The organism is Shewanella sp. cp20, assembly GCF_000832025.1.
Lineage (GTDB): Bacteria > Pseudomonadota > Gammaproteobacteria > Enterobacterales > Shewanellaceae > Shewanella.
On the sequence record NZ_JPII01000025.1, the window covers coordinates 1 to 44,548 of the forward strand.

At 54.7% G+C, this 44,548-nt stretch carries 38 protein-coding genes; 22 read left to right on the forward strand and 16 right to left on the reverse strand.

The features are described 5' to 3' along the window. Positions 1-259 precede the first annotated feature (259 nt). From DB48_RS08630 to DB48_RS08645, 4 genes are all read right to left on the reverse strand, one after another. Positions 260-2,539, reverse strand: coding sequence for an aminotransferase class V-fold PLP-dependent enzyme (locus tag DB48_RS08630; protein WP_041509895.1), 2,280 nt, complete (start codon positions 2,537-2,539; stop codon positions 260-262). A 643-nt stretch (positions 2,540-3,182) separates the two neighbouring features. Further along, entirely contained in the window at positions 3,183-3,644 is a 462-nt protein-coding gene (locus DB48_RS08635; RefSeq protein WP_041509896.1) for a YhcH/YjgK/YiaL family protein, read from the reverse strand. Between the two features lie 439 nt (positions 3,645-4,083). Next, positions 4,084-5,124: a DUF3080 family protein gene (locus DB48_RS08640; protein ID WP_152619122.1), complete on the reverse strand. Its 1,041-nt coding sequence runs from the start codon at positions 5,122-5,124 to the stop codon at positions 4,084-4,086. A 38-nt stretch (positions 5,125-5,162) separates the two neighbouring features. Further along, on the reverse strand, positions 5,163-5,594 hold the full coding sequence (locus DB48_RS08645) for a hypothetical protein (protein WP_041509898.1): 432 nt from the start codon (positions 5,592-5,594) through the stop codon (positions 5,163-5,165). A gap of 117 nt (positions 5,595-5,711) precedes the next feature. On the opposite strand from DB48_RS08645, the gene DB48_RS08650 reads away from it, so the two are divergent. The 3 genes from DB48_RS08650 (at position 5,712) to DB48_RS08660 (ending at position 8,746) form a co-directional block, all read left to right on the forward strand. Then, positions 5,712-6,767 carry an alpha/beta hydrolase gene (locus tag DB48_RS08650; protein ID WP_041509899.1) on the forward strand — a complete coding sequence of 352 codons (1,056 nt, stop codon included), beginning with the start codon at positions 5,712-5,714 and terminating at the stop codon, positions 6,765-6,767. Positions 6,768-6,977: 210 nt separating this feature from the next. Next, positions 6,978-7,556, forward strand: coding sequence for an LON peptidase substrate-binding domain-containing protein (locus tag DB48_RS08655; RefSeq protein ID WP_041509900.1), 579 nt, complete (start codon positions 6,978-6,980; stop codon positions 7,554-7,556). A gap of 281 nt (positions 7,557-7,837) precedes the next feature. Next, the gene (locus DB48_RS08660; protein WP_041509901.1) at positions 7,838-8,746 is read left to right on the forward strand and encodes a pseudouridine synthase; all 909 of its coding nucleotides are present in this window, start codon (positions 7,838-7,840) and stop codon (positions 8,744-8,746) included. Between the two features lie 61 nt (positions 8,747-8,807). Here DB48_RS08660 and DB48_RS08665 read toward each other — a convergent pair whose 3' ends face one another. Next, a complete protein-coding gene (locus DB48_RS08665; protein ID WP_041509902.1) occupies positions 8,808-10,688 on the reverse strand; it encodes an alkaline phosphatase D family protein in 1,881 nt (626 codons plus the stop codon). 1 nt (position 10,689) lies between these two features. Continuing rightward, positions 10,690-11,349, reverse strand: coding sequence for an MliC family protein (locus tag DB48_RS08670; protein WP_041509928.1), 660 nt, complete (start codon positions 11,347-11,349; stop codon positions 10,690-10,692). A gap of 321 nt (positions 11,350-11,670) precedes the next feature. On the opposite strand from DB48_RS08670, the gene yegS reads away from it, so the two are divergent. From yegS to DB48_RS08695, 5 genes are all read left to right on the forward strand, one after another. After that, on the forward strand, positions 11,671-12,588 hold the full coding sequence (gene yegS, locus DB48_RS08675; protein WP_041509903.1) for a lipid kinase YegS: 918 nt from the start codon (positions 11,671-11,673) through the stop codon (positions 12,586-12,588). Positions 12,589-12,592: 4 nt separating this feature from the next. Further along, positions 12,593-13,516, forward strand: a complete 924-nt coding sequence (locus DB48_RS08680; RefSeq protein WP_041509929.1) for a dTDP-4-dehydrorhamnose reductase family protein — start codon at positions 12,593-12,595, stop codon at positions 13,514-13,516. 69 nt (positions 13,517-13,585) lie between these two features. Continuing rightward, positions 13,586-14,767: a sensor histidine kinase gene (locus tag DB48_RS08685; RefSeq protein WP_052813726.1), complete on the forward strand. Its 1,182-nt coding sequence runs from the start codon at positions 13,586-13,588 to the stop codon at positions 14,765-14,767. Then, the gene (locus tag DB48_RS08690) at positions 14,764-15,300 is read left to right on the forward strand and encodes a response regulator transcription factor (protein ID WP_041509905.1); all 537 of its coding nucleotides are present in this window, start codon (positions 14,764-14,766) and stop codon (positions 15,298-15,300) included. The genes DB48_RS08685 and DB48_RS08690 overlap by 4 nt, the downstream gene beginning before the upstream one ends. A gap of 200 nt (positions 15,301-15,500) precedes the next feature. Next, a complete protein-coding gene (locus tag DB48_RS08695; RefSeq protein ID WP_041509906.1) occupies positions 15,501-16,481 on the forward strand; it encodes a sensor domain-containing diguanylate cyclase in 981 nt (326 codons plus the stop codon). Between the two features lie 75 nt (positions 16,482-16,556). Here the strand turns inward: DB48_RS08695 and DB48_RS08700 are convergent, their stop codons facing one another. Further along, the gene (locus tag DB48_RS08700; protein ID WP_041509907.1) at positions 16,557-18,614 is read right to left on the reverse strand and encodes a TonB-dependent receptor; all 2,058 of its coding nucleotides are present in this window, start codon (positions 18,612-18,614) and stop codon (positions 16,557-16,559) included. A gap of 513 nt (positions 18,615-19,127) precedes the next feature. On the opposite strand from DB48_RS08700, the gene DB48_RS20220 reads away from it, so the two are divergent. Both DB48_RS20220 and DB48_RS08705 read left to right on the forward strand, forming a co-directional pair. Continuing rightward, positions 19,128-19,283 carry a hypothetical protein gene (locus DB48_RS20220; protein ID WP_160290145.1) on the forward strand — a complete coding sequence of 52 codons (156 nt, stop codon included), beginning with the start codon at positions 19,128-19,130 and terminating at the stop codon, positions 19,281-19,283. A gap of 136 nt (positions 19,284-19,419) precedes the next feature. Continuing rightward, entirely contained in the window at positions 19,420-19,779 is a 360-nt protein-coding gene (locus DB48_RS08705; protein ID WP_041509908.1) for a GFA family protein, read from the forward strand. 279 nt (positions 19,780-20,058) lie between these two features. On the opposite strand, the gene DB48_RS08710 is transcribed toward DB48_RS08705, so the two are convergent. Together DB48_RS08710 and DB48_RS08715 are read right to left on the reverse strand one after the other, a co-directional pair. Continuing rightward, positions 20,059-20,268, reverse strand: a complete 210-nt coding sequence (locus tag DB48_RS08710) for a TOBE domain-containing protein (protein WP_041509909.1) — start codon at positions 20,266-20,268, stop codon at positions 20,059-20,061. Positions 20,269-20,356: 88 nt separating this feature from the next. Next, positions 20,357-21,253 carry a DMT family transporter gene (locus DB48_RS08715; RefSeq protein WP_041509910.1) on the reverse strand — a complete coding sequence of 299 codons (897 nt, stop codon included), beginning with the start codon at positions 21,251-21,253 and terminating at the stop codon, positions 20,357-20,359. A 189-nt stretch (positions 21,254-21,442) separates the two neighbouring features. Between DB48_RS08715 and DB48_RS08720 the strand changes: the two genes are divergently transcribed. The 6 genes from DB48_RS08720 (at position 21,443) to DB48_RS08745 (ending at position 26,748) form a co-directional block, all read left to right on the forward strand. Continuing rightward, complete coding sequence (locus tag DB48_RS08720) at positions 21,443-21,943, forward strand: MarR family winged helix-turn-helix transcriptional regulator (RefSeq protein WP_041509911.1); 501 nt, start codon at positions 21,443-21,445, stop codon at positions 21,941-21,943. 403 nt (positions 21,944-22,346) lie between these two features. Further along, positions 22,347-23,525 carry a copper-containing nitrite reductase gene (gene nirK / locus DB48_RS08725; RefSeq protein ID WP_041509912.1) on the forward strand — a complete coding sequence of 393 codons (1,179 nt, stop codon included), beginning with the start codon at positions 22,347-22,349 and terminating at the stop codon, positions 23,523-23,525. Positions 23,526-23,589: 64 nt separating this feature from the next. Next, on the forward strand, positions 23,590-24,450 hold the full coding sequence (locus DB48_RS08730) for a hypothetical protein (protein WP_152619123.1): 861 nt from the start codon (positions 23,590-23,592) through the stop codon (positions 24,448-24,450). A 287-nt stretch (positions 24,451-24,737) separates the two neighbouring features. Next, positions 24,738-25,376, forward strand: coding sequence for an SCO family protein (locus DB48_RS08735; protein ID WP_052813722.1), 639 nt, complete (start codon positions 24,738-24,740; stop codon positions 25,374-25,376). A 20-nt stretch (positions 25,377-25,396) separates the two neighbouring features. Further along, on the forward strand, positions 25,397-25,849 hold the full coding sequence (locus DB48_RS08740; RefSeq protein WP_041509914.1) for a copper chaperone PCu(A)C: 453 nt from the start codon (positions 25,397-25,399) through the stop codon (positions 25,847-25,849). Between the two features lie 122 nt (positions 25,850-25,971). Beyond that, entirely contained in the window at positions 25,972-26,748 is a 777-nt protein-coding gene (locus DB48_RS08745; protein ID WP_041509915.1) for a Crp/Fnr family transcriptional regulator, read from the forward strand. On the opposite strand, the gene DB48_RS08750 is transcribed toward DB48_RS08745, so the two are convergent. The 3 genes from DB48_RS08750 to DB48_RS08760 all read right to left on the reverse strand — a co-directional run bounded on the left by DB48_RS08750 (position 26,732) and on the right by DB48_RS08760 (position 32,742). After that, entirely contained in the window at positions 26,732-27,937 is a 1,206-nt protein-coding gene (locus DB48_RS08750; RefSeq protein ID WP_041509916.1) for a GGDEF domain-containing protein, read from the reverse strand. The genes DB48_RS08745 and DB48_RS08750 overlap by 17 nt on opposite strands. Before the next feature lie 159 nt (positions 27,938-28,096). Next, positions 28,097-30,034 carry a bifunctional diguanylate cyclase/phosphodiesterase gene (locus DB48_RS08755; RefSeq protein ID WP_041509917.1) on the reverse strand — a complete coding sequence of 646 codons (1,938 nt, stop codon included), beginning with the start codon at positions 30,032-30,034 and terminating at the stop codon, positions 28,097-28,099. A 251-nt stretch (positions 30,035-30,285) separates the two neighbouring features. Further along, positions 30,286-32,742, reverse strand: coding sequence for an Ig-like domain-containing protein (locus DB48_RS08760; RefSeq protein WP_041509918.1), 2,457 nt, complete (start codon positions 32,740-32,742; stop codon positions 30,286-30,288). 622 nt (positions 32,743-33,364) lie between these two features. On the opposite strand from DB48_RS08760, the gene DB48_RS08765 reads away from it, so the two are divergent. Together DB48_RS08765 and DB48_RS08770 are read left to right on the forward strand one after the other, a co-directional pair. After that, positions 33,365-34,810, forward strand: a complete 1,446-nt coding sequence (locus DB48_RS08765; RefSeq protein ID WP_041509919.1) for an MBL fold metallo-hydrolase RNA specificity domain-containing protein — start codon at positions 33,365-33,367, stop codon at positions 34,808-34,810. An 87-nt stretch (positions 34,811-34,897) separates the two neighbouring features. Beyond that, positions 34,898-36,139, forward strand: a complete 1,242-nt coding sequence (locus DB48_RS08770; RefSeq protein ID WP_041509920.1) for a cation:proton antiporter — start codon at positions 34,898-34,900, stop codon at positions 36,137-36,139. On the opposite strand, the gene DB48_RS08775 is transcribed toward DB48_RS08770, so the two are convergent. Beyond that, positions 36,136-37,305, reverse strand: a complete 1,170-nt coding sequence (locus DB48_RS08775) for an MFS transporter (RefSeq protein ID WP_041509931.1) — start codon at positions 37,303-37,305, stop codon at positions 36,136-36,138. The two genes, DB48_RS08770 and DB48_RS08775, sit on opposite strands and share 4 nt — an antisense overlap. 467 nt (positions 37,306-37,772) lie before the next feature. Continuing rightward, complete coding sequence (locus DB48_RS08780) at positions 37,773-38,786, reverse strand: class I SAM-dependent rRNA methyltransferase (protein WP_041509921.1); 1,014 nt, start codon at positions 38,784-38,786, stop codon at positions 37,773-37,775. Between the two features lie 106 nt (positions 38,787-38,892). Here DB48_RS08780 and DB48_RS08785 point away from each other — a divergent pair, with 106 nt between their 5' ends. Beyond that, a complete protein-coding gene (locus tag DB48_RS08785; protein ID WP_082035612.1) occupies positions 38,893-39,528 on the forward strand; it encodes an esterase/lipase family protein in 636 nt (211 codons plus the stop codon). On the opposite strand, the gene rarD is transcribed toward DB48_RS08785, so the two are convergent. Further along, entirely contained in the window at positions 39,448-40,374 is a 927-nt protein-coding gene (rarD, locus tag DB48_RS08790; protein ID WP_041509923.1) for an EamA family transporter RarD, read from the reverse strand. The two genes, DB48_RS08785 and rarD, sit on opposite strands and share 81 nt — an antisense overlap. Positions 40,375-41,158: 784 nt before the next feature. Between rarD and mnmD the strand changes: the two genes are divergently transcribed. The 3 genes from mnmD (at position 41,159) to DB48_RS08805 (ending at position 43,950) form a co-directional block, all read left to right on the forward strand. Next, the gene (gene mnmD, locus DB48_RS08795) at positions 41,159-41,860 is read left to right on the forward strand and encodes a tRNA (5-methylaminomethyl-2-thiouridine)(34)-methyltransferase MnmD (protein ID WP_041509924.1); all 702 of its coding nucleotides are present in this window, start codon (positions 41,159-41,161) and stop codon (positions 41,858-41,860) included. Between the two features lie 123 nt (positions 41,861-41,983). Further along, positions 41,984-43,531 (forward strand): FG-GAP repeat domain-containing protein, encoded by a 1,548-nt coding sequence (locus DB48_RS08800; protein WP_041509925.1) that lies wholly within the window; start codon positions 41,984-41,986, stop codon positions 43,529-43,531. A 206-nt stretch (positions 43,532-43,737) separates the two neighbouring features. After that, positions 43,738-43,950 carry a hypothetical protein gene (locus DB48_RS08805; protein ID WP_041509926.1) on the forward strand — a complete coding sequence of 71 codons (213 nt, stop codon included), beginning with the start codon at positions 43,738-43,740 and terminating at the stop codon, positions 43,948-43,950. Positions 43,951-44,168: 218 nt separating this feature from the next. On the opposite strand, the gene DB48_RS08810 is transcribed toward DB48_RS08805, so the two are convergent. Next, positions 44,169-44,423: a hypothetical protein gene (locus tag DB48_RS08810; protein ID WP_041509927.1), complete on the reverse strand. Its 255-nt coding sequence runs from the start codon at positions 44,421-44,423 to the stop codon at positions 44,169-44,171. Between the last annotated feature and the right edge of the window lie 125 nt (positions 44,424-44,548).

Consider the following 44,548-nt stretch of genomic DNA (forward strand, 5'->3'; position numbering starts at 1 on the left):
GAAGGGGCGAACAAGTCGTCGCGCAGCTCTGGCTTTGATAGCAGCGACAGTTCAAGGCATTCAACTGAGGGCGAGGCCTGCTGAAGTTGAATAACGCCGAAATGGTGTTGCTATCAAAGCCCCGCAGGGCGAGGCTTACAGCGGTATTTGCTGCGTTACAGTTCTTGCGAAGGACTAGGGCCATTCGCTGCAAACTGTGCCTTGCATCTATCCACTTTAAGCACACGCAGAGCAAGCACGGGACTTATTCGCACCTTCCTTAGCTGTCGCTTAACGCATAGCCGCCCTTGAGGTGGGCTATCTTGTTAAAGCCGAGTCTGTGCAGCGCCTGGGCCGCCACCAGTGAGCGACTGCCGCTACGGCAGACCAGTACCCACTCGGCATCGCTCTCCTGCTTGTGCTCCTGTACGAATTGCACCAGCCTGGTCATAGGCACGTTGATGGTCTGCTCACCCAGAGCGCCCAGCTCATGTTGCAGGGCATATTCATGGGGTTCGCGAATATCCAGCAGTTTAATCTCAGGTGACTGACCCACTTGCAGCCTGAGCGTCTGGCTGTCGTACTCCTTCACCTTGGCCTTGTCGCAATCGCCTGAGTATGCGCCGCAGATGATCTCGCTGCCGGCTTCATCCCTGAGGTGGGTATCGAGTCTGGCCTTGTGCTGCTCAAATTGCGTCATGGAGAGGGCGCCGTTAATCGTCTCGTTGAGCAGCGGGTTAACCCTAAACTCGGCGGCGAAGCTGGTGGTGAACTCGTTGTTGTAGTCGTGGCTCGGGCAGAGCAGGGTGTCGTCGCCTATCAGGCTGTGTAGCAGCTTGAGGCTGTTGTACATCTGCTTGGCGCAGCTGGTGTCGAAGTTGGTGCGTCCCAGGCTGCCCATCAAGACGAGATCGCCGCAGAAGGCGTAGATCACCTCGCCCTGGGGCGAGCACAGCAGCAGGCTGATGCTGTCATTGGTGTGGCCCGGGGTGGCCAGCTTCACCAGCGACAGGGCTCCAAGGCTTATCATCTGCGCCGGTCTGGCACCTATCTCAGTGATCTGATGTGCCTCTGGCCAGCCAAGATGATCGCTTGACTGCTCGGGTAGATAACGAGTGGCCAACTCCAGACGTTCCGAGACGTGATCGGCGTGGCCGTGGGTGTCGATAAAGGCGATGGGAGTTAGCTGCTGGCACTGCAGCAGGGTGTCGATACGGCTACTCAGCTCGGGCAGGGGATCGATCACCACGGCTTGTTTGCTCTGCTGATCGGCGTAGATCCAGCTGCAGCTTGAGCCCGACTTGAGCTGAACCAAGCCGTTAAGCGGCTGCTTATCTGTAAGGGCGTCATTGCCGCTCAAAGTCAGGCAGCTGTTGCCCAAGGCGTTAGCGGCAGACTGGATGCGCTCGCAGGCCTGGTCGACCTCAGCCTGGGTCATGGCGGGGCCGAAGGAGAGGCGAATGGCCGACTCGCTCTGCCAGGCGGGCAGCCCCATGGCGTCGAGTACGAAGCTGCGGGTTACCTTTGAGCTGCAGGCCGAGCCTGAACTGACGCGGATATTGGCGGCGTCGAACAGATCCATGATCTCCTTGCTGCTAAAGCCGGGCACGGCGAAGTTTAAGGTAGTGGGCACGCTGTTATCGAAGCTGTGGTTAAACACCAGCGTCGGGAAGGCGCGGCGCAGCGCCTGAGCGAGCTGCTCGCGGTAGCCTTTAAGCGTTGCATGGCCGTAGAAGGCGCTGTCTTGCTCGGCCAGAAGCATGGCGAACACCTCGTTGAGCGCCGCCATGCCCGGCAGGTTCTCGGTACCCGATCTCAGTCCGCCTTCCTGACCACCGCCGGCGATGAAGGGGGTGAAAGGCGCGCCATCGCGAATATAGACCAGTCCGATCCCCTTGGGTGCATAAAGCTTATGACCGCTGAAGGGGGCGTAATCTATGCTGGTTTGCGCCAGTGCCAGCGGTCGTTTACCCAACGCCTGAACACAATCCACCATCCAGAATACCTCAGGATTGTGCTGACGAATGCAGGTATCCAGGGCATCGAGATCTTGATACACGCCGGTCTCGTTGTTGACCGCCATGGTGCAGATCATCAGGGCGTTGGGCACTTCTTTGGCGATGAAGTCGCGATCCAGCTCGCCATGCTCATCGACCGGAATCGCCTTGAGCTGGGCGCCTATTTCAAGCAGATCATTCCAGTGGGCAAGGGAGTTGGGCACCGCCTTATGTTCGGTGGCACCATACAGCAGGCTGTATTGCCTGTTTGGCTCCAGGCTGGCCTTGGCCTTGATGAGGGCGGAGAGGATGGCGGTCTGTATGCCTTCTGTGGCGCCGCTGGTAAAGATGAGTTTGCCCTGGCCGCTGCCCAGCAGCTGTTTGGCCCGCAGGCGGGTCTGCTCCATCAGGCTCTTGGCCTTCAGGCCTGTGATATGGCTGCTCGAGGGGTTGCCGAAAAGCTCCTCCATGGCGCCAAGCGCTGCCTTGGCGGCCTGGGGTAATACGGGCGTGGTCGCGTTGGCGTCGAGGTAGATCTGGCTAAGCGGGGATGTGTGGTGCATGGGATACTCGCTGCTGATTATTTTTATTATTAGAAAAAATTCCCATATAACAAAATAGTATATGTAATTCGATGTGGCTATATTAGCAGCTTGTGAGTATTGATCAAGATCATGTTTTTGCCGCCCATAGGGCGAAATGTGTGTGTTGTTGGAGCGCGGTGGGGGATTTGGGTGAGAGGCGCTAGGGCCTGTTTATCTTTCGCGTTCATTTTTGCAGCATTCTGTATCGATTTTATACAAGGCAGAGCGATTGTAATTTAGTGTGCTACATAAATGAGCGATAACGCAGTAGAAAAATGATACAGACGCTGCCCGCAGGGTTCGTCTTGAGCACGTTCAACTCTTTGTTACTCGGCTTTTATATAGAATAACTATACTCCAAGCCTCCTGCCGCGATTTGAACGTGCTCAATTAGAACAAAATTTGTTCTCAAAAGGTCAACAGGCCCTAGGGCGCAGATAAGCTAATTCGCCCAAGATCTATTGCGTCTCCGAGCTGATTTGCCTAAGAGCTGATGTGTCCAACAGAGGGGGTGACAATTTGTATCAGATGAATGGGCTATTGAATGGCCGCCTGAATGGGCGAGGGGAAGTGAACATGCCCGCGACAGGCGCGGGCACGACAGGCGCGGGCATAAGGGGGATTAGATCTTGACCTTGATCACCACCTTTCTCACTGCCTGCGGGGTCGCGAAGACGCCAGGCATATGCATGTCCTGGGGGAAGAAGAGGGCAAACATCCCCGCCTTGAAGGGGATAAAGGCCGCGCGCGCCTTGTTGGACTCATAGTCATATTCGGCGTAGTCGTGCTTGTCATAATAGGGCTTGGATGGTGTCTGATCCGCCAGAGGCAGATAGCCAAACTCCTCCTCGCCGCTCACCACATACTGGACGTCGATATATTTACGATGCACCTCGAAGGGCTCTACCTCTCTGGGCTTGGTCTCATAGTCGTTGACGATGACAAAGATATCTTTGCCTTCAAGCTCATAGTTGCCCACGGGCAGCTGAGTAAAGTCTGTCTCCTTGAGGTGCTGCAGCGCCTTGGCAATGCGCGGCCCCAGGTGGGTGTAGTGTGCCAGGTTATCTAGGGTGTCTAAGATCATGGTTGGATGCTCAGGCTGGTAAGATGCAATTAAAGTGGCGACAGTGTAGCAGGCTTTTCGACGGGCAAGATAGCCTCAGCACTAGCGCTTGTCGATTTTTGCCCTAGGGCCTGTAGATCTTTCAAGTTTAATTTTTGTTCAATCTAAACGCGTTTTGCGCGAGGCGAGAGCCATGAAGCATAGTTATTCTATGTGAATGGCGAACAACAAAGAAATCGTCTGGAACGATTTCTAACAGCGTAGCTGACCGCCTGCGGTGAAAGGCAGGAAGCCTTTCATAAAGTGCAGCGCGCGTTTAGATGAACCCGTTGGGCAGCGTTTGTAGACCATTTCTACGGTGTTATCGCCAGTTTGTGTAGGATGCTACACGGCACAGGCTCTGCCTTGTATAAATCACCTTCAAACTGCTGCAAAAACAAACGGCAAAGATCAACAGGCCCTAGCGGCTGGGCGGCTTAATGTTGCAGCTCTGCCTAAAGGCCTGCCACCACTTCACATGTCTGCGCATCTGGGTCTTGAGCTGTTCTGGCAGGGCATCAGGCTGCTGGCCGAAATAGTGGTCGATGAAGGGCTGATGGCTGCTGCCTTCGAACAGGGCTAGTAGCGGCTCACTCAGGCGGTAATGTAGCTGGTTGAGCTGTGACAGATAGGCCTGGGTTTGTGCTAGGTAGTATTTATGAAACACATTTTGCAGTATCTCCTGTTTGCGGTTGGCATGACCGGGGCGGCAGGCGACCGACGCGCTATGTGTTGACAGATAGTCATTGAGGCCATGGAGCTGCGCCTGGCTATAGGCCAGGGCTCGCAAGTACCTCTGCAGCAGCGTTTGGTGGGCCATGAGGGCGAGCGCGGGTTCGATCTGCGTCGTGTCTATCTGCTGCCACAGCCCCTGAGTGATGTTGCGCTTGATACTTAGCAGCTGGCCTATGGCCGACTCGAGCTCGAAGCGACCGGCGCGCATCTCGCCGAGCACCAGAGAGTCGTAGCCGATAAACAGACTCTTAGTAATACTCCTGTCTCTGGTGAGCACCCGATTAAAGTATTGCATCGCATTATCTTGTTTCTGCTCAAGCGCGCGCGTCAGCTTAGTCTTCAGTGGGCTGGGCTCTAGGGTGTCGATGCAGGCGGGCGCCAGTTGAATAAACCTTATCTGGTAGATGAGTTGCTGGCTGGGGGGCGCCACCTTGCCGAGCGTGCTGTTGTGGTCTGCGATGAGGCGACCTAAGGGACAGTGACCCAGAGACAGAGTCTCGAGTATCGAGACGGTGATCGGGGCCTGCTCTGTTATTTTGGCCTTGCCGAGTTGTAGTGGCTCGAAAGGAGGCGGCGAGTAGGCCTGGTCGATCACATGGGCCAGGCGCTGACTATAGTCTTGCCAGAGATAATCTACATCCTTGGCCCGCTGACAGCCAGCTAGCGACAGCAAGAGGCTGATGAACATAAGGATCTTGAGCATCGAGGTGACGTGAGTCTGCGGCAAGTTGCCCCCTTAAGAGATTGTTGGCCTTAGACTCGCCTCTATTGCTCGCTCGTCTCAAGGGTCAGCTGCAGGCCGTGGGCCTCAAAGCCAGCACTGAGGCGGGAGATAAGCCTGTCGTTGAGTGATAGGCTAACCCTGATGGCCTCAGTGTCAGTCACTATCTCCAGGCCTTCGAGTCTGGCATGGCAACGGATAATATCTCTATAGGCGATCAGGCTCTGCTTGCCAAGGGAAGCACTGCCCGTGAGAGGAATATTGGCAAAGGCGATCGCTTGGGGGGTAAAAATGATCTCTTGTTTCAGCAGGGCGCCAGCCCATACGAGCATGGCAAGGCAGTAACCCATGAAGAGTAGCCATTCACCGTTTAAGTCACTCAAAAAGAGCTGCTTAATGATAAACAGGCTGGCCGTCAGCGTGATGATGCCGTAGGCGAGTGTTTGGTTGGGCTTAATTTTTACCGTGTCGTCCATTTTGTTCCTCAGTGACCTCCTGCCACCGGCCTATTTTAATCGCGCTGACAAGTTTAGTGCAATTCTTATAGAATGGCTTTTAGCATGCACATAGATAAATTCAGGGAGCCGAGTTAGGTGCTTAAGTTACGTTTTCTCGCCGGGCCGAAAGCCTACAAACAGATCGCCGAGCAGGGGCTGAAACCCGAGCTATTTACCCAGGTGTTGGCGGCGTCGGGTGGGCCCAAATGGCTCGGTATCGCCGCGCTGGATAAGTATCTGTTTGGCACCTTCTTCAAGGCGAGACAGACTCCGCTCTATACCCTGGGCGCCTCCTCTGGTGCCTGGCGTCTGGCCTGTTTGGCCCAGCAAGATCCCTTGGCGGCTTACGAGCGCCTGGAGCGGGAATATATTGGCCAGCGTTACGAGACCAAACCCAGCGCAAGCGAGGTATCGCATAAGGTGGCGGGGATCGTCTCGGGCATATTGGGGGCGCAGCAGGGGGCGGATATCGTCAGCAATCCTGTGATCAAGAGCCATTTCATCGCCTGTCGTGGCCGTCATCTCAACCGCCTGTCTCACAGGGCCGCCCTGGGGGCTGGCCTTGCCACCACTGCGGTCAGTAATCTGCTGAGTCGGCGGACCCTGGGATGGCATTTCGAACGTTATCTGTTTGGTAGCGGCGGCGCCGCCTCTCCTTATAACGAGTTAAGGGATCTGCCGGGTCGTCATTTTCCCCTGACCGGGGAAAATATAGCCCAGGTCTTGCTGGCCACCGGCTCTATCCCTTGGGTGCTGGCACCTGTGACGCGTATCGAGGGTGCGCCTGCCGGCCACTATTACGACGGTGGCATCACAGACTATCACTTCGATCTGCCACTGGCCCATGCGCCAGGGCTGACGCTTTATCCTCACTTCTACAGCAAGATTCTGCCCGGCTGGTTCGACAAGTCGCTGCCCTGGCGAAGTGCCAAACGCAACTATGACAACGCCCTGATCTTGGCCCCTAGCGAGGCCTATTTAAAGCAACTTCCCTATGGCAAGTTGCCGGACAGAAATGACTTCAGCCGCCTGAGTACGGAGGAGCGGATGCGCTATTGGCGACAGGCGGCGAAGATGAGTGAAGTACTGGCAGAAGACTTGGATAAGGTATTAAAAAGTGGCGATATTATGCGTTACATTAACACTTTCTAATTAATTGGCTGCAACAAAAGGGAATCTTTTAGGGTCTAATAAGCGAAGGACCGGGTATTTTGATTGGCATGGCATCGCCGATCCAATAATGGCGTTTCGGGCAGTAATTTCGACAACTGCTACACTTTATCATTATTGCTCCTTGGTTATTTTTCAGTCGCACTGACTCGACACTCACGGCGATCACCCACCAAGGGGGAGGAGGTTGCTATGTTGACTCAAGAGATGGCGTTGATCACCCGCGACGAACTACTTTTGCCCGATGGCAGAATAGAGATACGAGTGGCGGGGCCTAGCAGCTTGAAACTGATTGCCGAGGTGCTCAAGGGGCACTTCCCGCTAGCCTTTGCCATGTCTCGCCCTCAGGCGAATCCCCCCTGTTATCCACTGGCGACTCAGTGCGAGATCATAGATTTCAATCAACTCGAAGACGACTGTCTGGGCCTAGTGCTGGAAGGTAAGCAGAGGGTGAAGATCTTCTCGGCGGCCAAGCGGCGTGACGGTAACTGGATAGCCAGAACCCTGAGTTGCAGCAATTGGCGCGAAGAGCCCATCAAGGGTGAATTTGAGCTAATCAGTGCAGCATTAGAGCAGTTCTATCTGGTCAACCCCGCCCTGCAGGAGCTCTATGGCGATCTGCATCTGGAAGACGCCACCTGGGTCAGCCAGCGTTGGCTCGAGGTGCTACCGCTTTATAACCGTGATAAGCAGGTGCTGGTCAATCAGCCCGATTGCCATAAGACCATGGATTTCGTGCTGGAACTGATCAAGTCCCACGCGGGGCAGTAATACCGATCTCATGGTCATCCTAACTGGTTAAAACGCTCGATGAGGGCGTTACTCTTTTCGATTGCAGAGTTGCTAGGACTTTTATAGAAGCGATACAGAACGCTGCAAGCGTGAACGCTAAAGTTCAACTGGCCTTAGTTATCGAAAATCCTGCTTGGTTCTCAAAGGTTTTTTCTGCGCTAGATTTGAACACTCACTCATTGTGATTGGGATAATTTGCTCTCATCCGGGCCGCAATTTTTGTTACCATGGTCGCTACTTCATCTTTAGGCCTTTCTGTCATGGTGCGTGCGGCTCAAGCCTCCTTTATCGTCCTACCTCAAACTGCCAATCCCCCGGCGAGCGTTTACGACTATTTCTGTCAGCGGTTCGATAACATTCCAGCCGACGTCTGGCGAGAGCGTTTCAATGCGGGCAAGGTGCATTGGCAAGACGGTCAGGCGCTGGCACTCACCACCGCCTATCGGCCACAGCAGAAGGTGTATTACTACCGCGAGGTCGCCCATGAGACGACGCCTCCCTACAGCGAGTCTATTCTGTATCAAGATGAGCAGATAGTGCTGGCCAACAAGCCGCACTTCATGGCCCTGCACCCAGGAGGCGAGGTAATTAATCAGTGTTTAATCAACCGTCTAAGGGTACGTACCGATTGCGATCAACTTATCGCCGCTCATCGGCTGGATCGCGCCACCGCGGGCATTGTGCTGCTGGTCAAGCAGAGTGAGCGCCGCGACGCCTATCATGGGTTGTTTCGTCATGGGCTGATCACCAAGGAATACCAGGCCTTGGCGCGGCTTACTCCTGAGTTACTGGCGGAGCATAGCGCCGGAAAACTCAGCCTGCCCAAGCGTTGGACGGTGAAGAATCGTATCGATAAGGGAAGCCCTAGTTTTACCATGCGCATCGTCGAGGGTGAGGCCAATAGTCACTCGGAGATCGCCCTGGTGAGCGTCGAGGGGGAGATAGGTCGCTTCGAGCTGATGCCGGTCACAGGTAAGACCCACCAATTGCGGCTGCACATGAACAGCCTGGGCATGCCTATTCTCAACGACAACTTCTATCCCGTTCTTCAGCCCAAAGGCAGTGAGGATTATGAACAGCCGATGAAGCTGCTGGCGCGTCGCCTGGCTTTCACGGATCCTGTGACGGGTCGGCAGCTGGATATTTGCCTGCCGGAACTCTCACTCTAGAAGCATCACTCTAGAAGTCTCACTTTAAAAACCTCATTTTAAAGGCCTCGCCGGATAAGACTTAGCCGTTACGAGACTGGCGCGGCGGCAGGAACTCTGTGGTGCTCATGTCGCCATGGAGCACGGCGACTTTCGAGGGGGCGCCATCTTTAGCGAAGCTCACCACACCTATGCCGCTGGCGTTGATCAGCCGCTGACTGCGCATGCCGTTGGGGCGTCGACCGCGAATGGACATGCGCTTGCGTTTGGTAAACCAGTTGAGCGGCGAGAAGTGACCATAGAGCCAGCCGTTCAATTTGTCGAATACGGGTAACAGCTTCTCGGGAAACTGATTCTTGATGCCGCTCGAGGTGATCTGATAGATCTGCGGCCCCTGAGTGCGAAAGCGGATCCCTATGTCGTAGGCGAAGGAGTAATGCACATCGCCCGAAAGGATCACGAACTGCTGCGGCGTCTTACGATGCAGGAAGATGCTCAGCAGGGTGTTGGCCGTGCCGGGATGGGCCATCCAGTTTTCGGCGTCCACCAGGAGGGAGGCGCCGATAAAAGTGGCGGCGCGCTGCACCGCCTCTATCAGTTTTACGCCGAACATGGGCGCCGCCGAGACGATAATCACCTTCTCCTGTCCCACTAGCTGCTGCTGAAGCTCCATCAGGGCTTCCCAGTCCATCAGACCAGATGGCTTGGCCAGGTTAGACTCGCTGCGCCAACGCTGGGTGCGGGTGTCCAGTACCACCAACTTTGGGGAGGTATTGAGGCTGTAGTGCCACTCGTCGAAATCCAGTAGCGTCTCGATTAAGGCGTCGTGCTGCGCCTCCTCGCGACTGGCGAGAAACTGCTTGAGCTGGGGCAGAATGTCGCCGCTAAACTTGCGCTTTTGATTCCCCAGGCCCTGAAACACCAGATAACCGATCAGCGCATTGCCTATGATGCGTTTCGAGAAGGGGTGGCCATAGGCCGCCTGTTCCCATTTTGCGGTGAGGTTCCAGTCGTCTGTGATGTCGTGATCGTCGAAGATCATGTAGGTGGGCAGGTGTGCCAGCAGGCGCCGCACCTTGGTCAGCCCCGCCTTAAACTCCAGCAGGTGTAGCCACTCCTTCTGCCATCTCTGCTGATTGCTGGGTGATAGGCCTGTCACCTCCTTGGGAATATCGATCAACTGCCACAGCTCGGGTGACCAGCTAAGCAGGTAGAGGGCGACTATCTCGGACAGACTTACCAGGTGATTCTCGGCGATCGATGAGGTAAAGATGGGGTGATTGATATACCAACGTACCAGTGCGCTGCCCGCAGGATATTCGGTGCGAGGCAGTAGCTTCTTGTGGCGTTGATACATGGCCGCCGGATGATAGCTTATCTGCTTACTGTGGCCGAGTGGCGCCTGTTGAAACTCCTCCTCGTACAGGCCTAATTTTTCTATGACCTTGCCGATGGCGAATAGCATGGGGCCGGCGACATCGTCGACATAGATCTGATCGCCGCTGAGCATCATCAGCGCCGGCCGTTTTGTCGCATCCGGTGCGATTTCCACTTGGGTATCGGCGGCGACCATGGCATCGCTACTGTGGTGATGAGCGTTGCGACAAGAGCCGTGCAGCAGGGTGTCTATCTCAGGCTTTATCACGAAATCCGGGCACTCGCTGTCGCCATAGGTCAGTTGCTCGATCGGTGCGAGCAGATCCCCATGTTGGCTGTCGCTGAGCCGGTAGGGAATACTCGTGCCGACAGGGTTGAGTCCGGGCTGGCTGAGATGGATCAAATAGAAGAAGGCGTGAGTGCCGAGTTCGAGACACTCGACGGCGTCCTCCTCAAGCAAGTGCCGAGTCTCGCCCAGGGTGAGCGTCAACTGTGACAGCGGCGCACTGGTCACCAGGGTGAGAGTGAAATGGTCTGCGTCGCAGTGACGCAGCATGGGTCCGGTCAGCAGCAGAGGTAGTGTCATATCAGTCGGCGAGGGTGCAGATCATAGGGGCGGCACCATAGCCCCAGGTGATGCGCGCCTCGCCATGGTGTTCCCACAGCGATTCGTTGCGTCCCTGATAGCGGCTGCCGCTGGCGCTAGGCTGGCTGACCATGAGCGAGACGCTATCGCCAAATTCGGCGATGAGGGTTGCAGGCTCGGTGGCAAAATAGCTGACCATCACCTGTTTGGCGGCGATATCGTCGCATTGGTAGCTGACCTCGGCAGTGGGGGCGATAAGACGATATCTGGCTTGCAGCTCGGCGATACGCATCTGGTAGGTGTCGCGCACGCACTGTGTTTTATCTTCACTCTTCCAGCACTCGTTACGGCCCTTTATCCAGCCGCGTTGTTCGGCTTTCAACATGGGCGGATACTCGTTAATGGCCTTGGTGCTGGCTGCCTGGAACACCTTGGCCATCTGTTGGTCAAGCGCGGCCAGATCGGCGTCATGGCAGATCAGGGTCTCTATGCTGGAAAGCTTATCGCTATTACAGTCGAAGCTGGGTTGGCTACTGTGGCTGTCTGTCGTCTCGGCAGTGCTCTGATGCTGAGCTTGAGTGTGAGTTAGAGCTTGAGAGGCCTGCTGGCTGCAGGCCGGTAGCAGTACGCCCGCAACGACGACTAACAATAATCTGTTCATGGTTAAGCTCCAAGCTTGGGCCAGATATCCTTGATAACTCATGAGCATATCCTGTTGTGCCGGGCGCGGCAAATCCATGGCGCCTGTTTATCTACAAGTGTTTGGCGCGAGTCGAGGGCTATGACGCATGCTTGCACGCTGTGAGCTGTGAACAATCCAGGGCAGGGAGTGTTTAGAGAGGTCAGCAGGCTAAAACAGAGGCTAGAAATGAAACGAGAGATGAAACTCGCTTCATGGGGCGCAATGGTGTGAGTCCAGTTTAGCCGATACCGTCTTGCTGCTATGATGAGTGAACAGGTGGTCCCAGGCAGGAGATTAGCAATGAAACTTCGCATCATACTCAATGGTAAGAAGGCCGGTGACGAGGTGCTTCGCCAGGCGATCGACAGGGTGCGGGCCGATCACGAGATTCAGGTGCGCGTGACCTTTGAAAGCGGGGATGTGGCCCGGCTGGTGGATGAGGCGATAGCCGAAGGCTGCCACCGCCTCGTCGCGGCGGGTGGTGACGGCACGGTGAATGAGTTGGTGGATGCCCTGATGCGGCATACCAGCGACGAACGCTGCGAGCTGGCGCTCTTGCCTATGGGGACGGCTAACGACTTTGCCACCGCCGCCAGGGTGCCAGGCGACTTCGAGGAAGCGCTGCGTCTGGCGGCCCAGGGAGAGGCCTATGGCGTTGATGTGATTCGGGCCAATGACAGGTATGTGGTGAATATCGCCAGCGGCGGTTTCGGTGCCCAGGTCACGGCCAACACGCCGGTGGCGCTGAAACACTTTCTCGGTGGCGGTGCCTATACCCTGTCTGGGCTGGTGCAGGCGCTTAACTTCAAGCCCTATGACGGCGAGTTTATTATTCATGGCGAGGCCAGTACCCAGCAGCTGCTGGTGGGCGCCGTGTGTAACGGACGTCAGGCCGGTGGTGGTCAGGTGTTGGCGCCGGATGCCTATATCAACGATGGCCTGATGGATCTGGTGGCCCTGCATCACTTTCCCATCGAGGCCCTGGCGCAGGTGATCGCCGAGCTGCAGGCGCCTAAGGTCGATAATCAGTATGTGAAGTATCATCGCGATACCCAGGCCAGCTGGCGCTCCACCCCGCCCATGCCCATTAATCTCGATGGCGAGCCCATCGCCGAGTCGCGGGTGGATTTCGAGGTGCAGGTTGCGGCGATTGCCATGGTGCTGCCCAAGGATTGCCCCATGCTGCAGCCGGGCAGCAAGCCAATAACAGAGAAGTGAATTGATGTTGAAGATAATGATCACAGGCGCCACAGGCCTCTTGGGTAGAGCCTTGGTCGACAGATTTGCCGATGAAGCGGTGACAGTGCTGGCCTGCGGTTACTCCCGGGCCGATGCGGGCATGCATAGACTGGATCTGACCGATGCACGGGCGGTGAGCCAGTTTATCCAGACCCATAGACCGGATGTGATATTACACTGCGCGGCCGAGCGGCGGCCCGATGTGTCCGAGCGTGACCCGTCGGCGGCAAAGGCGCTTAACCTGGCCGCCACCCGGCAGCTTGCCAAGGCCGCCGAGGCCAATGGCGCCTGGGTCTGTTATATCTCTACCGACTATGTGTTCGACGGTACCTCGCCCGATTACGGCGAGGAGGCGCAGACTAATCCACTGAACTTTTACGGCGAAACCAAGCGCCAGGGAGAGCTGGCACTGCTAGATGTCTCCGGCGACTTTGCCGTGCTGCGCCTGCCGATCCTCTATGGGCCGGTCGAGTCGATAGAGGAGTCGGCGGTGCTGGTGATGCTAAAGCAGTTGGCGACTCAGGCACCGAGCTCGCAAGATGACTGGGCGGTGCGCAGCCCCACCTCAACCCTGGATATTGCCAGCGCCTTGGTTAAGTTGGTGGCGCGCCAGCAGCGGTTAGGTGATGTGGCGGGCATCTATCATTTCAGCGGGAGCGAACGGATGACCAAGTATCAGATGCTCAACAAGATGGCGGAGAGCTTGGGGCTGAGCTGCCGACATGTTTCGCCCTTGTCATCTCCCAACGACAGTGCCCAGCGGCCGGAGGATTGCAGCCTGAGCATGGCGCGCCTCAACTCTTTGGCAATAAAGAGTGAAATCGATTTCGAACAGGGGGTAAAATACAGCCTGTCCCGCTCGGGCGATGCCCTGGCGAAGATAGGATTAGCCTTTGATATGAAATAGGAATCTAATGTGACGACTCTGAGTTACGGCCGCTACCGCGCCGCCGACCAACTGGCCCTGCTGCGCATCATGGCCCTGATGCTGAAACTCTGTCTCACCTTCCTGTTTGCCGACACCTTTGGCTTGTCGCTTCACAGTCCGGCGCTGAACCTGACCCTGATCCTCGAGGGTTTCTATTTAAGCTTTACCTTCTGGCTGAGAAAGCCCCTGCTCAGCAGCGACTCGGGGTTGTTTATCGCCCTGGTGCTCGACACCCTGTTGTGGATCTCCTGGCTCTATTTTTCCGGTGGTGCCACCAACGCCTTTATCTCCCTGTTACTCTTGCCGATAGCCATTGCCGCCGTGCTGCTGCCCTTCTGGGCCCCCTGGTCTCTGGCCCTGCTGTCGAATGTGGCCTACAGCCTGATGCTGTTTAACATGCCCCAGAGTGCCATGAGTCACCACGGCATGGATATGCAGTCTCACTATCTGGGGATGTGGGTCAACTTCATCATCTCATCTTTGGTGTTGACCACGAGTGTGGCCTTGCTGGCCAAACGCATGCGACGCCAGGATGCGCAGCTCGCCTTTATGCGCGAGGCCCAGTTACGCCAGGAGAAGTTGATCGCCCTGGGTACTGCCTCGGCGCAGATGGCTCATCGGCTGGCGACCCCATTGGCTAGCCTGAGGTTACTGGTAGATGAGTTGCAGGAGGAGGGCGATAGTCCTGCGCTGCAGGAGATGAAGTCTGCACTGGCGGTGTGCGAATCTACACTGACGGCGCTGCGAACCGCAACCGAATCGATCCGCGAGGGCGCGCAGCGCCTGGAGTCGGCCGAGCAAGTGCTGAGCGGCCTAACAGAGCAGGTCAACCTGCTGATGCCGGCGGTGAATCTATCGCTACAGCCTGATAAAGGCTTGGACAAGCTGCGGCTAAGGGTCGACGCCAGCCTGCAGCCCGCGTTACTGGCGCTCATCGAGAATGGTGCCAGGGCCAGTCAGGAGACGACAGGCGAGCAGAGGGTGACCTTCTCGGCTCAGCGTCAGGGGGATGAGCTGGTGCTTGGGGTGCGTGACTTTGGTTCGGGCATTCCGGCGCCGTTGTTGCAGCAGCTTGGCCATCAGATCGTCGAGCAGCCCAAGGGGATGGGCGTTGCCCTCTTACTTAGCCATGCGAGCCTGGAGCGTCTCGGCGGGCGATTGATCCTCGGCAGCCATGTGGATGGCGGCGCCGTGGCCCAGGTCTATCTGCCGATACAGGGGGCTGCATGAAACGACTCTTGATCATCGAAGATGAGCCGAGCTTTGCCGGGATCCTGGCGCGGCGCATGAGCAAGCACGGTTACGAGTGCGCGTTGGCGCACGATGCCACTCAGGCGCTACTCAAGGCCCGTCAGTTTAAACCCAGCCATATTCTGCTGGACATGAAGCTGGCCGACGACAATGGCCTGGCGCTCATTACTCCGCTCAAGGGGGCCGTTCCCCAGGCGGTGTTGGTGCTGCTGACCGGCTATGCCAGCATAGCCACCGCCGTCGAGGCGATGCGCCTTGGCGCCGACAACTACCTGACCAAGCCTGCAGATACCGCCACCCTGCTCAAGGTGCTGGACGACAAGGCGCCCAAGGCGATCGCTCCCGAGGTGGATGAGGCGCCCCTGAGTCCCAAGCGGGTCGAGTGGGAACATCTGCAGCAGGTGTTGACCGCCAACAAGGGCAATGTGTCGGCGACGGCGCGCCAGCTCGGGATGCACAGGCGAACCCTGCAACGCAAGTTACTCAAGAAGCCGCAGGATATCAGTCAATAACCAGATTGGAGCATTGCTCTATCGAGTCTTTCGCCCCATAATTTGATATAAGATGTATTTTTTATGTTTATTATTGGGGTTTGAATTGCTCTCCGTTGGCCTCTATGCTCTAAGACATGGCTAGTTCACAGGCAGGTGCGCTTGACCTTAGGTCGAGACGCTAGGAAGGCGATTTCGTTATCCTGAGAAAAGGAAAGACGATGTCGACAGATACTTTGTACAGCAGTGAGCGCTTTCTTCTCGATAATCCTATCGATCTCATCTCACTCGATAAATGGCAGAAAACCGTCAATCTGCTGGCCCGGGTGTTTAACGCACCGGCGAGCTTCCTAGTGCAATATACCCCCAAGGGATTCCAGGTGACCATCGCCAGTAAACAGGTCAGCAATCCCTACCCGCCCGGAGTGGTGATCGCACCCGATACCAATATCTTCTGTCGGCGCATCGTCGAGACCCGCTCGGATCTCTATGTGCCCGACGCCAAGATAGATCCCTGCTGGGAAACCAACCCCGAGGTGCAGAAAGATGGCTTCTCCTCCTATCTCGGGGTGCCAGTGTTTTGGCCCGATGGTAGCTGTTTCGGCACCTTCTGCGTGATGGATCGCGCCAAGACAGATTACCAGGCCAGTTATTTCGAGCTAATCCACCAACTCAAGGAGATCATCGAGGCGGATCTCGCCTTGCTGGATATCTATGGTGAACTCAAGCAACTGGCCCACCTGGATGAGCTGTGTCATATCAATAATCGTCGTGGATTTAAGGGGCTCGCCAGGCAGCGCATGAAGCTTGCCCAGCGAAACGAGAGCCGCTTGGCCTTGCTCTATATCGACGTCGACGACTTCAAGGGGATCAACGATGGCCACGGCCATTCGGTGGGCGATGAAGTGCTCAAGCTGCTGGCGGGGATCATCAAGCAGAGTGTGCGTGGCTCGGATGTGGTGGGGCGCATCGGCGGCGATGAGTTTGTGGTGCTGCTCATGTGTCAGAATGACGAGGACGTGATAGCCACCGAGACGCGAATCATGCAGGGCTTGGATAACGCCATGCTCGATAGTCACCTGCCCGAGGTCTCTGTGACCATAGGCCACAAGATAGCGGATCAGGATGTCCGCCTGGATGTCCTGTTGGCGCAGGCCGATGAGGATATGTTTAGGCGTAAGCGCGATAAACAGGCCCTCTAGATAAAAAAATCCCCGAGCGTGCAGGGTGCTCGGGGACGGGAGCGCAGTGGAGGGTTCCCAAAACGAGTTAATGCTTTAGAAGCGATATTCACCTGTGAGCCAGGCGCTCTGGCCTGTGCCCGGCATGCGTTGTCCTGGCGTTAGGTCGGCATTGAACACCCGGTTGTAGCCGCCGAGGTGATCTTCATAGTCGATGTCGAACAGGTTGTTGATACCCGCCTTAATCAGCCATTTCTGCCCGTCGTAGGCCAGCATCAGGTTGACCAGGCCGTAGCCCGCGCTGGTTTGCTCGGCCTGGCTATGTGAGACCTTGTCCTGAGCCGCCACCATGACCCCCTCGATGCGGGCCGACCAGTTACCCTCTGTGAAGTTGAGGCCCAGATTTACCCGTGGCGGCGCAATGCGGTACAAGTTATCGTCGATGTCGCGGCGCTCGCCGCTGACATAGCTGGCCATAAGATCCAGTTGCCATTGTTCGGTGAGCTCGTAGCTGGCGTTAATATCCATACCCAACAGCTGGGCATCGACATTGGCAAATTCCATAGGATCTTGGTTACCCATCATGTTGGCGGCCATGATCACCGCAGGGTCATTCGACTTCACTCCCTGGATATAATCGTCGATGCGATGCAGGAAGATGCGTGGGCTTATGTTCAGTCCCTGGCGGTTGAAGTCGGCACCCAGCTCCAGCTGATAGGCGGTCTCCAGGTCGAGATCCATCTTGCCCACATAGGTGCGACCGTCGGCGAGTCCACCTGTGGACTCCATTGGGATCCACAGGTATCTCTGCTGGTAGCTGGCACTGTCTTGTTTGCGGGCCAGCCCCAGTATCCAGGTTAACTCCTCGTTGACGCGGTAACGGCCGTTGATCACCAGATCCACCCCAGTTTGAGCCTGGGCGCGATCGGCCTGGTTATATCTGTCCATCAAGGCTTTGATGGCGGGCATGGCGCCGGCCATGGAGTGACTGACCTCGTCGGCATCGCCGCGGTAGTGTTTTACCCTGGCGCCCAACTGCCAGTGCCACTGTTCGAGCTGCTGTTGCCACTGGGCGAAGGCGCTGTAGGTGTCATTTTGCACCTGGTTGAAGTTATCGACCCTGAACATGGGCTTGGTGGGATCTGTGATCACCGAGTTGTGTTCGCTGAGCTGGCTGTCGAGGCCAAATAGCCAGGCGTCTCTGCCCAGGGTCAGTGCCATATCATAGCTCTTGCTCTCGGCGTTATTGTAGCGGGCGTTGGCACTCTCGGGCTTCTGGCGTTCGCTGAAGTTGTCCATGCCGTGTCTGGCATCGCTATAGGCGAGATGCCAGTCGAGTTCCCAGGTGTTGAGCCTGTGCTGGCCTTCGAGCTTTACCCTGTCGGTGCGGATGAAGTCGATATCCATCGGCAGCGCCGGGGTGCCCGCCTCTGTGGTTTCCAGGTGTTGATAGCCGATGGCGATGGACTCATCCTCTAGCCCATTGTCGCTGAGGTTAAAGCGATATTGGCCACCGAGGATCTGTTTATCATAGCCGCTGGGGGAGATGCGAAGATCGTTACCGGACTTCATGTCCTCATCCCCATGCATGAGATCGCCATAGACCAGCAGGGCGTGCTCTTTGCCACCGACATTGACCTTGGCCCCAAGATGGCTCTGGGCGCCATTGCCCTGATACTGGGCGGCGACGCGTCCTTGGGTGTCGTTAAAGCTGGCCTGGGACTCGATCACCTTGATGCTGCCGCCAAGGGTATCTGTGCCTGCGGAGACGGGGGCGATGCCGCGGTGCATCTCGATACGCTCACTATTGATCAGGCTGGCATAACTCAGCGGCGTGTCCATGGCGTTGGGGCCTGCACCGGCGAGGGAGACGCCATTGACCTGAGTATTAACCCTGTCGCCGAACAGGCCGCGATATTGGGCGATGCCGGTCAGTGGACCGTTACCGTTGACGGCCGTGCCCGGCAGCTGGGTCAGCAAGCCGCTGATGTCGCTGACGGGCGCCTGTGCTTCGGGGGTTACCGAGGTGTAGCTGCCCTGGTGGGCACCGTGGACTTCAATGATTTCGAATGCGGCTTCCTGAGCCTGGGCAAGAGGAAGGGTCAGCAAGGCTGTGCCGATAGAGAGCGTAAGGTGAGAGAGACGCAGCGCCATAATATTTGAGTTCTTAGGTTATTAGGTGGCGGCATTTTGGCAGCCTGGTTTAGGCGTGACAAAGACAAACTCAGATAGTGCGACAAGGTGTCGCACCCGCTGCGCACCCCAGGGGATTGGCATCTAAGATTCAGGATTTCGGCGCCATCAGGCAGAGATTCAAACAAGTGTTTGCTTTATTAATCAGTGTGTAAGTAGTGGTTTTTATGGTCTGAAGATTAATTATTTTAAGGATAAATCTGGCTTGGTTTATTGTTTTGGTAAGATTGAATATAAAATTCATTTCGTAAAAATCAAATTAATCAATATCTTGCTGGGTTGATGATTTCCTTTGCCACTTTTCTTGGTTTATTTGTATGACCAATAAAATTCATTGACATCAATAGTTTTCAGTCTTTTAATCAAATTCAAGTGTTTGATAAATTAAACGCGGCGGGCGTTTTGTTGTGCTCTCAAATGCTTAATTAGGGCTGGGTGATTTACCGGCGAGCTAAGATAAATTGGGTATTGATTATGGAACATGAAACAAACACAGCGCGCAGCGTAACCGAAACCGATTCTGATCACGGCGCCATGACACGTCGACAATGGCTGCAGGAGATGCTGGCGGGTAACGAGACAGATCTTAAAGATGAAGAGCCAGATTGTTATGTCCTGGGATATAACTAACGGCTAACAGTCACCGACACTCGCGCGTCATCGCTTGATTAGCTCGTCTTGATAGAGAGCACTTAAAGAGCGCGCCTTGATATGAGAGGGTTAACCTTATAGGTTAGGCATGACTCAAAAATAAGGACGTTTTAGCATGCAACTCTCTTGTCATTGTGGGCAGGTACAGCTGACCCTAGCGACACCACCGGACACCTTAACCTCTTGCAACTGCTCCATCTGTAGCCGTTATGCAGCGCTGTGGGGCTATTTCGACCCTACGGAGGTCAGCCTGAACGCGCGAGCGGATAGCGCGACCGCGGGTTACAGCCATGGGGATAAATACTTGCTCTTCTATCACTGCAGGACCTGTGGCTGTGTGACCCATACGCTGACCACGGACAAGGTGAGTGAGCCGAGGATAGCGCTCAATTTCAGGATGGCAACCGAGCCGCTAGGGGAGTCTATTCGCATCCGTCATTTCGATGGTGCCGATACTTGGCAGTATTTAGACTAGAGTCAGGAATGAGTTTCGGCATAGGACACTTTTCTAACCCGCGATTAAGAAACGGCGTAAAACAGATCCCATGCCTTAATCAATCTCTCAGAGAATGATTAGAGCCTGTTTATCTTTCAAGTTTATTTTTGCAGGGTTCGTCTTGAGCACGTTCAACTCTTTGTTACTCGGCTTTATGTTGGTACTCGGCTTTTATATAGAATAACTACTTCAAGCCTTATGCCGCGATTTGAACGTGCTCAATGAGAACAAAATTTGTTCTCAAAAAGTCAACTGGCCTTAGTCTACGGCGATCATCACATTGCTTGCCTTGATGATGGCATAGGCTTCGCCGCCCACGACCAGACCCAACTCTTGGCATGATCTCTTGGTGACCACTGAGGTGATCTCGACGCCTGGAGCCAATTCAATCACGACTTCGTTGTTTACCGAACCTTCCTCAATTGCCTTGATCTTACCGGTTAGGTTATTGCGTGCGCTAATTTTCATACTGATTTATCTTCCTGTTAAATAATGAAAAAGCCATGGTAACCCTTTGCGTACTATGGGGGAACTCCGACGTCGATTATTGTGAAGCCTATTGGGATTTCGCCTGAGCGATACGCTTGCGCTCGCCGATCAGGCCGATGATCTGTGGCATCAGGGAGGCGGTTATCATGGCTAGCATCAGCAGGTACTGATGGGGCGTGAAGGATTCGCCCATGAGCACCATGCCCGACACAATACCGGCGACCGGATTGGCGATGCCACCGAAGGTAAAGTCCACCACACTCATGCGCTGTAGCAGCCACACATACATGATATAGCCCAGCACGGTATTGAGCAGGATAATCCAGCCTATGCCGACGGCGTTGCTTAGGCTCAGTTGTGTCAGGGCGCCGGCATAGTTCTGCGGCGCTAACCAGGCATGAACGCCTGCCGCCAGACTAAGCAATACACCGCCTATGATCAGCTGCCAGGTTAATACCGTCCACCAATGCATACGATTCCCAAGTGCCTTAGTGATGCCGCTGCCGACAATGATGCAAGCTATGGCCGCCAGCATGGCCAGGAGTCCTATGGGGTTGAGACTGATGGAGTTGGGATTGAACAACAGCCAGGCCAGGGCGATCAGCACCAGGCCGAAGAAGCCCTGGGTCAGGCCGGGACGACGTCCGTGAAACAGCCACTGGTAGAGCATGGCAAATACCGGCACCGAGATCATGCCTACCCCAGAGATGGCCGACGGCAGGGTGAGTGCCATGACGAAGATCAGGCTAAAGAAGGCGGCGATATTGATAAAGCCCAGTCGAAACAGCAGGCTCCACTCCTGACGCTTGGGCAGGCTGGGTTTGATTGCTAGTAGGATCAGGCCAGCAGGCAGTGCCCGCAAGGCGCCCAATAACAGGGGGGGCCAATCTGGCAGGGTATATTGGGTCACCGCATAGGTGGTGCCCCAGAAGAAGGCGGGGATCATGGCAAGGAGGACGTTCATATTTATCTCAATAAAAAGTATCTTTGCGTGAAGATATTAGTCTGCGCCTTTTGTTTCTGCTTGTAAAGTACCTCAGGATTAATTATCTTTGCCTGAAGATAAATCGCGGTGGTAGCCGCGTCACCTAACTATCCTGAGCGCGGGATAAGTAAGTCGCAATCATTAACCCCAATTGTTCCCGGAGAGCAGATGAACTCAGATCACCTCGATGGCGTCGATCGCCTCACGGCCCAATGGGCCAAGGAGAAGCCGCAACTCGATACCCTACCCATGGCGATTCTCGGCCGTCTGATGCGTATCCACAAGCATCTGGAGGCAGAGGTGAGCGCCTGCCACAAGCAGTTTGGTATCAGCATGGGGGAGTTCGATGTGTTAGCGACCCTACGTCGCTCGGGAGAGCCCTATCGTCTGACACCGTCGGACCTGCTCGCGGCCATGATGCTCACCTCGGGAGCCATGACCAATCGTGTTGACGGACTGGAGAAGAAGGGACTGGTGTCGCGAAGCCATAGTCAGGAAGACAGGCGTAGCGTCAGTGTCGGGCTGACGGCGGCTGGACTCGCGCTGATCGACGAGGCTATCCTGGCCCATGTGGCGGTGCAGCAGGCGTTAACCAGTCGCCTGTCGCTCGATGAGAAACAGCAAGTTAATGCGCTGTTTAAACATTGGTTGCAGGCATTTGAGTCTTAAGTTTGCCCTTCATCCGTCGGTGGACAGCCGCTGCTGACTGCCGACTTTTTCATCGCTCCTTCCTACTCTGCCTGTAAATAAAAGTATACGCTTGGTCTAGGTTGGTGGGACTCGCTTGGTCACTTTGACAGTCTGATACTTGCTTTCTATTGTCCTTTTAACTCGCTTGCCGTCTGGGTTAGCGAGCATTTTTACCTCAATTTCTGCCCGTTTTTTCGCCGACATTTAGCCGCCTTTCTTGGCTAATTTAGCCAAATTGAAATTTCTTGAGCGACTTGACCAAAGTCAATTTCAATCCGCGCCAAAGGAATAATCTTAGCGCAACAAGGTAATAACACCTTCATCACAGTGGCTCTGGCAGTTTGAACCCCTTTGGTGAAATGCGCTAACAACGGAGTATTTTATGAAAAAGCAATCTTCTACCCCTGTAGTCAATGTCGATCAGCAACGTCGTAGCTTCTTGAGTGGTTCAGTCGGTTTGGGCATAGTGGGCGCTGGTATGGCGGCAGGCCTGGTTTCTGGCAGTGCCTCGGCCACCACACAGACTAAGTCGGACCGCATGGCTAACTACAAGGCCGATCAGCTGGAACGCGTGACTCAAGAGTTAGTGCCACCACCTATGGTGCCTAAGCATGATCAGGTCGCCAAGGGTAAGCCAAAGGTGGTACAGGTCAAACTGGTGGTAGAAGAGAAGCAGATAGAGCTGGAAAATGGCACCAACGCCTGGGTCTGCGCCTTCAATGGCAGCGTGCCTGGTCCGCTCATCGTCTGCCATCAACATGATTTTGTCGAGTTGACACTGGTTAACCCTGCCAGTAATGCCCTGGCCCACAACATCGACCTGCATGCTGCCACAGGTGCGCTGGGCGGCGGCGAATTGACCCTGGTTTCTCCTGGCCAGGAGGTTACCTTCCGCTTCAAGGCGACCAAGGCGGGTACCTTCGTCTATCACTGTGCGCCGGGCGGGGTGATGATCCCTTGGCACGTGGCCATGGGTATGCACGGTGCCATCATGGTATTGCCTCGTGAGGGACTAACAGACGCCGCTGGCAAGCCAGTCAAATATGATAAGGCCTACTATATTGGTGAAGCCGACTTCTATGTGCCTAAGGATGCCAAAGGTAAATACAAGGCCTACGACACTGTGATGGGCAGCATGAATGACGTGCTGGAAGTGATGAAGACGCTTACCCCTTCTCATGTAGTGTTTAACGGTGGTGTGGGTGCCCTGACAGGTAAGAATGCCATGACCGCTAAGGTGGGTGAGTCTGTACTCTTCATTCACTCACAGGCCAACCGTGACACCCGTCCTCACATCATCGGCGGACACGGCGACTATGTCTGGCCGGCCGGTTCCTTCACCGATGCGCCGCAGACCAACCTGGAAACCTGGATGGTCGCCGGTGGTAGTGCCTGTGCCGCCCTGTATAACTTCCGTCAGCCAGGCCTCTATGCCTATGTGAACCACAACCTGATCGAGGCGATCATGAAAGGGGCCGCCGCCCACATTAAGGTCGACGGTGAGTGGGATGATAACCTGATGGTGCAGATCAAGAAGCCATCTAGCATAGCCACGGCCTAAGGCCACAAGGCTCGAGTCTAGGTTAGGCTCGAGCCACCTATCATCACGACTTGGGGAGGTGCAGATGCAAAGGTTATTCCTGATGGGATTGCTGATGATGCTGGGACTCGTCTCTATGAGTCCACGCACAGAGGCCGCCGAGGTGGATTATGGCCTGGAGGCTAGCGTGTATCTCTGGTATGCCAGTCTGGATATGGGCCAAGCAGACAAGCGTCTTGCGCCGCAGAGGGATCTGGTCGATCACGCCGAATATGCCGGTAACCAACCCGGTAACGGCGCCCATCATCTGATGTCTATCAACCTCATCAGCCGCAGCCAAGATGGCATAGAGGTAGAGGTGGAGACAGAGTTTCAGCTCACTTCTCCTAATCTCTCTGCCAACCCCGCTACTGACGAGGGCGAGACAGAGGTGCAGGGTCAATATGTGGTGCAGCGCCTGAGCCTAGATAGCCAGGGCCTGGTGCGCAGCAGCGTCACCCTGGTCAACGAGTATGATGATTTTACCTCTCGCTATCGCCCTGCGGCAGAGATAAACCTGGTTCGCGCCGCGCTATACCGCTGGACCGAGTCGCTCGACAAGCTCGATGACGTGACTCTGCTCGGTCTGCTGGCTAAGGATGCAAGTTTTACCGGCCCGGAAGATGCTGGCCAGATCCCGAGTCAGTATCTCGCCTATCTGCACAGCCTTAATCACAGTAACAGTCGCCGGGTGATCAAGAATTACAGCCTCACGCCAGAGGATGGGCAATACCGTCTGAGCTTCGAGTATCAGTGGACCGCCACCAATAGCGACGGCGACGTGGAACTGGCGAGGGTCGGCGTCACTATGTTGCTGGTCGTCACGCCCGAGGGGGCCAAGGTAATGCTTTACCGCGCAGAGTATCTGCCGCCGGTAACCGATCTCGGCGCCGAGGTGCGTTGTTAAGGCCTGTTGAGCTTTGCCGTTTGTTTTTGCAGCAGTTTGAAGGTGATTTATACAAGGCAGAGCCTGTGTCGTGTAGTCCTCTACACAAACTGGCGATAACGCTGTAGAAATGGCCTACAAACGCTGCCCAAGGGGTTCATCTAAACGCGCGCTGCACCGTGTTGTTCGCCATTTACATAGAGTAACTATGATTCATGGCTCTCGCCTCGCGCAAAACGCGTTTAGATTGAACAAAAATTAAACTTGAAAGGTCAACAGGCCCTAGTCTCACAGAGAAGGAATTGAGTATGACACAAGCTATTCAACGTAAGTTTAATCTGGTGCTGAGCCTCTGCCTGCTGCTCATGGGTAGCCTGATTAGCGGCGCTAGCATGGCGAACATGCCTATCCTCAAGGGGATTGGCGGCGACTTTAGCCTGCGCAGCAGCAAGGGGGGCGAGGTGCGCCTGTCGGACTTTAGCGACAAGGTGGTGATGATGTTTTTCGGTTACACCAACTGCGCCGACATCTGCCCCACCACCATGGCGCATATCAGTCAGCTGATGAATCAACTCCCGAGCGAGAGCCGTGAGCGTATTCAGGTGCTCTTCATCAGCATCGACAGCGACTACGACACGCCCAAGCATTTGAATAAATACCTCAGCTATTTCGACCCCAGCTTTATCGGTTTGGTCGACGAGCGGGAGAAGATAGATGAAGTGGCCGCGCTCTTTAAGGCCGACTACACCAAGCTGGCCGAAGAGAAGGTGACGACAGAATATAAGAAGCTGAGTCTGGAAGACAGCAAGGCGCCTAAGCGCCAGGGTTATCTCTATTCCCACACCGCCAAGATCTTCGTGCTCGACGGTAAACAGCGGGTACGAGGCTTCTTCTACACAGGTACCCCCATAGATGAGATGCGTCAGCAGATAGAGAGTCTGCTTTAATCATGAAAGAAGGAAATTATATGAAAGCTCGATTCTGTTTGTTTGTTTTGCTTTGTAGCTGGATTGGCGCCGCTCAGGCCAGCGAGCTGATGGTGCACGACGCCTGGATCCGCGGCATGCCGCCTACCTCTCGGGTGGTGCCTGTCTACCTGTCGTTGCATAACCCCAGCGACAAACCACTGGTGCTGAAGGCCATCAGCAGTCCTAGAGGCATCGTCGAGCTTCATCAGACCCTGATGGAGAATGAGGTGATGCGCATGCAGGGTGTTGAGGCGATTCAGATCCCGCCCCATGGCATGGTGAAACTGGCGCCCGGTGGCTATCACGGCATGATGTCAGACTTTAACGCCGGGGTGCCCGCGCTCGGCGAAGAGGTGGCGCTTACGTTGACCCTGGCCGATGGTGAGATCCTGTCTGTGATGGCAAAAGTGACGGCCCAGGGAGAGGCTCACGACCATAGCATGCATCACTAAAAATGCCTACACGCGCTTTTTGATTTGATTCATCCTAAATACCTGTTCATTATGATCTAGATCACGACTTGCCAGCAGGTTGTGATTTAGATTAACGGAGCAACAGGACTAAGGAAGGCGCGATGATAACCGATCCACAGATTAAGGCCTGCATTCACAAACATCACCTGTTTTCGACACTGGGCGAAGAGGAGCTTTGTCGCCTGCTCGGTCAGGCAGCCAAGATCACCCTGGCCGCCCATGAAAACTTGTTTTATCAGGGGGATCTGGCCAAACGTTTCTACTTAGTGATTCAGGGGCACCTGCAACTCTATCGCACCAGCCTGCAGGGGCAGGATAAGGTGATAGAGGTAGTACGCGAGGGACGCACCTTCGCCGAAGCCCTAATGTTTAGCCGTCAGGCCTCCTATCCCGTATCGGCCCAGGCCGTGTCCCACTGCACCTTAGTGAGCTTCGATAGCGAGGCTTATCTCGCCATGCTCAGGGGCAATCCCGATGCCTGTATCGCCGTGATGGCGGAGATGAGCGTTAGACTGCGTAAGGATATTAACGAGGTAGAGCTGCTCTCGGTGCAGAATGCCCAGTCGCGTCTGCTGCTTTTTCTGCTGCGCAACATGCAAAAGATAGGCGACAACCAGGGACGGGTCGAGTTGGATATTCCTAAACGTGTGCTGGCGTCGCGCCTATCGATTCAGCCGGAAACCTTTTCCCGTCTGATGAAGAAGATGGTCACCGAAGGGATCATCAGCGAGTCACGTGGTGCCATAGACATTAACGATCTCGCTAAGCTCTATACCAGTGCCAACCTGCCCTTGGCCAATCAAGGGATGAACCCTAGTGAGCCGCTTATTCGTGCTAATAAGGCGCCCTGTCAGCAGATTGCTATTGAGATGGTGTAGCCTTAGGCTCGCCTAGCTGTCGCTGGGCACTGCAGCAGCGATCTCTGCCAGTCTCCTTGGCGCGGTACATCGCCTTATCGGCCAGTGCCAACAGGCTGTCTGGCGTATCGCCTGGTGCCGTGGTGACTATGCCGAAGCTGGCACTGATGGGGATGAGGGCTCCCTGCCAGTTGAGGCTGGATTGCCTCAGGGTCTGCTGCAGTTTCTGGGCGATGATTTCCGCCACATGGCTATTCGTTGTCGGTAAGACGATGAGAAACTCCTCCCCGCCGAGACGACAGAAGATGTCCATGGCACGGGTTACCTTGCCAATCTGCTTTGCCGTCTTGACCAGCACGGCATCCCCTGCCGAGTGACCAAACTTGTCGTTAATCTGTTTGAAAAAATCCAGATCGAACAGGATCAGGCTATAGGCTTGACCATCCCTGAGCCAGCGCTGATGCAGCTGCTCCAGTTGCTGCTGCATGGCGCGTCGGTTCCATAGTCCTGTGAGATAGTCCCTGTCTGCCTGTTGGCGCATCTTCTGCACCAGACGGGTGAGGGCGTTGCCCATCATGATCACGTTGATCCACAAGGTCATGACCACGTACAGCCATAACATGGGGATGGCATCTGCGTTCTGAATACTGACCAGATGGGGTTTTAGCGTGGGCTCGGTGAGCAGTAACAGGCCCCTGAGTGCGAAAACTACTCCCATCAGGGCAATGGGGCTTAATAGGACCACGGCTATGGGGCGTTTGACAGTGTTTTCCAGGGCGACCAGGTTGTCTCTGGCCATGAGTAGAAAGGTGCTGGCTGCCATGAAGGAGAAACAGATGCCTAGGATATCGCTGGCCTCTGCGCTCGGGGGCTGAGTTAACATCAAGCTCCCCGTCAGGAACAGCAGGGCGCCGTCTAATTTGATACTGCTTGGCAGGCGAAACAGCCGCTGGGTGCCGCTGCGAAGCAGCACAAAACCGAGTAATAGCAGCATATCGGCGCCGAACCAGTAGAGATAACTCGGCGTCTGATCCCTGAGGGTTGTGAGCAGTACGCCGAATAGAATTAACATATTGCCAAGGGAGAAATAGCTGCTGGCGCGGGGAGCTATGCCTAAAGGGTAGGCCATAAGGCCCCAGGCTAAGGTAGAGGTACTGGCGAGCAGGCAGATAAATAGCACCAGCAGCTCGGCAATGGGGTCAATATTCATAAGCAATCTTTTTCTTTTTCTACACTATAAAACAGCCGCGGCGTCGAGTGAATCTGTTTGTTAATGAATTGTTTCTTTGATTGTCGACGGGCTCATTCTCGCTCAATTTTCTGTTTAACTGGCGCTCATCAATAGGCGGTCATTTAGCCGAGACTAAGGCTATTCATTGTCAGCGCTCAGATAGTCATGCTCGAAGCTTTGCGCATCCACGGGTCTACCATAGAGATAACCCTGACCGAAGTCGCACTCCTCCTGGCGGATAAAGGCATCCTGTGCCTGAGTCTCTACCCCTTCGGCGATCACGTTGAGTGTCAGCTTCTTGCCCATAGCGATAATTGCCCGGGTTAGCTCCCTGTCCTGCTCGTTCTTCTCCAGATTGGTAATGAAGCAGCGATCTATCTTCAGGGTGTCGAAGGAGTATTTTTGCAGGTAGCTCAGGGAGGAGTAGCCGGTGCCGAAGTCGTCGAGGGAGATCCTCACCCCCAGGGCCTGCAGACGGCCGATGATATGCTGCGCCAGCTGCTCATCCTGTAGCAGCACCCCTTCGGTGATCTCCAGTTCCAGGCAGGAGGCCGGCAGGCGGTACAGGCTCAAGAGGTTGGCGATATAGTCGGCAAAATCGGTATCGCGAAACTGCAGCGGCGAGATGTTGATCGCCACTCGAAAGCGCCTGTTGGGATCTTGGCTTAGCCACTTGGCGGCCTGTTCTATGGCGGTATGCAGCACGAAGTTACCTATGGCGATGATCTGACCATTGTGCTCCGCCAGGCTGATAAATTGATCCGGCGGTACATTGCCCAGCTGGGGGCTGTGCCAGCGAAGCAGCGCCTCGGCGCCAATGACTCGTTTGTGTTGCAGGCTAAATAGCGGCTGATAATGTAGGCTCAGCTCCTGATGTTTCAGGGCGTCCACCAGGTGTGACTCCAGCAGGCAGCGGCGTTCGATATTGGTCTGGGTCGACTTGTTAAAGAAGCTGTAAGGCGTGCCTTCGGCCTTGCTGATGCTCATGGCGGCACCGGCTTTTTGCATCAGCTCTGAGGCCTCTTGGGCATCGGTCGGTGCGACAGCAACCCCAATGCAGCAGGGGATCTTGATGCTGAACTCTGCCAGGGCGAAGGGGATATTGGCGGTTTGTATTATGCTGTCGATCAGCGGGAGCTCCAGGGGATTCTTGCCCCTGTGGGCGATGACGAATTCGGCGCCGGCGATGCGGGCAAGTAGGGTCTCTTTATCCAGGATGCGCTTGATGCGCTGGCTAAAGAGCTGCAACACCTTGTCGCCGACCACATAGCCATAGCTCTCGTTGATCGACTTGAAGTTACGCAGGCCAAAATAGATCACATAGGTCGACAAGTCATCGGGTTGACTGAGCTGCTGTGATAGCTGGTTCACAAAGCCCAACCGATTAGCCAAACCAGTTAATGGGTCGTGATCCTTATGAAATTGCAGCGAGTTTTCAATTGAGGTGCGCTGCTCTATCTCGCTTAATAACTTCTTGTTGAGCCTGGTGAGTTCCTGGGTGCGTTCCTGCACCTTGGTCTCTAAGATCTGGTTGAGATGAAAGAGCTTGGCGCTCTGGTACAGGCTGGCGAGATTGGCATTGATGGCATTTTGAAACCGTGCCAGTAGATGGCGAAAAGTGCGGCCGTAGTCTCTCTCTTTGTTGTCCAGCATACATAGGGTGCCGAAGGGCTGACCGTTGGGCCAGGTGAGCGGCAAGCCGCAGTAGGCGATCATCCCCAGCTTGATGTCGGGATTGTGATCCCAATCCTTGTCTTTAAGGGCGTTGGGCACGACCAGCTCGGCCTGACGCTGGATCACTGTCTCGCAGTAGAGGCCATGGCCAAGGCTCTCTGTGTCGTGGCGCTTATAGGGATTGTCCGGATGATGGCTGGTGGTGAAGACAGAGATATCTTTCTCCGTCACCCGCATGATCAGAATGGCCGGAGTGTCGACGATTTCCGACAAGAGATCTAAGGTTTGCTGCCAGCCGTTAAACATCTCTTCCGGCACTGCAAGCTGGGCTGTGTTGACCTGAGTCTGGCTGAAGAGTGGGTCTTGCTCCAGCAATGAGAGAGCGTCTTGATAGGGCTTCATAGGGGATCCTGAAAAGCGCGTGTGCCATCCGTTTAACTAACTATAACCTAAAGATTTCATCCGTGTCTTTCGCCGGTTTGTCGTTTTTTTAATCAGCGGCGGGTTTAGGGCTATTTTTTGCTTTTCTTTTCGGTTTGCTTTAACGCAAAAGCTTACTTGGTTGGCGCGATGGCCTTTGTTGAAAAACAACAAAGGCCCGATGAGTGGTTATCTCATCGAGCCTTTTCATTCTTGCCGTTAGCCGCTTGGGCTTAGAAACTCAGCGTTTGCTGTAACGCTCGGCGCCATTCGGTGCCGTTAGTCGTCATCCATACTTGCTTCGCGGTGGTGTGATAGGTGGCATCTAAGGGGTAGGGCATTATCCCTCCCAAAATGAAGAGTTGATTGCCGTGAACCATGGCGCGATAATCACGCTTAGCATCGAAGGGGAAGTTATCCATGGCCTTGCTCCAGCTGGTGCCATCTTGGGAATACCAGAGATCGGTTAAGGTTTGGTTAGCGCCATATCCGCCAAAGGCCCATAATTTACCGTCAAATTCGACGAGCTGGTGAATATGCCTCGCGCCGAACTCAGTGCTGTCTGCCTGTTTTGTCCAGGTGATGCCATCTGTGGTGGACCAGATATCGCTGAGTTGAGTCGTTCGTGATTGGGTTTCATGACCCGCAACAGCCCAGAGTTTGCCGCCAAAGCTGCTGATTTGGGTTACGGCACGCGCGGGGAAGTTATTGTTGCCTACATCTGTCCAGTTGATACCATCTTCCGAGCGATATACGACGCTGTTTTGCGTGTCGATAGCCCATAATTTATTGTCGAATGGATAGACTGAGTATTGACCGTTTTGCGTGCCAACATTTGGCCCGGTGAGCGCCTCTTGGTTCCAGGACTTCCCATCGAGTGATGAGTAGCTACCCGATGAATGGAATGCCCAAATTTTTCCTGCAAAAGTAAGTAGTTTGCTGTCCGTCGGAAAAGGAAGCGTCGTGGAATCATCTAATGTCCAGCTGAATCCGTCAGCAGAGTGCCAACGAGTATTTATTTTCTCGAAATCTTCGTTGGAGCCGGAAAGCAGTTGTATCTCTCCCTGGTGACTGACTGCCTGAATATCCTTCATGGCTGGTAGTTGATTGTTGAGCGGCAGCCAATGCTTGCCGTCTGTCGTTTGCCAGTTGTCGTTGAGTAAGACGCCATAATCACTTCTGCCGCCGATCACGACCAGGGCATCATTATGTACCGCGGTGGTGAAGTACAAGCGTATCCTATCGACCATGTGTGGTGACTGTACACCGAAGTTAGCGTCATCAGTTGCTAACGTCCAAGAGGCACCGTCGGTGGAGGTCCATACATCGTTTGGATTCTGAGAGCGATTCGGATCTAGCTGATCAATATAACCGCCCAGCAAAATTAGTTGATTACCGATTTGCCTAACTTCATGCTTTTCTCTAGCCGAGAATTCTGGTTTGTCTGTCACCAATGTCCAATGAATACCGTCGTCCGAGTTCCATATGTCGGCGACTCTCCCGGTATCGTTTCTGCCGCTAAATTGCCAAAGCTTGCTATTAAATTCAGCAAAGGCGGTGCTTACTCTCTGGGTTGCTGTCGAGTCTGACGATTCCAGGTTCCAGGTGATGCCATCGGTAGAGGAGTAGATCTCTTTGACATAGTCTCCGGCCTGAAAGTCATAGCCGCCGTATATCCACATCTTGTTTTTGAAAGTGGTCACCGAATAGTTGTTGCGTTCGCCAAAGCCAATATCGGCATTTACCTGAGTCCAATTGATGCCATCTGCTGAGCGCCATACATCGTTAAGACTTTTATCGCGTCGGTTTCCTACGAGCCAGATATGGTCTGCAAATGTAATGACAGCCACAGGAGGACGCACGCCGAAAGGAGCCTCATCAACCACTTTTTGCCAGATGTTGCCATCGCTCGAGCGCCAGATACTGGCATCATTGCCGGTGTAGTCATTGCCGCCGATGAGCCAGAGATAGCCATCGAAAGAAACGACCTTGGCTGAAGAGCGGCCAGAAGGGGTATTGTTGGCGATATAGCTTGCCTGACCAGCATGTTGGCCGTGGAAGAGGTTATAGTAGGCATCACTAGTCGTGGTTAAGCTGCTGTCTATTAGCGGTTGTGTGGATAGTTTGTCGACCAGCCAGTTGTCGCAGTTGCTGAGATTGTTAAAGTCACAGTCAGCCTGAGTGGTTCTGGCTAGTTGCAGGGGAGTATCTACATCAGTAAACACTTCCGTGTCATCGGCACCTATCAGCAACTTGAGTGTTAGCGACTTTGGCGCGACAGAAGCAAAGAAGCTGCTGCTGGCTTTTAGGTAGTTAGCGGTTTCGGCGATCTCGGCAAAGATCTGCGTCTCGCCCGTCGTATGCGCCGTTACCTGTCCACTTGCATCCACCGACGCCACGGCAGGATCTTGGCTGCTAAAGGTGACATTAGCAACCTCGACATTGACGGGATTCAGATAAGTTTGATCGATAAAAAGTGCCACCGTGCCTGTGTTGTCGAAGGCGATAGCCCTCTCGGCCTTGGCGACATTGACTTGGTAGGCGGCGGAGGCTGCCAGGTACTTGGCATCTTCTTCTACCTGGGCTGTTATTGTGCTGGAACCCACGTTTATTATGGTGACTAACCCATCACTGGAGACGCTGACAACTTCTGGGTTAGAGCTGGTATAACTAATGGCTCCAGTTCCCAACAGGCCCTGAAGCGAGTGCTAAAAGCCTCATCACCGAAGGTTTTATCTATGGGGCCACCCTGACTAAAGCTCAGAGTTTGACCGAGTTTTACAGCAACCTTTTCTGTATCTGATGATCCGCTTCCACCGCCACAGGCGCTGAGCTGTGTTGCCAGTATAAGCATGCAGCCTATACGCATTAATCCCTTTAGCATAGTGAATATCCCTATTTCTTTGTTTGTTGTTATTGTGGGTGAGGCTTAATCACATCACCCGTATCTTATCTCGTGTTAGATTCGCTTTTACTTAATTAAGTCTTTGTACATCAACAATATTTGTTGTTGATATGTTATTTACTTGTTGCGCCACGGTCAATAATAAAGAGGTAAGAAAATAAGACTAAGGAATGAGAATATTCGAATTTACTCGTCGGAAGGTTTATTGACCTTCTTGGTGTGGGGCAGAACTAGATTTATCGCTTCTGGGTTTGTGATTCTCTTTGATACGCCTGGTTGGAAGCTATTAAAAAGACTATCTTTTGATCATAAGCCGATACATTTTCCAGGCGCGTTTGGATCTGGTATTCCCTTTGCCTAGCTCGTTGCGGGCACACTAAGGACACTGTTATGCACAGGACATTGTTATGCAGATGACACTCTCTTTTCTCGGCGCGGCCCAGGAGGTGACGGGGTCCTGTCATCTTCTCGATATCTCGGGTCGTCAGGTGCTGCTCGACTGCGGCCTGATCCAGGGAGGCAAGCTTGATGCCTTGCGTAACCACGAGCCCTTCCTCTTCGAGCCCAAGGACATTCATGCCGTGGTGCTCAGCCATGCCCATATCGATCATTCGGGGCGCCTCCCTCTGCTGGTCAAGTCGGGCTTCACCGGCCCCATCTACACCCATAAGGCGACGGTCGAGTTGTGTGAGGTGATGCTGCAAGATGCGGCCATGCTGCAGGTGCGCGACGTGGAGCGGCTTAACAAGAAGCGGGTGAAGATGGATCTGCCGCCGCTGGAGCCTTTGTTCGACGAGGAAGATGTGGCTCTAGTCATCAAGCAATTTGTCGCGCTCGACTATGGCCAGTCTATACAGGTGGTGCCTCAGTTGACGGCGCGTCTGTGTGATGCCGGGCATATTCTAGGCTCAGCCGTGGTCGAGTTGTGGCTGGGCGAGGGGGAGGAGCGTAAGAAACTGGTGTTTAGTGGCGATCTGGGGCGGGCGGGCATGCCCATTCTCGATGACCCCACGCTTGTTGATGACGCCGACCTGGTGTTGATGGAGAGTACCTATGGCGATCGGTTGCATCGCAGTTGGGACGATACTCTAGAAGAGCTCAAGGCGATCTTTGCCAAGACCATCAAGGAGAGTCGCGGCAACATTCTGCTGCCGGCATTTTCCGTCGGTCGGGCCCAGGAGCTGCTCTATCTGTTTCATCTCTATGCCAAGGAGTGGGCGCTGTCCAACTGGCGTATCTGCCTAGACAGCCCCATGGCGATCAAGGCGACCCAGATCTATGTGGCCAACTATCAGCTGATGGATGAGGACTTTAAGCGTTTCACCCGGTTGTCACCGGGTAAACATCCGCTGCTCTCAAATGTGGATTTTATCGACAGCACGCAGGAGTCGATGGAGCTCAACGAGATCCATCAGGGCTTGATCATTATCGCCGGTAGCGGCATGTGCAACGGCGGCCGGATCCGCAGCCATCTGGAACATAACCTGGCGAATCCTCAGTCGGATGTGATCATCTGTGGCTTCCAGGCCTTAGGCACGCCGGGGCGTTTATTGGTTGATGGCGCCGAGTCACTCACCATACATGGCCGTAACATTCCTGTGGCGGCCAAGATACATACGGTCGGCGGCCTGTCGGCGCACGCGGATCAGGCCGAGCTTATCCATTGGTATCGACACTTTAAACACACGCCGCCGCTGATACTGATCCATGGTGAGCGTGAGGCCCAGGAGCGGCTCAAGGCTGAGTTGGCGCCAGAAGGGAGTCGGTCTCCCCATGTGGTGATAGCCCAGCGGGGTGACATCTTAGATCTTACCGCCTTGCCCGAACTGGTTTGGTTGCCTGGCCGAGAATAGTCCGTTTCAGTTAGCGCCATGGAACATAATTTCTGTTAGTTTAGGTGCGAGAAGTCCACCAATTGTAAATCGCCAAGGAAAGCCTTAATGGATGAACATATCGTCATACTTATCATTGCCTTAGTCGTATTGCTCTATGGTTATATCTCTAAGTGGTTGGCGCGTTTCGATATCTCAGGGCCCATGGTGTTTACTAGCTTTGGGCTGTTCTTGTCTCCCTTCGGATTGGACGTGACTCAGGTGCAGGTCGATGCCGAGTTTGTCACCATCATGGTGGAGATCGCCCTGGTGTTGGTGCTGTTTAGCGACGCCGCCCTGCTGGATCTCGGCTTGCTGAAGCAGTCATGGCAGTTACCGGCGCGTCTGCTGTTTGTTGGTTTGCCCATCACGGTCGCCGTGGGAACCCTAGTTGCAGGACTCTTCTTTCCCGGCCAGCCCTTTCTCTATCTCTTGATGTTAGCGCTGCTACTGACGCCCACAGATGCGGCCCTTGGCAAGGCAGTGGTCTCAGATCCTAAGGTACCCAAGACGATACGCTCCACCATCAATGTGGAGAGCGGACTGAATGACGGCATTATTTTTCCTGTGTTAATTACCGTGGTGGCCTTGATCATGAGTGGCTTGGAGCATGCCCAGGACCAACACTGGATGGTTTATGTGATGGAGCAGATCCTGTTTGGTGCCCTGGTGGGCGGCGCCGTCGGTTATTTTGGCACCAAGCTGCAAACCTTCTGCTTTAAGCGCGATGGCATGGTGGAGACCTACCTCAACCTGATCCCCATCGCGTTGGCAATATTGGCCTTCTATCTGGCCGAGGCGTTTTCGGGCAATGGTTTCATCGCCGCCTTCTTCGCCGGTCTCTATGCCGGTAACACAAGCAAGATGGCCAGGGGGCATATTAAAGACTTTGCCGAGAGTGAGGGGGAGCTGCTGGTGTTGATCAGCTTCTTTATCTTCGGTCTGGCATTTGTGCCCATGACCCTGCCCTATGTCACCGTGGAGGTGATGCTCTATGCCCTGCTGAGTCTGACCTTGCTGCGCATGCTGCCAGTGATGATCTCGCTGATCGGCACCAAGTTAGATCTGTCGACCCGCGCCTTTATCGCCTGGTTTGGCCCTCGCGGGATCGCCTCTATTCTCTATGTGTTGATCGTCGCCCATGAGATGGGCAGCATCAAGGGGTTCGAGACCCTCTATGCCGTGGTGACAGTGACGGTGTTGATGAGCATACTGGCCCATGGCCTTTCGGCTCAGCCTCTGGCTAATTGGTATGCTAAACGCCATCGGCAGGGCGAGCCTGAGGCCGATGGCGAGGACAGTAAGGTCTAACTCTGCAGGCTATCGGTTTGGCCGTCGAGTCTCTGTACACTCTTGAGCAACATATAGAGACAGGTGCTCAACAGGCAGATGGCTAAGTAGAGCATCATACCGTGGCGTTTGTCGCTCAGGGTCAACGCCAGCAGTGGCCCCGCCACAGAACCCAGGCTATAGCAGAGCAACATCACCTCGGTGGCCGAGACTATCTTGGTGCTCGGCAGTCTGTCGCAAGCCAGCGAGATGGCGATAGGGTAGAGCGCGAAACTGGCCGCCCCCAGGATGAAGTAGCTCACCGCTTTGAGCTGCAAGGCGCTGGTCTCGATAGCGCTGACCACACCAACCAGGCCCACTAGGGTACACATGGCCATCAACAGACGTTTATCCATCCGAGGCGAGAGATAGCTGATCAACGGCTGCACCGCCATGCCCCCCAGGATAATCGCCGCCATCAAGAGTCCCGTCTGGGTCGGTTCGTCGACCTGATTGTCGATATAGACAGGCATCAGTCCATAGATGGGGCCGAGCAGCAAGCCAGAGACCAGGCAGCCTATGATGGCCGGGCGACTCAGGCTGGCACTCTCGGCAAAAGAGAGCCTCTGCTGAGCCTGATGGGCCGGCTCACCGGAGCGGATCAGTACAGGAGCCAGTATGGCCATCATGAGAAGGACGATGACAAACAGGTAGGGTAAGACCCCCTGGGTGCCCAGCTCGCCGATGGCCAGTTGGCCGAGGGCGCTGCCACCATAGAGGGCAGCCATGTAGATCCCCAGTCGTCTGGCACGCGCCTTGATGCTGTTTGCCATCAGCAGCCAGGATTCGACCACCACAAATACGCCCGCGACGGCGAAACCCGCCAACAGGCGCGCCCCAAGCCAAATGCCAGCATGGGGCAATAACAACATGGCCACTATGCTGGCAATGAGTAGGGTTAGAAAGAGGACGAAGGCGCGTCTGTGGCCCATCTTGGTGATAAGTCGCTCTACCCGTAACGCGCCCAGCAGCAGGCCCAGATAGAAGATGCTGGCGAGCCAGGGGGCGAGATCCGGCGAGAGGCCAAAATTGCCCAATGATAGGGGGATCAGGCTCATCAGAAAACCGGAGGCGACGGCAAAGAAAGAGAGGCCTATTACGGGTGCCGTAGGATTGTTCGATTTACAGTTATCGGCGACGTCTAACACCAATAATCTCCAAATTAAGTTGTGTAAATGGCGGCTTGGAGGGATATGCTTGTTGGGCCGTCATTTATTAAGGGTTTAGCGGGAAGCGAAATGTAGTGCGAGTGAGGCGCTAAGTAAAGTGAATTTTGATGTTTGATGGTTTTTTGATAGGAAATTTGTGTTTATAGTAGATTTTTTGCTCTCAGAATTGGTTTTGCGATTAAGGAATGTACGCTTTAACTTCTCGGGGAAATCAGTTTTAGGTTTGTTTTTCGATAGCTGTTTTTAAATTTCTAGGGTTGTTTTAGCGACTTTTTTGCTCGCTTTTTGTTGCTTTATTGTTTCTGGTTGGGAATTTATTGGTTAAAGGTGTAAATCTTCAGGTTTGCGGTCAATTTTTTACCGTTTTTATGCCCGTTATAACTTCCTCATACTCATCCTGGCTAAGTTTAACCAAGGATGAGCATGGCAGATTTTGTGCGAGCCGGTTAATCCTCGGCTAATGTGAGGGCGACTATCTTCAGCGGGTGATTGCCGTCGAAGGAGGGGAAGTCTTGGTGGCAGTGGATCCATTGGTGACTCGCGACCCTTCGTCCCTGTTTCTCGACGCAGCGAATCAAGGCGTCAAGCCAGGCCTGGCGTTCCACCTTGGCGACGTTGTTGCAGCAGACTATGGTGCCGCCCGCCTTAGTGGCCAGCATGGCGGGTTTGAACAGGCTCTGATAGTCGTTGATCAGATCTACCGTGCCGAAGGGACTCTTGGCGAATCGCGGTGGGTCGAGAAACACCAGATCGAACTGACGCGGTGCCAGCTTAGGATAGCTGGGGAGTTTCTGGTTACGACGTCCACCAACCTTCATCCCGGCCAGTTGGCGCATGGCGGGAAAGGCATCGCTTTGAATAAACTCGCACTTGTCGCTCACCCCATTGAGTTCGGCGTTACGACGGCCTGCGGCCAGGGCAAAGGAGGAGAAGTCGACGTTAGTCACCGAATCGGCGCCGCCAACTGCCGCGGCCGTGCCTATGCCACAGGTGTAGGAAAACAGGTTCAGTACCGACTTGCCTTGGCTATGGGCCTTCACATATTCCCGGCCGACACGCATGTCGAGAAACAGCAGGGGATCTTGTCCCTCGTGACGCAACTTGCTGATGAAGCGGATGCCATTTTCGCTCATCTCCTGCTCGTCGCGGGCAAAGGCGTCGAGCTCGGGGGCTAGCGGGTTGAGAATACGCGAGTTTTTATTGGATCTATCATTGTAGATGACGGGAAGATCTTGGGTGCGTGTTAACTCATCGCCTAGGCTATCCAGTTCTTCCTGAGTCAGACTCTGGTGAAACGATTGGATCAGCCAGGCGTCGCCATAGCGGTCTATGGTGAGTCCATCTATCCCCTCGACCGTGCCGTGAAATACGCGAAAGCAGTTGGTGTTGGCGGCTTGTGCCGCGGCGAGCAGCTCGCTTCTTTGGCTGATCGCCTGGCGCAGCAGGTCGGCGTTCGACATGAGCTTATGATCCCTAATCGGTGGTATGCTGAGGTGAGCGCGGATCATAGCAAATATTTACCCCTTGGGGGTGATTAACTCGGTTGTTGAGGATGAGGGCCTAGGGATGAAACTCGTGTTGGTGCATGGGATCTTTAATACAGGTCATGTGATGGGGTGGATGCGTCGCCAATTTGAGCGCCAGGGCTACGAGTGTCTGACACCGACCCTGAGTCCCTTAGATGGCCGGCGGGGAATAGCCTATGCCGCTAAGCAGCTGCAAAGCTATATCGAGTCGGCTTTGGGCGAGGATGAGGCTCTTTGCCTCATAGGTTTTAGCATGGGCGGTATCGTCGCCCGTTACTATCTGCAGCATCTGGGTGGGGATAAACGTACCCGGGCGCTGTTTTCCATCTCTTCTCCCCATCATGGTAGCTATCTCGCCTGGCTGCCCTATCCGTCGCGGGCGATGCGTGAGTTGCGCCCCAGGAGTCAGTTGTTGTCACAGCTTGCCTGCAGCCAGGAGTCGCTTAACGGGATCGCCCTCTATTCGTTTCGCACACCCATCGACTTTACCATAGTGCCGAGTCGCAGCTCTCACTGGCCTGGCGCCGACAATAGAGTTATCTGGCGACCGCTTCATCTGTCGATGATCTTCAGTCGCCGGGTGGTGGCCGAGATCTTAGCGGGAGTGGTTCAGCTGGCGCCGGTTGGCGAGGTTGCGCCACAGGCCGGGCAGGGCCTCCAGCGAGCAGAGGATTAGCCCCAGCCAGATGAGGGCAAAGCTCACGGCCTTGACGCTGTCAAATGCCTCGTTAAACAGGAAGATCGCCAGCAAGAAGTGCAAGCTGGGTTCTATGTACTGCAACAGGCCGACCATGGAGAGGCTAGTGTGACGAATCGCCAGGGCGAAGAAGATCAGCGGCAGCAGGGTGACGGGCGCCGAGCCGATGTAGAGCAGCAGAGTACCGGTCCCGCTCGATAGCGCCTCACTCTGGCCCGTGGCGCTGAGCCAGAGCAGATAGCCGGCGGCGATGGGGGTCAGTAGGGCCGCCTCTATGGTGACTGAGGTGAGCGAATCGAAGTGGATATATTTCTTACACAGGCCATAGAGGGCGAAGAAGCTGCCCATGAGTAGCGCCAGCCAAGGAAGCTGACCATAGGCTATCACCATGTAAGCTATGCCCAATCCGCCAAGCATGACAGCCCATTTCTGGGCGACAGATAGCCTGTCTTTTAGAAAGATCACGCCTAATCCTATGGCAAACAGCGGGTTGATGAAGAAGCCCAGGCTCGCCGCCAACACCTGACCATGGGTGAGTGCCCAGGTGAAGCTGTACCAGGAGACGCACATGATGACAGATGCCAGGGCGCACAAGGCTACCGAGGGGAGGTTGGCCTTGAGTATTGCCAGACTGGGCAGAGGCTTACCGAGTAGCAGAAAGACCAGCAGCATGAAGGGCACAGAGCAGAGCAGGCGTATCGCCAGCATCTCGGTGATATCCGCACCGGGCAGAAACTGATAGTAGAGGGGCAGGAGTCCCCACAGTAGAAATGAGACGATCGCCAGGGCATTGCCTTTGGCGCTAACTTGGGTGTGGCTGGGCATAGGGGCTCTAGGTGTTATCTTGCTTTTGCTTGCATTGGCTTGTGTGTCATGCACGACTTTGTCATCGCTTAATTCGGCTTCCCTTCGAGGTTTCGGGCCTAGGTGAGCGCGTGATGGCGGTTTATACCAATCGTAATAAACAATTGATCATTCTAGCTTGTTAAAACGCTCGATAACTGTATTAGTATTTTTAATTGTAGAATAACTACTTATCTAAAAATCCTGCTTTGTTCTCAAGCGTTTTTCCTGCGCTATTTCTGATCACATGTTTACTGTGATTGGTATTAGTTAGCTGTGCATGGGGTTACCGGGAAAATCCCGACCGAAAGTGGCGCGGATTTTCCCATTACTGCGGCTACTTGGCTGTGAGATGGATCACTCTTGGCTGGTTTTGGTTTTGGTTTTGGTTTTAGTTTTGGTAATAGTCTGGCTAAATCTCTTAAGGGGAAACACTTGCATGCGAAGCCCAGGGTCTGTTGACCTTTCCTGTTTGTTTCTGCAGCGCTTTGTAGGTTATTTATACAAGGAAGAGTCCGTATAGTGTAGTTATTCTACATGAGCGGGCGATAACGCCGTAGAACTGGCCTACAAAAGCTGCCCGAAGGGTTCATCTAAACGCGCCTTGCCCTTTGTTGCCTGCTATTTACATAGAATAACTATGTCGCACAGCATGCGCCTTGAGCAAAACGCGTTTAGATCGAACAAAAATTAAACCTGAAAGATAAACAGACCCTAGGTCTAAGGTACAATCGGTGCCAGTAAACACTTTTTATTGAGCCCGAGAATGAACAAGATCCATGTGCAGATGACCAAAGATGGTTCCCACACCCTGATGAGCAGCCTGTTTGACGACAGTTACCATGCCCACAATGGTGCCATCAGCGAGTCTGAACACGTCTACATTCAGTCGGGCCTTGCCGCGCTGGATCCCGTCTTCGAGCGGGTGAACATTCTCGAGTTGGGGTTCGGCTCGGGCATGAATGCCATGCTCACACTCAAGCAGCTGCTAGGCCCAGACGGTAAGCCGGATAAACTCACCAGGCCGATCCGCTTCGTGACGGTCGAGGCCTATCCAGTCCCCAATGATGTGATTGCCCAGCTGAACTATAAGGAGCATCTAGCGCCTGCGCTGCAGGATCTGTTCGATCGCCTGCACAGCGCGCCCTGGGGCGAGGATGTCACCCTGTTTCCCGGCTTCGTGCTACATAAGATCCATGCCTCCTGGGATAGCCTGGCATTGCCGAGTGAATCGATAAACCTGGTGTTCTACGATGGCTTTGCGCCGAGCAAGCAGCCAGAGTTGTGGACTCAGGATAATTTCGACCGGCTCTACCCTATGATGATGCCGGGGGGGATGCTGGTCAGCTACTGTGCCAATGGCCAGTTTAAGCGTAACTTGAAGGCGGCTGGTTTCAGGGTGAAGCCCCATCCGGGAGCGCTAGGGCGACGTGAGATGACTCGTGCATGGAAGCCCAAGCCAGATTAGTCAGGCAAATCCCGTTCTGAATCGCGGACTGTTTTTGTTTGTAACAAGTCATTAACTGAACTTTCTTTTTTGCCGGGAATCGATAGATTAGAACCCACTTGGCTTCACATAGGGAAATGATCTGTGAAAAAACTGGCAACTCGTGCACTCGCGCCTTGGCTCACCGCGAGCCTGACGCTCCTCTGCGCCATGCAGGCCTGGGCCGATAAGGCTGCGCCGCTGGCCTTCGTGTCCCAAACAATCGATACCGGTTTTAAACTGACCCACCCGCTGGAGAGCCTAAATCTGCTTGGCGATGCCAACAAGGAGCTGCTGGCGATCGGTGTCGATGATCGCCAGACCAAGTGGCTCGCCGTCTATGGTCTAGACACTGATACTGGCCAGTATCAGCTGCTGCACAAGCTGCCCCTCGCCGCCGATCTCTATCGCTATGATGTGAGTGCCAAGCCACAGCAGGGCAATTCACAGCAAGCCGATGCGCTGCAGTCGGTTTATTTTATGTCGCGCGCTCAACTCTCGGTGCTCAGGGTTAAGGAGCAGGGGCTGGTACTTGAGCCCTTGTTTAATGTCGCCCCGCTGGTGCTAAAGCCTCGCATCGAGTTTATTGCGCGCGGCGAGTTCGTTAGGGATCTTAACCGGGATGGCCGTGACGACTTCATCCTGGGCCAGTTTGAGCAGACGCAGCTGTTCCTCAGCCAGGACGATGGCTGGAAGATCCAGACCCTGGCGATTCAGCCTAAGGTGCTGCTGTATCGCGACGGCGCCCGCTACAGCGAGACCAAGCTCTATTTTGCCGACATGGATCGCGATGGGCGCGACGATATCATCAAGGTTGGCGAGGGGGAGCTGGAGATCTATGCCCAGCATAGTGATGGCCGATTCGAGAGCTATCCCAGGTTTCAGCCCGTGAGCCAGGCGATCAGTGGCCTGGACTGGTGGGACAGACGCGATGCCTATGGCGAGGCGCTGGATCAGAGCGACCTGGTTTACCGTAAGGTGGAGGCCCTGCAAGACGTCGACGGCGATGAGATAGTGGATATGGTGGTGCGCTATACCAAGAGTTCGGGCGTGCTCGATAGGGTTAACGACTATGAGATCTACCTGGGGGAGCAGGGCGAGAAGGGAGTGACTTTCGGCAAACAGCCCCAGAGCGTGATCCGCGGTGATGGCACCCTCACGGGTTTCGAGCTGGTGGATATCGACCTCGATGGCCGCAGTGAGGTGCTGGTGTCTGGCTTCGATATCGGTCTGTCGCAGATCATCGGCGCCCTGGTGTCGGGGAGCATCGATCAGGATGTGCACCTGTTTACCATGGATGATAAGGGGCGCTTCGCTGCTAAGCCGAACATGAGCAAGTCGGTGGAGCTGAGTTTTAGCCTGACCTCGGGGCAGAGTGGCTCGCCCGTAGTCAGGCTGGCGGATATCAATGGCGATAGGCGTCAGGACCTGCTGCTCTCCGATGGTGAAGAGGAGCTGGATCTGTTCCTGGGCAATGCCAAGGGGGCGCTCTTTGCTCGCAGGGAGAGCCTGAAGATCGCCCTGCCTAAAGATGGCGAGATGCTGAGTAGCGAAGATCTAAATCTGGACGGTAAGGCTGATCTGCTGATCAAGTATGGCAGACAGGATAAGCCGGCCTTGCAGAGTCAGTTCTTGGTGATCATGACCCAGTAGTCGCACCCTTGTGTAAATCGCGCAGAGATACACTTTGTCGCAATTTAGCTGCTTGCCATAACTCATATTACTTCAGTGAGTTAGCATCTACTAACCGGCGCTGATCATGGAGGGCGGGCTGACTTAAGGCTTGTTTCATTTTTCATCGCTACCCTGAGGTCGAAGGTGGCCTGTGGTCACCCAGAGACTATGTGAAGGGCTTGTGTATGATAGGTTTTGGCAGCGCCAGTAGTTCTGCAGGAGCAGATGTCGCCGTAAACATCATCACCTACCTGGGAGCCGGATGCTTGTTGGTAGTGGTCGTAGGGTTTGCAATTGCCCTGTATCAGGAGTGGCAGATAGTGCGCCGCTTCGATGCCGAGAAGCAGAGACAGAGATTCTTCGATAGCCTCTCTAATATCACGCCGCGCTCCCGTTAGCGGTCTCTTGATTCTTTAAGGGGTTAGACCCCTTGTCGCCTGGTTCGCGAGTACTTTTCCTCGAACCTGGCCAGTCGAACTTAGGCGCTCGAACTTGGCCGCTCGAACCTGGACGCTAGAACCTAGTCGCTTGAACTTGGATGCTCTGATATGAGCCGCTCTGACATGAGTCGCCCTTATATGAGTCGCATCAGGCGATAAGCCCTAGTTAAGTCGTCTTAGTTGAGCGATAGCCTGGCCTGCTCCGCGACCAGGGCGACAATCTCACGATTGAGGCTGAGCTGCCGTTGTCGGCTCTGGTCTGTCGCTTCGCTGGCTAGCGCACTTAGGCAGTCATGGATCGCGCGCGACTGCGAATGACCGCCCAGGTGGTGCGGGTAATACTCATCTTGATGATTTGGCTCGCCGTCGAATTGCGGCTGCCAAAACGCGTCTGTTTCTCTGGTGTGTCTTTGTGTCTCAAGCCTGTACAAGGGAAAGCCTCCTGAGTGCGTGACCGCGCTAGGGCCTGTTGACCTTTTGAGAACAATTTTTGTTCTAATTGAGCACGTTCAAATCGCGGCATGAGGCTTGAAGTATAGTTATTCTATATAAAAGC

Bases quoted from the DNA above. Each gene is read 5' to 3' on its own strand.
- DB48_RS08690 (WP_041509905.1), top strand. From the start codon at position 14,764: ATGAAACGACTCTTGATCATCGAAGATGAGCCGAGCTTTGCCGGGATC.
- DB48_RS08680 (WP_041509929.1), top strand. From the start codon at position 12,593: ATGTTGAAGATAATGATCACAGGCGCCACAGGCCTCTTGGGTAGAGCC.
- DB48_RS08655 (WP_041509900.1), top strand. From the start codon at position 6,978: ATGTTGACTCAAGAGATGGCGTTGATCACCCGCGACGAACTACTTTTG.
- DB48_RS08710 (WP_041509909.1), bottom strand. From the start codon at position 20,268: ATGAAAATTAGCGCACGCAATAACCTAACCGGTAAGATCAAGGCAATT.
- DB48_RS08630 (WP_041509895.1), bottom strand. From the start codon at position 2,539: ATGCACCACACATCCCCGCTTAGCCAGATCTACCTCGACGCCAACGCG.
- DB48_RS08685 (WP_052813726.1), top strand. From the start codon at position 13,586: ATGGCCCTGATGCTGAAACTCTGTCTCACCTTCCTGTTTGCCGACACC.
- DB48_RS08785 (WP_082035612.1), top strand. From the start codon at position 38,893: ATGAAACTCGTGTTGGTGCATGGGATCTTTAATACAGGTCATGTGATG.
- mnmD (WP_041509924.1), top strand. From the start codon at position 41,159: ATGAACAAGATCCATGTGCAGATGACCAAAGATGGTTCCCACACCCTG.
- DB48_RS08700 (WP_041509907.1), bottom strand. From the start codon at position 18,614: ATGGCGCTGCGTCTCTCTCACCTTACGCTCTCTATCGGCACAGCCTTG.
- DB48_RS08705 (WP_041509908.1), top strand. From the start codon at position 19,420: ATGCAACTCTCTTGTCATTGTGGGCAGGTACAGCTGACCCTAGCGACA.
- DB48_RS08670 (WP_041509928.1), bottom strand. From the start codon at position 11,349: ATGAACAGATTATTGTTAGTCGTCGTTGCGGGCGTACTGCTACCGGCC.
- DB48_RS08780 (WP_041509921.1), bottom strand. From the start codon at position 38,786: ATGTCGAACGCCGACCTGCTGCGCCAGGCGATCAGCCAAAGAAGCGAG.
- rarD (WP_041509923.1), bottom strand. From the start codon at position 40,374: ATGCCCAGCCACACCCAAGTTAGCGCCAAAGGCAATGCCCTGGCGATC.
- DB48_RS08645 (WP_041509898.1), bottom strand. From the start codon at position 5,594: ATGGACGACACGGTAAAAATTAAGCCCAACCAAACACTCGCCTACGGC.
- DB48_RS08805 (WP_041509926.1), top strand. From the start codon at position 43,738: ATGATAGGTTTTGGCAGCGCCAGTAGTTCTGCAGGAGCAGATGTCGCC.
- DB48_RS08730 (WP_152619123.1), top strand. From the start codon at position 23,590: ATGCAAAGGTTATTCCTGATGGGATTGCTGATGATGCTGGGACTCGTC.
- DB48_RS08695 (WP_041509906.1), top strand. From the start codon at position 15,501: ATGTCGACAGATACTTTGTACAGCAGTGAGCGCTTTCTTCTCGATAAT.
- DB48_RS20220 (WP_160290145.1), top strand. From the start codon at position 19,128: ATGGAACATGAAACAAACACAGCGCGCAGCGTAACCGAAACCGATTCT.
- DB48_RS08735 (WP_052813722.1), top strand. From the start codon at position 24,738: ATGACACAAGCTATTCAACGTAAGTTTAATCTGGTGCTGAGCCTCTGC.
- DB48_RS08715 (WP_041509910.1), bottom strand. From the start codon at position 21,253: ATGAACGTCCTCCTTGCCATGATCCCCGCCTTCTTCTGGGGCACCACC.
- DB48_RS08635 (WP_041509896.1), bottom strand. From the start codon at position 3,644: ATGATCTTAGACACCCTAGATAACCTGGCACACTACACCCACCTGGGG.
- DB48_RS08750 (WP_041509916.1), bottom strand. From the start codon at position 27,937: ATGAATATTGACCCCATTGCCGAGCTGCTGGTGCTATTTATCTGCCTG.
- DB48_RS08770 (WP_041509920.1), top strand. From the start codon at position 34,898: ATGGATGAACATATCGTCATACTTATCATTGCCTTAGTCGTATTGCTC.
- DB48_RS08740 (WP_041509914.1), top strand. From the start codon at position 25,397: ATGAAAGCTCGATTCTGTTTGTTTGTTTTGCTTTGTAGCTGGATTGGC.
- yegS (WP_041509903.1), top strand. From the start codon at position 11,671: ATGAAACTTCGCATCATACTCAATGGTAAGAAGGCCGGTGACGAGGTG.
- DB48_RS08660 (WP_041509901.1), top strand. From the start codon at position 7,838: ATGGTGCGTGCGGCTCAAGCCTCCTTTATCGTCCTACCTCAAACTGCC.
- DB48_RS08745 (WP_041509915.1), top strand. From the start codon at position 25,972: ATGATAACCGATCCACAGATTAAGGCCTGCATTCACAAACATCACCTG.
- nirK (WP_041509912.1), top strand. From the start codon at position 22,347: ATGAAAAAGCAATCTTCTACCCCTGTAGTCAATGTCGATCAGCAACGT.
- DB48_RS08755 (WP_041509917.1), bottom strand. From the start codon at position 30,034: ATGAAGCCCTATCAAGACGCTCTCTCATTGCTGGAGCAAGACCCACTC.
- DB48_RS08665 (WP_041509902.1), bottom strand. From the start codon at position 10,688: ATGACACTACCTCTGCTGCTGACCGGACCCATGCTGCGTCACTGCGAC.
- DB48_RS08765 (WP_041509919.1), top strand. From the start codon at position 33,365: ATGCAGATGACACTCTCTTTTCTCGGCGCGGCCCAGGAGGTGACGGGG.
- DB48_RS08720 (WP_041509911.1), top strand. From the start codon at position 21,443: ATGAACTCAGATCACCTCGATGGCGTCGATCGCCTCACGGCCCAATGG.